This window comes from Mesorhizobium sp. M0518 (genome assembly GCF_040321125.1).
Lineage (GTDB): Bacteria > Pseudomonadota > Alphaproteobacteria > Rhizobiales > Rhizobiaceae > Mesorhizobium.
In genome coordinates this window covers 1-56,286 of sequence record NZ_JAMYQY010000004.1, presented here as the reverse complement: position 1 = coordinate 56,286, position 56,286 = coordinate 1, and the positions used below count along the sequence as shown (strand labels likewise).

Below are 56,286 nucleotides of genomic sequence, written 5' to 3'. Positions count from 1 at the left end.
CGGAATGAAGATCATCCGTGCCCGGTTGTGGCCCATAAGCCGAAACGCCGCCATATGGCCAAGCTCATGCAGGGCGACCACTGATGTGAGGATCGCGGCCAGTGCCAGGCCGCCGAAGTGAAGGCCGAAGAATGGCCACAGGATCAGCGCCGAAAGCCCGGCGAAACCGACCTGGCTCAACGGATGCTCGAACCAGCCGCCCTTGCGATACTGCCCGGTCCGCGCCCAGCGCTGCAGTTTGCCAAGCTCGCGGCGCATGGCGAAATAGCGGAACACCAGGAAGGCAACGCCGCGATAGCGATCGGTCTGGCTGAGCGTCACCCGCGTGCCGTTGCCCTCGGAAACGAGCTCAGTGGTCTCGCGAAAATCCTTCCAGAATGAAGCGTCGAGCGCGGTGTCCTCGATGACGCGCATCGAGAAGCTGATACCTTCGACGACGTCCTCAAACCGCGACTTGCGTTCGATCGGCTTGCCGTCGCGACCTTCCCACGACAGCGTGATGCGGGCCACGCCCTCGCCGTCCGGCGCCTCGGCGGAAAGGATCTCACCGGACCAGCCGGCATCGCTGCCGAGCGGCCACAGCGCCTGCCAGAGGCGCTGCCGGTCCATCGCCACCAGACGAGTCAACCGGATCGTGCGCAGACCCAGCGGCACGGTCATCAAGAGAAAGATCAGCCCGAGATTGCTTGCCACCAGAATGGCCGTGACGATGGGCGACACCTGGACGTTGCTCCCTGTCTTGCCGGGGCACCCTAACGCCGCGACGGCAAGAAAAGCTTAACGGCGGAACGGCCTTCGACCGTGCGGGAACAGCGACGGCGAACGCCGCCAAATCACATGGCTCCGATCCAGATCGCCATGGAAACAAGGAACGTGCTCATGCAAACCAGTGAGATGACATCCTGAACCAGATCGGTCATAACTCTCTCCTGTTGTTGATATGTTCGCATTTTGTTCTAATTTTGTCTCAAAGTCAACGGGCACGATCCGCCCGCATCCGGATTTTTGCGGCGATCAGATCGGCAGGGTTAAGAAAAGGTTGATGGGCGTCGGACGGTGCTACGTGGTGAGATCGCAGCCTTTGCGATTAGCCAATACACCCATTGCTTCGTCATCCTAGGGCGGAGCAAGGAGCGGAGCGACGCGCACAGACCCTAGGATCCATGCCGTGACCTTGGGGCGATGCTACGGTGCAGAATTATCGCTCTGATAAAGGTCGCATATCCTCGACCCCTGCATTTGTCTCGAAAGTAACGGCATGGATCCTAGGGTCTACGCTCCGCTCCGCGGAGCTCCGCCCTAGGATGACGACATCGGAGACTAAAGCGGCACCACTTTGCCGTCGGCCAGCGTGACGCGCCGGTCCATGCGCGATGCCAGTTCGTGATTGTGGGTGGCGATCAGCGCCGCAAGGCCCGACTGCTTGACCAGCGCCGCCAGTGCCTCGAACACATAAGACGCGGTGACCGGGTCGAGATTGCCGGTCGGCTCGTCCGCCAGCAGCACCAGCGGCGCATTGGCAACCGCGCGGGCAATGGCGACGCGCTGCTGCTCGCCGCCGGAGAGTTCGGACGGCCGGTGCGACGCGCGCTTGCCGATCTGCATGTAATCGAGCAGCTGCGCCGCGCGCTCGGCCGCGTCCTTGCGGCTCAGCCCTTTGATGAGCTGCGGCATCATGATGTTTTCCAGCGCCGAGAATTCCGGCAGCAGGTGATGGAACTGGTAGACGAAGCCGACATCGTTGCGGCGGATCGCCGTGCGCTCGTCGTCGGAAAGCCGCCCGCAGGCACGGCCGGCCAGGATGACGTCACCGGCGTCGGGACGCTCCAGCAGGCCGGCGGTGTGCAGCAGCGTCGACTTGCCGGTGCCCGACGGCGCCACCAGCGCCACCATCTCACCGCGCTTCAGCGAGAAATCGGCGCCGTTCAGGATGGTGAGCTTGCGCGGCCCCTGGACATAGTGCCGCTCGACGCTCTTCAGCTCGATAATGACCTCGGCCACTACTCGTACCTCAAGGCTTCGACCGGATCGAGACGCGCGGCGCGCCATGCCGGAAACACCGTTGCCAGGAAGGACAGGCCGAGCGCCATCAGGACGACATAGGTGGTCTCGCGTGGATCCATCTTCGCCGGCAACTGGCTGAGGAAATAGAGTTCAGGATTGAACAGCACCTTGCCGGTCATCCATGAGAAGAACTGGCGGATAGATTCGATGTTGGTGCAGATCAGCACGCCGAGCAGCACACCGGCAAGCGTGCCGGTCACGCCGATCGCCGCACCCGTCATCAGGAAGATGCGCAGGATGGCGCCGCGCGAAGCCCCCATGGTGCGCAGGATGGCGATGTCGTGGCCCTTGTCCTTCACCAGCATGATCAGGCCGGAGATGATGTTCAGCGCCGCCACCAGCACGATCAGCGTCAGGATCATGAACATGACGTTGCGCTCGACCTGCAGCGCGGAGAAGAAGGTCTCGTTGCGCTGGCGCCAGTCGACCATGTCGATCGGCCGCTGCGCCGCCGCCTCCACCTTCGGTTTCAGCGCATCGACATCGTCGGGATTGTCGACATAGATCTCGATCGTCTGCGCCCGCCCGTCCATGTTGAAATAAAGCTGCGCTTCCGAGAACGGCATGTAGACGATGGACGTGTCATATTCGGACATGCCGACTTCGAAGATCGCCGCGATCTTGTAGCCCTTCATGCGCGGCGTGGTGCCGATCGGCGTCACGTCGCCGTCGGGCGAAATCAAGGTGATGGTATCGCCAAGCGTCAGGCCGAGATTCTCGGCCATGCGCTTGCCGATGGCAACGCCCTCGCCGGAGTCGAAATCGGCGATCGAGCCCTGTTTGATGTTGCCGGCAACGATGGCGATCTTGCTCAGATCCTCACCGCGGATGCCGCGCACCAGCGCTCCGGTTCCGCCGCCGACATTGCCTTGCGCAAGCACCTGGCCATCGATCAGCGGGATCGCGTATTTGACGCCTGCTACACCGTTGATGCGGCTGGCGACCTGCGCATAGTCCTCCAGCGGCGAATCGAGCGGCTGCACGATCAGGTGGCCGTTGACGCCGAGGATGCGCGTCAAAAGCTCCGCCCTGAAACCGTTCATCACCGCCATGACCACGATCAGCGTGGCGACGCCCAGCATGATGCCGAGGAACGAGATCGAGGCGATCACCGAGATCACCGTCTCCTTGCGCCGCGAACGCAGATAGCGCCAGGCAACCATGCGCTCGAAGATGGAAAAGGGTCCGGCGCCGACCGATCTTGCCGCCACCGCCTCGCTCATGCGGCGACACCGAAGCGCTTTTTCACGTCTGCGATCGGCAGCGTCTCGCGCTCGCCGGTCTTGCGATTCTTGATCTCGATCTCGCCGGCTGCGACACCGCGCGGCCCGACGATCACTTGCCAGGGAAGGCCGATCAGATCGGCGGTGGCGAACTTGCCGCCGGGCCGCTGATCGGTGTCGTCATAGAGCACGTCCTTGCCGGCGGCGACGAAAGCGGCATGCAGCTCGTCGCAGACGCGGTCGCACTCGGCGTCGCCCGCTTTCATGTTGATCAGCCCGATGTCGAACGGCGCCACCGCCTCCGGCCAGATGATGCCGTTGTCGTCATGGCTGGCTTCGATGATCGCAGCGACCAGCCGCGACGGACCGATGCCGTAGGAGCCTCCGGAGACGAAATGATCCTTGCCGTCGGGCCCGGTCACCTTGGCGCCCATGGGCTTCGAATATTTATCGCCGAAATGGAAGATGTGGCCGACCTCGATGCCGCGCGCCGAAACCTTGTCGCTCTCGCCGATCTTCTCCCACGCCGCCTCGTCATGCATCTCGTCGGTGGCCGCGTAGGGTGTCGTCCAAGTCTTGACGATATCGCCGATCTCGGCGGCATTGGCGAAGTCGGTCTTCTCTCCGGGCACATCGAGCGAAAGATAGTCGCGGTGGCAGTAGACCTGGCTCTCGCCGGTGTCGGCCAGGATGATGAATTCATGGCTGAGATCGCCGCCGATCGGCCCGGTATCGGCCCGCATCGGTATTGCCTGCAGCCCCATGCGCGTAAAAGTCCGGAGATAGGACACGAACATCCTGTTGTAGGCCGCCCTGGCGCCCTCGAAGTCGAGGTCGAAAGAATAGGCGTCCTTCATCAGGAATTCGCGCGAACGCATGACGCCGAAGCGCGGCCGCACTTCGTCGCGGAACTTCCACTGGATGTGGTAGAGATTGAGCGGCAGGTCCTTGTAGGATTTGACATAGGCGCGGACGATCTCGGTGACCACTTCCTCATTGGTCGGGCCGTAGAGCATGTCGCGGTCCTGCCGGTCCTTGATGCGCAGCATCTCCTTGCCGTAGTCGTCATAGCGGCCGCTTTCGCGCCACAGATCGGCCGACTGGATGGTCGGCATCAGGATTTCCAGCGCACCGGCGCGATTCTGCTCCTCACGGATGATGCGGCAGACCTTGTCCAGCACCCGCTTGCCGAGTGGCAGCCACGAGAAACTGCCCTGCCCCTGCTGGCGGATCATGCCGGCGCGCAGCATCAGCCGGTGCGAGACGATCTCGGCCTCGCGCGGGTTTTCTTTGAGGATAGGCAGGAAATAGCGCGACAAACGCATGGACTGGTCCGTGAGTGAGGAGGGTCGCGTCAGAATCGGCGCGACTTTGGCTTGCTTGACCCGGCTTCATAGCCATTTCAAGGCGGAATGGGAACCCGGACGCTTCGGCCCGAAAAGCGGCAATCGATTTTCAAAAAACACGGGATAGCCGGGATCAGAAGCGTCGCACCGTCCTTCGCCCGCCCAGAAGACCCACGGCGCCGCAAGGCCTCCCGGTCACCGCGCGCGTCTTGATGATCGTTCGCCAAGCAACGCCTGCCACACTATTGTGCAGTGCAGCACGAGAATGCCCGTTTCAAGGCAAAATTCTTCGTGACATTGTCATTCGCCTTAGGCTAATGTACCTCGATAACCGAGAGGGTAGAAAAAAATCTGCTCTCCTACGCGGTCAAAGTCTTGGGAGGATGCGATCTAGGCGCGGTTACTCGCTGCCGCCGGAAACCGGAAACAGATCGGACGCGTTTAAATTGCAAGGCCTCGTGCCTTGCATTTTTTTTGTGCAATCATCTGCTTAGCGCAATGCGTTGCCAAACCACCTTACCTAGCGTCAGCGCTCGTCCGGCCGCAAAACGGCACGGCATTCCTGTCTGGAACCAAGCTGTTCCGACGGATGAAAACGTCTTTGCCGGACAAATCTTCTTGGGCCGGGACCGGCTATTTGGCTGGGGTTTGGCTGAATTCCGGCACGATGTGCGGGATGTCGTTGAGGCTGTATCCCAGCCCATGCGTCAGGCCATAGAAAATGCCCATCAGGATCGCGGTGGCGATGGTGGTGCGGATCACGGCGCGCAGCATGTGAGGTCCGCGCGGCGCGCTCGGAACCGTGCCAAGCGTCACGTCACGATCGTCGTCCTGCGTCCTCACGCTGAACGGCAGCACAGCGAACAGCACCACCCACCAGGTCGCGAAAAACAGGGCGGTGAACGAAACCCAGCTCATGATTGCTCCAGTTCGATCAGCGTTCCGAAGAAATCCTTCGGATGCAGGAACAGCACCGGCTTGCCGTGCGCGCCGGTCTTCGGATTGCCGTCGCCCAGCACGCGGGCGCCGGCGGCCTTGAGCTGATCGCGCGCGGCCAGGATGTCATCGACCTCGTAGCAAAGATGGTGCATGCCGCCGGAAGGATTCTTCTCCAGGAAGGCGGCGATCGGCGACCCCTCGCCCAAGGGCTCCAGAAGTTCGATCTTGGTGTTGCCGACATTGACGAACACCACCGTCACCCCATGCTCCGGCAGCGCCTGCGGCGCCGTCACTTCCGCGCCGAGCGTGTTGCGATAGGCAGCGACGGCAGCAGCCAGATCCGGCACGGCAAGCGCGACATGGTTCAGTCGTCCGAGCATTGGCACTCCCAAGTAGGGAGTATGGGAATACGGGAGTAAGGGAAAAGACAGGTATGTCAGCTGTTTGCTCTTCCTACTCCCCTACTCCCCTACTCCCCTACTCCCCTACTCCCTTTCGTCACCTTGTGACGAATACAGTCACCAGCGGCTTCTTGCCCCAGGCTTCGTTGGCGGCGCCGCGCACGGCGCGCCGCACTGCTTCTTGCACCAGGTCGAGGTCTTTTCGGCGCTGACGGGGGATCGAGTCCACCGCGCCGATTGCCGCATCGATCATCAAGTCTTCCAGCGACTCGCCACGGCCATCGGCCTCGGCGACGCCGATGGCGACCAGGTCGGGGTCGCCGGCAAGCTCATATTTGTCGTCCAACACGACATTGACCGCCACGTGGCCGGCAAAGGACAGCTTGCGCCGGTCACGGATGCCCATCGCCTGATCGGTGCCGATCAGTCTGCCATCCTTGTAGATACGGCCGAACGGCACCTGATCCATGATGGTGGCTGGGCCGGGAGCAAGCCTGAGCATGTCGCCGTCGCGCACCTGCGCCACCTGGCCGATGCCCGATGTCGACATCAGCGAGCCCTGCGCCACCAGATGTGCCGCCTCGCCATGCACGGGAACGCCGATCTGCGGGCGCACCCATTCATACATCTTGCGCAATTCGCTGCGCCGCGGATGGCCGGAGACATGCACCAGTGCATCGCCGTCCTCTATGATCTTGACGCCGAGGTCGATGAGACGGTTCTTGATCTCGAGGATCGCCTTCTCGTTGCCGGGAATGGTACGCGAGGAAAACACCACCGTGTCGCCTGCCGTCAGTGACACCGACTTCATCTCTTCGCGCGACAGCTTGGCCAGTGCGGCCAGCGGCTCGCCCTGGCTGCCGGTGCAGATGATGACCAGGTTTTCGCGCGGGATGAAACCAAAATCCTCCTCGGCGATGAACTCCGGCAGACCGTCCATGTAGCCGAGTTCGCCGGCCACATCGATGACCCGCTTCAGCGAACGGCCAAGCACCAGACACTGGCGTCCGGCATCGCGCGCCGCTTTGGCGATCGAGACGATGCGTCCGACATTGGAGGAGAATGTGGTGACGGCGACACGGCCCTTGGCAGCCTGGATGACGCCTTTGAGGCCCTCGCCCACAGCCACTTCCGAAGGCGACTCACCTTCGCGCAGCGCATTGGTCGAATCGCAGATCAGCGCCAGAACGCCCTTGTCGCCATAGGCCCGGAAACGCGCCTCGTCGGTCTTCGGCCCAATCGTCGGCTCCGGATCGATCTTCCAGTCACCGGTATGGATGACGGTGCCGGCCGGCGAGGTAATCGCCAGCGACATCGGCTCGGGAATCGAGTGCGCGACCGGAATGGCTTCGATCTCGAACGGGCCGACGGTGAATTTCTCGCCCGCCCGATAGATCGTGACCGGTATTTTCGGCGCGCCCTGCTCGCCTTGCCGCTTGGCTTCCAGCAGGCCGGCGCTGAACGGCGTCATCCAGACCGGCGCCTTCAGCTTCGGCCATGTGTCGAGCAGCGCGCCGTAATGGTCTTCATGCGCGTGCGTGATGATGATGCCGCGCAGATTGGCGAGGTTCTCCTCGATGAAGCGCGTGTCGGGCAGCACCAGGTCGACGCCCGGCAGGCTGGCATCGGGGAAGGTCACCCCGACATCGATGACGATCCATTCGCGCGCATTGGGCGGCCCGTAGCCGTAAAGAGCGAAGTTCATGCCGATCTCGCCGACGCCGCCGAGCGGCACGAAGACGAGTTCGGCGGTTTCCGCTTTCGCCATGATTTTTCCCTTCCTGGCCCTCAGGCCAAGCCCAAAAAGCAATTCCGGGAAAAGTGTGTAACGGTTTTCCCACCGGAGTTGCGCAAAAACAAACAGTTAGAACGGTGCATAAACGGCCCTATGCCCTGGCCGAAGCGACCGCGCCGAAATGCACGTCGCCGGCGGCGATCGTCCGAACCGAACCTTCATCGTCGCGGATCACGAAACGGCAGTCCTCGTCAATGGTCTCAAACACCCCACGCACCACATTACCGTCAATTCTGACAGCAACCTCGCTGCCAAGCCCCGCAGCACGATCAAGCCACCGACGCCTGACGGCGGCAAGTCCGCGCCCCTCATCCCACAACCGGGCATTCTCGCTCCAGGCATCCGACAGCGCCAGGAACAGTGTTTCCGCATCGCATGCCGCGCCCAGCGCGCTGAGTGATGTTGCGGGATAGGGCAAATCCTCGGGGTATGCCACCACATTGACGCCGATTCCGACCGCCACCGCGAAACGGCCGCCTTCCAGGATTGCCGATTCCAGCAGGATGCCGGCCAGCTTGGCGCCGGAGGCAAGCACGTCGTTCGGCCATTTCAGTTCGAAACGGTTTTTCCCTTCGCTGCCACCGTCGAGGCCGATGGCTATCCGGCCTTTCGGCACCACGGCGTCGAGCGCATCGGCCAGCGCCAGTCCGGCGACGAAGCCCAGCGTCGCGGCAAGGCGAAGCTCTGCCTTGGTGATGACCAGTAGCGTCGCCGCGAGGTTGCCTTCTGGCGTCGCCCAGACGCGGCCGCGCCGGCCACGCCCACTTTCCTGTTTCTTGGAAACGACCCACAATTTGCCGGGGTCGCCTGCCCTTGCGTGGTCCAGTGCCAGCGCATTGGTGGAGCCTACGCTCTCATGCGCCTCGAGCCGGAACCCATCCGACGCCGAGGTTGGAGCCAGCCGAAATGCCATGCCGACTAGAAAAACGTCTTGGCGGCGGCTTCGGCATAGGTGCCGATCGGCCCGCCGATCAGCACGTAGAACAGCACGAAGGCGCCGGAGACGCCGAGCACGACACGCAATTCCGTCGCCATCGGCACGAAGCCGCCGACCGGTTCGTCGAACCACATGATCTTGATGATGCGCAAATAGTAATAGGCGCCCACCACCGAGGCCAGCACGCCGATGATCGCCAACGCATAGAGATTGGCGTTGATGGCGGCGAGGAAGACGTACCATTTCCCCCAGAAGCCGGCGAGCGGCGGGATGCCGGCCAGCGAGAACATCAGGATGGTCAGGATCGTCGCCATGATCGGATTGGTCGACGACAGGCCGGCCAGCTCGCTGATCTGCTCGACATTGCCTTCCTTGCGCCGCATGGCGAGGATGAAGGCGAAGGTGCCGAGCGTCATCACCAGATAGATCAGCATGTAGATGGCAACGCCGCGCACGCCGGCCTGGCTGTTGGCGGCAAGGCCGACCAGCGCATAGCCCATATGGCCGATCGAGGAATAGGCCATCAGCCGTTTGATGTTGGTCTGGCCGATGGCGGCGAAAGCACCAAGCGCCATCGAGGCGATCGAGATGAAGACGATGATCTGCTGCCAGTCGGAGGCGATCGGCTTGAACGCACCCATGGTGACGCGCACCATCAGCGCCATCGCCGCCATCTTCGGTGCTGCCGCCAAAAAGGCCGTCACCGGTGTCGGCGCGCCCTCATAGACATCTGGCGTCCACATGTGGAACGGCACCGCCGAGATCTTGAAGGCAAGGCCGGCCAGCACGAAGACGAGGCCGAAAACGAGACCGAGCTGGCGCTCGCCGCTGCCGAGCGCAGAAGCGATCTCCTGGAAGCCGGTGTTGCCGGTGTAGCCGTAGACCAGGCTGATGCCATAGAGCAGCATGCCCGACGACAGCGCGCCGAGGACGAAATATTTGAGGCCAGCCTCAGTCGAACGCAGATTGTCGCGGTTGATCGCGCACAGCACGTAGATCGCCAGCGACTGCAGCTCGAGGCCGAGATAGAGGCCGATCATGCCATTGGCGGAGATCATCAGCATCATGCCGAGCGTGCAGAGCAGGATCAGCACCGGATATTCGAACTTGTCGAAGCGTTCAGCCTTGGCGAAGCGCATCGACATCACCAGCGTCACCGCCGAACCGATCAGCGCCAGCACCTTCATGAAGCGGCCGAAGGAATCCTGGATGAAGGCATTGCCGTAAGCGCTGCCCTGCCCGGTCCGGAAGATCAGCCAGGCGCCCGCGATCGCCAGAACGGCAACCGCAAGGCCGGTTACCGTGTTGGCCGTGTTGGCGCGCGAATAGGCTCCGACCATCAGCAGCGCCAGCGCGCCGACGGCAAGGATCAGCTCTGGCGTCGAGAGCGACAGGCTGGAGAGAAGGTCCGGCGTCATGGTTCGCAAAACCTCTGGTCAGTTCGCCGCCGCGGTCTGCGCGGCGCCGATGGATGCAGTGACATTGGTGACGAGCGACTTGACCGATTCGGCCGTCGCGTCGAAGACCGGGGCGGGATAGACGCCGAAGAAGATGACCAGCACGACCAGCGGGTAGATGATCACCTTCTCGCGCGGCGACAGATCGAGCAGGCCCTTCAGGCTCTCCTTGGTCAGTGCGCCGAAGATCACCCGGCGGTAGAGCCAGAGCGCGTAGGCGGCCGACAGGATGACGCCGGTGGCGGCGAAGAACGCCACCCAGGTGTTGACCCGGAACACGCCCAGCATGGTCAGGAACTCGCCGACGAAGCCGCTGGTACCGGGCAGGCCGACATTGGCCATGGTGAAGATCAGGAACACCGTGGCGTATTTCGGCATGTTGTTGACCAGGCCGCCATAGGCGGCGATCTCACGTGTGTGCATGCGGTCGTAGATGACGCCGACGCACAGGAACAGCGCGCCGGAGACGAGGCCGTGGCTGAGCATCTGGAAAATCGCGCCCTGCACGCCTTCCTGGTTCATGGCGAAGATGCCCATGGTGACGAAGCCCATATGAGCAACCGACGAATAGGCGATCAGCTTCTTCATGTCTTCCTGCATCAGCGCCACCAGCGAGGTGTAGATGATGGCGACGACGGACAGCGCGAAGACCAGCGGCGCGAACATTTCCGACGCCAGCGGGAACATCGGCAAGGAGAATCGCAGGAAGCCATACCCCCCCATCTTCAACAGGATGCCGGCCAGGATGACGGAGCCCGCCGTCGGCGCCTCGACGTGCGCATCGGGCAGCCAGGTGTGCACCGGCCACATTGGCATCTTCACCGCGAAGGAGGCGAAGAAGGCAAGCCATAGCCAGGTCTGCATGTTGGCCGGGAAGTTGTGGGTCAGCAGCGTCGGGATGTCGGTTGTGCCGGACTGGAAGAACATCGCCATGATGGCGAGCAGCATCAGCACCGAGCCGGCGAGCGTGTAGAGGAAGAACTTGAACGAGGCGTAGACGCGCCGCTTGCCGCCCCAGACGCCGATGATGATGAACATCGGGATCAGGCCGGCTTCGAAGAAGACGTAGAACAGCACGATGTCCAGCGCGCAGAACACGCCGATCATCAGCGTTTCGAGCAGCAGGAAGGCAATCATGTAGGCCTTCACGCGCTTCTCGATCGATTCCCACGACGCCAGGATGCACAGCGGCATCAGGAACGTCGTCAGGATGACGAACAGCATCGAGATGCCGTCGACGCCCATATGGTAGGAAATGCCGGAGTCGAGCCACGCGACCTTCTCGACGAACTGGAAGCCGGACTGCGAATTGTCGAATCCGGTCCAGATGAACAGCGAGATGATGAACGTGAACGTCGTCGTCAACAGCGCGATGGAGCGGATGTTGCGGCGTGCATTTTCGCTGTCGTCATTGATGAACAGGATAAGCAGCACACCAACCAGCGGCAGGAAGGTGACCAGCGAGAGGATTGGCCAGGCGGTCATCAGAGCATCATCCAGGTGACGAGTGCGGCAACGCCGATCAGCATGGCGAAGGCGTAGTGGTAGAGATAGCCGGTCTGCAGCTTGACGACGCGGTCGGTGACATCGACGACGCGCGCCGAAATGCCATCCGGGCCGAGGCCGTCGATGATGGTGCCGTCGCCGGTCTTCCACAGGAAATGGCCGAGGCGCTTGGCGGGCCGCACGAACAGGAAGTCGTAGAGCTCGTCGAAATACCACTTGTTGAGCAGGAAGGCGTACAGCCCGCGATGCTGCGCGGCGAGGTTGACCGGCATTTCCGGCGAGCGGATGTAGAATTTCCAGGCCAGCGCGAAGCCGATCAGCATGGCGATGAAGGGCGACAGTTCGACCCACAGCGGCAATTCGTGGATGTCGTGCAGGATGTGGTTGTCAGGCAGCGTGAACAGCGATGCCTTCCAGAACTCGGCATAGCCCTCGCCGATGAAGGCGCGGTGGAAGATGATGCCGGCAAACAGTGCGCCAGCGGCCAGGATGAACAGCGGCACCAGCATCACAGGCGGCGATTCATGGACGTGGTGCATCACTTCATGGCTCGCCCGCGGCTTGCCGTGGAAGGTCATGAAGATCAGCCGCCAGGAGTAGAAGGAGGTGAAGCAAGCGGCGACGACCAGAGCCACGAAGGCCATGCCGGCAACCGAATTGTGGCCGGCAAAGGCGCTCTCGATGATGGCGTCCTTGGAGAAGAAGCCGGCGGTGCCGATGACCGTCACCGGAATGCCGACGCCGGTCAGCGCCAGCGTGCCGATCACCATCATCCAGTAGGTGGTCGGGATCAGTTTCCTGAGGCCGCCCATCTTGCGCATGTCCTGCTCGTCGGACACGGCATGGATGACCGAGCCCGAGCCGAGGAACAGCAGCGCCTTGAAGAAGGCATGCGTGAACAGGTGGAAGATCGCCGCGCCATAGGCGCCGACGCCGAGCGCCACGAACATGTAGCCGAGCTGCGAGCAGGTCGAGTAGGCGATGACGCGCTTGATGTCGTTCTGGACGAGACCGACGGTGGCCGCGAAGAAGGCCGTGAAGGCACCGATGAAGGTCACGACAGTCAGCGCCGAATGCGAGAGTTCGAACAGCGGCGACAGCCGTGCCAGCATGAACACGCCGGCCGTCACCATGGTGGCGGCATGGATCAGCGCGGAAACCGGTGTCGGGCCTTCCATGGCATCCGGCAGCCAGGTGTGCAGCGGCACTTGCGCCGACTTGCCCATGGCGCCCATGAACAGCAGCAGGCAGACGATCGTCATGGCCGCCTGCTTGTCCAGCGCATAGCCGAGGAAGGTCAGCACGGCGGCGCCGTGCGGGGCGCCTTCGGCCGGAATGAACGTTGCCGCATTGGCGAAGATCGTGCCCAGATTGACCGAGCCGAACAGCACGAACACGCCGAAGATGCCGAGTGCGAAGCCGAAATCGCCGACGCGGTTGACGACAAAGGCCTTGATTGCCGCGGCATTGGCCGACGGCTTCTTGTACCAGAAGCCGATCAGCAGGTAGGACGCCAGCCCCACGCCTTCCCAGCCAAAGAACATCTGCACGAGGTTGTCCGCCGTCACCAGCATCAGCATGGCGAAGGTGAACAGCGACAGATAGGTGAAGAAGCGCGGCCGGTTCGGATCGTGGTGCATGTAGCCGATCGAATAGATGTGGACCAGCGCCGAGACGGTGTTGACCACCACCAGCATGACCACCGTCAGCGTGTCGATCCGCAGTGCCCAGGACGCTTCCAGTCCGCCCGACTGTATCCAGCGCAGCACCGGCACGGTGAACACCTCGCCATGGCCGAAACCGACGGTGAAGAAAGCGACCCACGACAGCACGGCCGCGATCACCAGGAAACCGGAGGTGATGTATTCGGACGCCTTGGCGCCGAGCGACGTGCCGAACAGGCCGACGATCAGGAAGCCGAGCAGGGGAAGGAAGACGATGGCCTGATACATGGTGGTTCCGTCAACCCTTCATCATGTTCACGTCTTCGACCGCGATCGAGCCGCGGTTGCGGAAGAAGACGACGAGAATGGCAAGTCCGATGGCGGCCTCGGCCGCAGCTACCGTCAGCACGAACAGCGCGAACACCTGGCCGACCAGATCGCCCAGTGCCGCCGAAAAGGCGACGAAATTGATGTTGACCGCCAGCAGGATCAGTTCAACCGACATCAGGATGACGATGACGTTCTTGCGGTTCAGGAAGATGCCGAACACGCCGAGCGTGAACAGAACAGCCGATACGGTCAGATAATGTGCGATGCCGACAACCATCTCAGAGTCCCTCGCCTGTCTTGACCTTGCGGATTTCCATGCCGGTCGCCGGCGTGCGGCCGACCTGGGCCGCGATCGACTGCCGCTTGACGCCTGGCTTATGGCGCAGCGTCAGCACGATGGCGCCAATCATGGCGACCAGCAGGATGAGGCCCGAAATCTGGAAGTAGTAGAGGTAGTCGGTATACAGGATGTCGCCGAGCGCGGCGGTGTTGGTCCGCGTGGCGAGATCCGGAATGGGCTTGGAGACCGTCGAAGCGAGCTGCGGCGCGAAAGTGTAGCCGCCGAGAACGACGATCAGCTCCGCCGCCAGGATCAGCCCGACCAGCGCGCCGATCGGCGCATATTGCAGGGCGCCTTCCTTCATCTCGGCGAAATCGACGTCGAGCATCATGACGACGAACAGAAACAGCACCATCACCGCGCCGACATAGACGACGAGCAGGATCATCGCCAGGAACTCGGCCCCGGTCAGCATGAACAGGCCGGCGGCGTTGAAAAAGGTCAGGATCAGGAACAGCACCGAATGCACGGGGTTGCGCGACGAAATGACCATGAACGCCGACGCCACCGCGACAAAGGCGAAGAGGTAGAAAAAGGCCGCCTCTAGTCCACTCAACATTGGGGATCCCCCGGGTTCCTGTACGAACAGGACGCTCGTCCTGTTTGTTGTCTCTGGCCTGGTTCCGCCTCCGGTTCCAAAGCCGCGTTGTCCTAGCCCATGTTCCGATCGGGTTGAAAGGCCCGATCGAAAGAAACATGGGCCACTCTGTATTCCGGAGCATGATCTGGTCCGAAAAAGTCCGCAACTTTTCGGGATCATCCTCTGGACGAGGCCCCTGCCCCGTCCATGCGTCAAATATCAGCGGTAGGGCGAGTCCAGCGAGATGTTGCGCGCCAGTTCGCGCTCCCACCGGTCGCCATTCGCCAACAGCTTGTCCTTGTCGTAGTAGAGTTCCTCGCGCGTCTCCGTCGCGAATTCGAAATTCGGCCCCTCGACGATGGCGTCGACCGGGCAGGCTTCCTGGCAGAAGCCGCAATAAATGCACTTCACCATGTCGATGTCGTAGCGAACCGTGCGGCGCGTGCCGTCATTGCGGCGCGGGCCGGCCTCGATGGTGATGGCCTGCGCCGGGCAGATCGCCTCGCACAATTTGCAGGCGATGCAGCGTTCCTCGCCATTGGGATAGCGGCGCAGCGCATGCTCGCCGCGGAAGCGCGGACTGGTCGGCCCCTTCTCGTGCGGATAATTGATCGTCTCTTTCGGCGCGAAGAACTGGCGCATCGACAGGAAGAAAGCGCTGACGAAATCCTGCAGCAGCAGCGATTTGGCGGCTTGGGAAAGAGCGGACATCACGCAAACCCCGTGATCTTGAGGAAGGCCGCGGTGGCGACCACCATGAACAGCGAGATCGGCAGGAACACTTTCCAGCCAAGCCGCATCAATTGGTCGTAGCGGTAGCGCGGCACGAAGGCTTTCACCATGGAGATGCCGAAGAACACGAAGCAGACTTTCAGCACGAACCAGATGACGCCCGGCACCCAGGTGAACGGCGCGAAGTCGAACGGAGGCAGCCAGCCGCCGAGGAACAGGATGGTGGCCAGCGCGCACATCAGCACGATGGCTACATACTCGCCGAGGAAGAACAGCAGGAACGGCGTCGACGAATATTCGACCATGTGGCCGGCGACCAGTTCCGATTCGGCTTCCACCAGATCGAAGGGCGGGCGGTTCGTCTCGGCCAGCGCCGAGATGAAGAAGATGATGAACATCGGGAACAGCGCCAGCCAGTTCCAGTCGAGGAACGTATTGGGCAGGCCAAGCCGCGTACCAATTCCATCATGCTGCGACAGCACGATGTCGGACAGGTTGAGCGAGCCGGCGGTGAGCAGAACAGTGACGATGACGAAGCCGATCGAGACTTCGTAGGACACCATTTGTGCCGCCGAACGCAGCGCGCCGAGGAACGGATATTTCGAGTTGGAGGCCCAGCCGCCCATGATCACGCCGTAGACCTCGAGCGAGGAGATGGCGAAGACATAGAGGATGCCGACATTGACGTTGGCGATCGCCCAGCCCTGATTGACCGGGATGACCGCCCAGGCCGAGATCGCCAGCACGGCCGAGACCAGCGGCGCCAGCAGGAACACGCCCTTGTTGGCGCCGGACGGGATGACCGGCTCCTTGAAGACGAATTTCAGCAGATCGGCGAAGGCTTGCAGCGTGCCCCAGGGGCCGACGACGTTCGGGCCACGGCGCAGTTGCACCGCCGCCCAGATCTTGCGGTCGGCATAGAGGATATAGGCGACGAAAATCAGCAGGATAACGATCAGCACGACCGATTTCAGCAGAATGATCAGCGCCGGCAGCACGTAGAAGGAGAAGAAAGTGTCCATGCTTATTCCGCCGCCTGCTTGAAGCCGCTCTTGGCCAGTGCCGAGCATTCCGCCATCACGGCCGATGCCCGCGCGATCGGGTTGGTCAGGTAGAAATCCGTCACCGGCGACGTAAAGGTGCCCTTGTTCAGCCGCCCGCCGAGCTTCGCCACCCCAGCGATGTCCTCGGCATTGCCGGCCGCGACCTGGTCGATACGGGCCAGATGCGGGTATTCGCCATAGAGCTTGGCGCGCAGTTGCGGCAGCGAATCGAACGGCAGTTTCTTGCCCAGCACATCCGACAGTGCCCGCAGGATCGCCCAGTCCTCGCGAGCCTCGCCCGGCGCGAAGCCGGCGCGGTTGGTCTGCTGCACACGCCCTTCGGTGTTGACATAGGTGGCCGACTTTTCCGTGTAGGCGGCCGCCGGCAGGATGACATTGGCGCGGTGCGCGCCCTGATCGCCATGCGTGCCGATATAGACGACGAAGGCGCCGCCGGTCTTGGCCATGTCGATCTCGTCGGCGCCGAGCAGGAACAGGAGCTCCATTTCGCCCAGCATGCCGGCAACGTTTCTGCCGCCCTCGCCCGGCACGAAGCCGAGATCGAGACCGCCGACGCGCCCGGCCGCATTGTGCAGCACGGCAAAGCCGTTCCAATCCGCGCGGGCAGCGTTGACGGCGGCGGCGAGCTTGGCCGCCTGACCGAGCACGGCCGCGCCATCGGCGCGCGCCAGCGCGCCCTGGCCGACGATGATCAGCGGATGCGTCGCCTTCTTCAGCACCTGGAAGAACTTGCCATTGCCGTCAGCCAAATCCTTCAGCGAATCCGGTCCGGCGCCCAGCTGTTCGTAGTCGTAGCGTGTGTCGCCGACATCGCCGATGACGCCAACCGGCAGATTGCCGGTCCGCCAGCGCTTGCGGATACGGGCGTTGAGCACCGAGGCTTCATAGCGCGGGTTGGCGCCGATGATCAGCACCGCATCGGCCTGCTCGATGCCTTCGATGGTCGGGTTGAAGATGTAGCTCGCACGGCCGAGCGCCGGGTCGAGTGCGGCGCCATCCTGGCGGCAATCCGTATTCTTCGAGCCGAGCGAAGCCATCAGCAGCTTGAGCGCATAGGTTTCCTCGACGGCGGCGAGATCGCCCGCGATAGCGCCGATCTTTTCGGGCGCCGTCTTCGACACCGCGTCCTTGATCGCGGCGAAGGCCTCGGCCCAGCTGGTGGCAACCAGCCTGCCGTCCTTGCGCACATAGGGGCGGTCGAGACGCTGCGTGCGCAGGCCGTCCCAGATGAAGCGGGTCTTGTCGGAGATCCACTCCTCGTTCACCGCCTCGTTGACGCGCGGCAGGATCCGCATCACTTCGCGGCCCCGGCTATCGACGCGGATCGCCGAGCCGACCGCATCCATCACGTCGATGGATTCGGTCTTGGTCAGCTCCCACGGCCGCGCCTGGAAGGCGAATGGCTTCGAGGTCAGCGCGCCGACCGGGCAAAGGTCGATGACATTGCCCTGCAGCTCCGACGTCATCGCCTGTTCGAGATAGGTGGTGATCTCGGCATCCTCACCACGGCCGATCAGGCCCAGTTCGGAAATGCCGGCGACTTCGGTGGTGAAGCGGACGCAGCGCGTGCAGTGGATGCAGCGGTTCATCACCGTCTTCACCAACGGTCCGATGTATTTGTCTTCGACCGCGCGCTTGTTCTCGTGATAGCGCGAGGAATCGACGCCGAACGCCATCGCCTGGTCCTGCAGGTCGCATTCGCCGCCCTGATCGCAGATCGGGCAATCCAGCGGATGGTTGATCAGCAGGAACTCCATCACGCCTTCCCTGGCCTTCTTGACCATCGGCGTGTTGGTGAAGATTTCCGGCGCCTCGCCATTCGGCCCGGGACGCAGATCGCGCACGTTCATGGCGCAGGAGGCCTGGGGCTTGGGCGGCCCGCCCTTCACCTCGATCAGGCACATGCGGCAATTGCCGGCGATCGACAGCCGCTCATGGAAGCAGAAGCGCGGCACTTCCGCGCCAGCGTCTTCAGCCGCCTGCAGCAGCGTGTAGTGGTCGGGTACAGTGATCTCTTTCCCGTCGACCTTGAGCTTTGCCATTCGCCTCAAACCCCTGCGGAGTTCCCGCAATCTCTTTTTCCGGACGCGGTCGAGACCACGTCGGGCACTTCATTCACTTCTTGACGGCGAGCGCCGCCGCTTGGGCTGTCCAATCGTCGCGGCCGATGCGGCCGCCGAGCGACAGATAGTCCTCGACCCAGGCAACCTCTTGCGGCGTCCATGCCGCGATCTGGGCATACGTCCAGATGCCGAGGCCGTTGAGAACCTTTTCCAGCTTCGGCCCGATGCCCGAGATGGCCTTGAGATCCGCCGGTTTGGCCGGCTTCTCCATGGCGTTGGGCTGCCTGAAATCCTCGGGCATCAGCGCATCGCCGGCGCCGCCCGCAGCCGGAGCGGCATTCGCGGCCGGCACGGCAGTGGCGGCTTCCTTGGCGGCAATATCGGTGACCTCCCTGGCGAAGGACTGCGCCTCGGCGATCATGGTTTTCGCCGTCGCCCGCGCCTTGGTGGAGGAAGAGTTCGGATCGTCGAACTGCGCGACGCGCGCCTCGAAATCATCGACGATCGGCTGCAGCAGCCGTTGCGAGGCCTCAGTCGCTCCCGAAAGCGCGCCCAGCCAGACGCCGAAAGCGTGGTTGGCGAGCCCGAGGCCAAGCGCCGACATCGCCGCCGCACCCGCCACGGGATGCACGAAAAGGTTGACGGCGCTGGCCATCTCCTTCGGCATCATCCTGGTCAAGTCCTGGTTCATCTTCTCGATCTGGTCCAAATTGGGCATCAGCGGGTTCGAATACGGCGCCATAGAGTTCTCCTGGTCGTTTCTTCGTTCGCCCCGCCCTTCGCTGCGGACTTTCATCCGCATAAAACGTTATTCTATTCCGCCGCCACCATCACAGGCTCCGCCCGGTGCGCATTGCGCGAAAACTCGTCGATGCGCCGCTCCACCTCGCCGCGGAAATGCCGCATCAGGCCCTGGATCGGCCATGCCGCCGCGTCGCCCAGCGCGCAGATCGTATGCCCTTCGATCTGCTTGGTGACGTCGAGCAGCATATCGATCTCGCGCTTCTGCGCCTCGCCGCGCACCAGCCGTTCCATCACCCGCCACATCCAGCCGGTGCCTTCGCGGCATGGCGTGCACTGGCCGCAGCTCTCGTGCTTGTAGAAGTAGGAAAGCCGCGCAATCGCCTTCACGACATCGGTCGACTTGTCCATGACGATGACAGCCGCGGTCCCAAGGCCGGATTTGAGGTCGCGCAAGGCGTCGAAATCCATCGGCGCGTCGATGATCTGCTCGGCAGGCACCAGCGGCACCGAGGCGCCGCCCGGTATGACCGCCAAAAGATTGTCCCAGCCGCCGCGAATGCCGCCGCAATGCGTCTCGATGAGCTCGCGGAACGGGATCGACATCGCCTCCTCGACCGTGCACGGATTGTTGACGTGGCCGGAGATGCAAAACAGCTTGGTGCCGACATTGTTGGGCCGGCCGAAGGACGAGAACCAGGCCGCACCGCGGCGCAGGATGGTCGGCGCAACCGCGATCGATTCGACATTGTTGACCGTGGTCGGGCAGCCATAGAGACCGACATTGGCCGGGAATGGCGGCTTCAGCCGGGGCTGGCCCTTCTTGCCTTCCAGGCTTTCGAGGAGCGCTGTCTCCTCGCCGCAGATATAGGCGCCGGCGCCGTGGTGCATGTAGATGTCGAAATCGTAACCGGACGTGTTGTTCTTGCCGATCAGTTTGGCCTCGTAGGCTTCCTCGATCGCGCGCTGCAGCGCCTCGCGCTCGCGGATGAACTCGCCGCGCACATAGATGTAGGCGGCAATCGCGCCCATGGCGAAACCGGCAAGCAGCGCGCCCTCGACCAGCGTGTGCGGGTCGTTGCGCAGGATGTCGCGGTCCTTGCAAGTGCCGGGCTCGGATTCGTCGGCATTGATGACCAGATAGCTCGGCCGGCCGTCGCTCTGCTTGGGCATGAACGACCATTTGAGCCCGGTCGGGAAGCCTGCGCCGCCGCGACCGCGCAGGCCCGACGCCTTCATCTCGTTGACGATCCACTCGCGCCCCTTGGCAACGATGCCGGGCGTGTTGTCCCAGGCGCCGCGCGCCATCGCGCCGGCCAGCGACTTGTCGAACAGGCCGTAGATATTGGTGAAGATGCGGTCTTTATCCCCGAGCATTTTTCGTCCCTCAGACCGGCTTCTTGCCGAAGACGCGGATGTATTCGGCCACGCCACCCTTGGCGAGCGCCTTGGCCTGCTTGACCCAGTCGTCGCGATCGATGCGGCCCTGGAAAGAGAGATAGCCATCCACCCACTCGCGTTCGGCCTTCTTCCACGACGCGACCTGCGCGAAGGTAAAAATGCCCAGCGTATGCAGGATGCCCTCGATCTTGGGGCCGACGCCGGAGATCAGCTTCAGGTCATCGACCTGTACCGGTTTATCGATGCCGGCCGGACGGTTCTTGTCCTCGAGCGACGGTTTGGCCGGCTTGGCTGCCGGTACCTTGACCTCCGGCGCCTTGAAGGCGGATGCCGGCTCGGCCTTGGTTATTGGACCGTTGCGCTGCTTGGAAACCTGCTCGACCTTGGAGTCTGCCTTGTTGGCATTGGCGGCCGAATGCAGTGGGGCGGCAACGCTCGCCGCCTTTTCAACCGTCGGCGCGACCTTGGTTTTTGAAGGCGTCTTCAATGCCGGGCTGGTTTCAGGGGCGTCGGTCTTCGGCTTGCTGGTGTTGGACGGCGCGACAGGGGCCGCAGCCGGTGCCGGCACGGGCCCTGCGATGATCGCGTCGGGCGCCGCCCTGGCAGCCCTGGCCGCTTCCCTGGCTTCCCTTTCACGGGTCGACTTGAGGATCGCCTTTTCGCTCTTCAGCGTGGTGAGGCCGGAGGCCGGCTCCGAGCCGGTACGGCCGTTCTGCGGCCCCGGTTCCACCGAAGCACCCTTGCCGGCGTCATAGAGATCGATGATTTCAGCCAGGCGTTCCGGCGTCAGATCCTCGAACGTGTCCTTGAAGATCATGACCATCGGCGCGTTGACGCAGGCGCCAAGGCATTCGACCTCTTCCCAGGACAAGGTGCCTTTGTCGTTGGCGTGGAACTGGTCGTGATGGATCCTGGAGCGGCAGACATCCATCAGCGCTTCCGAACCGCGCAGCATGCAGGGCGTGGTGCCGCAGACCTGGATATGCGCACGCGTGCCGACCGGATTCAGCTGGTACTGCGTGTAGAAGGTCGCGACCTCGAGCCCGCGGATACGCGGCATGCCGAGCATGTCGGAGATCGTCTCGATCGCCGCCTTCGTCACCCAGCCTTCCTGCTCCTGCGCTATCATCAGCAAGGGAATGATGGCCGACTGTTCGCGACCCTTCGGATATTTCTTGATCCATTGCTTCGCCGCGGCCGCATTCGCCCGGTTGAAGGCGAAGGAGGCTGGCTGGACGCTGGCTTCTGCGAGACGGCGGACTGACATTTAGCGATCGACCTCACCAAACACGATGTCGAGGGAACCGAGAACGGCGGTGACGTCGGCCAGCATGTGGCCGCGGCAGAGGAAATCCATCGCCTGCAGATGCGCGAAACCCGGCGCGCGCAGCTTGCAGCGGTAGGGCTTGTTGGAGCCGTCGGAAACCAGATAGACGCCGAATTCGCCCTTCGGCGCTTCGACGGCGGCATAGACCTCGCCGGCGGGTACGCGATAACCCTCGGTGTAGAGCTTGAAGTGATGGATCAGCGCTTCCATCGAGCGCTTCATCGCCTGGCGCTTGGGCGGCACCACCTTGCCGTCGAGGTTCGACACCGGGCCGGTGCTTTCCTTGCCGAGCAGGAGATCGACGCACTGGCGCATGATCTTCGCCGACTGGCGCATTTCTTCCATGCGCACGAGGTAGCGGTCAAAGCAGTCGCCGTTCTTGCCGATCGGAATGTCGAAATCCATTTCCGAATAGCATTCATAGGGTTGCGACTTGCGCAGGTCCCAGGGTGCACCCGAGCCGCGCACCATCACACCCGAAAAACCCCAGGCCCAGGCATCGGCCAGCGAGACGATGCCGATATCGACATTGCGCTGCTTGAAGATGCGGTTGCCGGTCAGCAGCTGATCGAGGTCGTCGATCGACTTCAGGAACGGGTCGATCCACTTGCCGATGTCCTCGACCAGCTTCTGCGGCAGGTCCTGATGGACGCCGCCGGGACGGAAATAGGCGGCATGCATGCGCGAACCGGAGGCGCGCTCATAGAACACCATCAGCTTTTCGCGCTCGACGAAGCCCCACAGCGGCGGCGTCAGCGCGCCGACGTCCATAGCCTGCGTCGTCACATTGAGGATGTGCGACATGATGCGGCCGATTTCGCAATAGAGCACGCGGATCAGCTGCCCGCGCTTCGGCACTTCGATGCCGAGCAGGCGCTCGGCGGCGAGCGCGAAGGCGTGCTCTTGGTTCATCGGCGCGCAATAGTCGAGCCGATCGAGATAAGGGATCGCCTGCAAATAGGTTTTGGCTTCGATCAGCTTTTCGGTACCGCGATGCAAGAGCCCGATATGCGGATCGACGCGATCGACGACTTCGCCGTCCAGCTCCAGCACAAGGCGCAAAACGCCGTGCGCCGCAGGGTGTTGCGGGCCGAAATTGATGTTGAAGTTGCGGACCGAGGTTTCAGCCATTTACTGCTTTGCCTTCTCGTCACCCGGCAGCACGTAATCCGTACCTTCCCACGGGGACAAAAAATCGAAATTGCGGAATTCCTGCTTGAGCTCGACCGGCTCATAGATGACGCGCTTGGCCTCGTCGTCGTAACGCACCTCGACGAATCCGGTCAGCGGGAAATCCTTGCGCAGCGGATGGCCTTCGAAACCGTAGTCGGTCAGCAGGCGGCGCAGATCCGGGTGGCCGGAGAACAGCACGCCGTAGAGATCGTAGGTCTCGCGCTCGAACCAGTCGGCACCGGGAAACACGCCGGTGATCGACGGCACCATCGTCTCCTCGTCGGCCAGAACCTTGACGCGGACGCGCACATTCTGCTTCGGCGACAGGAGATGATAGACGACGTCGAAGCGCTTGGCCCGCGACGGATAGTCGGCGCCGCATACATCGATGATCGAGATGAACTGGCAGCGCGCATCGTCGCGCAGGAAGGTCATGACCTCGACCAGGTCGCGCGGCTCTACATGAACGGTAAGCTCGCCATAGGCAATCGCCGCTTCGTTCACGCGGCCGATCAGCTTCTCGCCGAGATAGGTCGACAGTTCGCTCAGGGATGCGGTCATGGATTTACCGTTCGATCGTGCCGGTGCGGCGGATCTTCTTCTGCAGCAGAAGAATGCCGTAGAGCAGCGCTTCGGCGCTCGGCGGACAGCCGGGCACATAGATGTCGACCGGCACGATGCGGTCGCAGCCGCGCACCACCGAATAGGAATAGTGGTAGTAGCCACCGCCATTGGCGCAGGAGCCCATCGAGATGACGTAGCGCGGTTCCGGCATCTGGTCGTAGACCTTGCGCAGCGCCGGCGCCATCTTGTTGGTCAGCGTGCCGGCGACGATCATGATGTCGGACTGGCGCGGGGACGCGCGCGGCGCGACGCCGAACCGCTCCGAATCATAGCGCGGCATCGAGGTGTGGATCATCTCGACCGCGCAGCAAGCGAGGCCGAACGTCATGAACATCAGCGACCCGCTGCGCGCCCAGGTGATGAGCGCCTCGGTCGAAGTGACCAAAAAGCCCTTGTCGGCCAACTCATTGTTGATCTCGAGGAAGAAGGGATCGTCCTCCCCCACCGGCCTGCCGGTGTTGGGGTCGATAATACCCTTGGGCTTCGGCGCGACGAGGGTGCCTGAACTGTCGTTCAATCCCATTCCAGCGCTCCTTTTTTCCATTCATAGGCAAAGCCGATGGTCAGCACCGCCAAAAACACCATCATCGACCAGAAACCGAGCATGCCGATCTTCGAAAACGACACCGCCCACGGAAACAGGAAGGCCACTTCCAGGTCGAAGATGATGAACAGGATCGACACCAGGTAGAAACGGATGTCGAACTTCATGCGCGCGTCGTCGAACGAGTTGAAACCGCACTCATAGGCGGAAAGCTTTTCGGGATCTGGATTGCGGTAGGCCACCAGGAAGGGCGCGGCCAGCAGCGCCAGGCCGACAACCAGCGCCACGCCTATGAACAGGACGATGGGCAGGTATGAGCTCAAGAGTGCGTTCATGCTCGGCTTTCCGTTGGCGCCAATCCACTTTGATTACAGCACCGGACCCTAATGCGGAAGCGTGACAGTTTAACCGCTGAACCGTTTTAAGGGCCTATGCTGCAACGCGGCGAGGGTTAGCGCAGCACTTCCAGCGAAGCAAGTCAAACCTTGTTCAAAACACCGACCTGGACGGCATATCGCGGCAAACTGGTCCGATCCGCTCCTGTTTGATTTCCTGCGCCTATTACTCCACTTTTCTCTCCTGACATGGATGCCGCCAAAACCCTGCTAGCATGGGTTGGAATCAGCCTTTCGACCCTCGGTCAAAACACTTCAAAGTGATGCCTGCATGAAGGAAAAGATCTCGCTCCCCACGGCCCGTCGCATCGCGCTTGCCGCCCAGGGGTTCCTCGATCCCCGCCCGACCGGTACGCCCGACCGCCGGCATTTTGCCCGCACCCTCTCCCGCACCGGCCTGCTGCAGATCGATTCCGTCAGCGCCGTGGTGCGCGCTCATTATATGCCGCTCTATTCGCGCCTTGGCCCCTACCCGTTCTCGCTGCTCGACAACGCGGCCGTGACGCGCAAGCGCACTGTTTTCGAATACTGGGCGCACGAGGCCTCCTTCCTGCCGGTCGAGACATACCCGCTGATGCGCTGGCGCATGCAGCGCGCCGAGCGCGGCGAGGAAATGTATCTGGGGCTCGCCAAATGGGGCCGCGAGCACGCCGGCTACATCGAAGAGATCTACCGCCAGGTCGCCGAGCGCGGCCCGATCGCCGCTTCCGCGCTGGAGGGCCAGAAAGGCTCGGGCGGCTGGTGGGGCTGGAGCCATGCCAAGCACGCCTTCGAATGGCTGTTCTGGGCCGGCCGCATCACCACGGCGCACCGTCGCGGGTTCGAGCGTTTTTATGACCTGCCCGAGCGCGTGCTGCCGCAGGCGGTCCTCGACCTGCCGGTGCCCACGCCCGAGGACGCGCACCGCGAATTGCTGCGCATTTCCGCCCGCGCCCACGGCGTGGGCACTTCAGGCGATTTGCGCGATTATTTCCGCCTGTCGCCGGCCGATATGAAAGGCCGATTGGAGGAACTGGTTGAAACGGGCGAGTTGCTGCCGGTGCGTGTCGAAGGCTGGGACAAGCCCGCCTATCTTCACAAAGACGCCCGCCTGCCGCGCAAAGTCGAGGCCCGCGCCCTGCTGGCGCCGTTCGATCCGGTCGTCTTCGAGCGGTCGCGCACCGAGCGGCTGTTCGATTTCCACTACCGCATCGAGATCTACACGCCGGCCGACAAGCGGCAATATGGCTATTATGTCCTGCCGTTCCTGCTCGGCGACAGGATCGTGGCACGCGTCGACCTCAAGGCCGACCGTCCGGCCAGCATACTGCGCGTCCATGCGGCCTATGCGGAGCCCGGTGCACCGCCTGAAACCGCTGCAGAGCTGTTCGAGGAATTGAAGCAGATGCAGGGCTGGCTCGGACTCGAACGCATCGAAGTGACGCCTGCCGGGGATTTGGGTCCGGCGCTGGCCGACATCGCCATGTCGTAAGCTCGCGTTGACACCGCCGCCCGCAAAAGCCTAAATCCGGTTCAGATGGTCTCTTGCCCGCAACGGCAAGAGCTAAGAGGGAATGCGGTGCGGGGCAAAATCCCAAATCCGCGGCTGTCCCCGCAACTGTAAGCGAAGAGCCAAGGCCGAAAGCCACTGGGGAGTTCCCGGGAAGGCGGCTACCAAGGCGATGACCCGCGAGCCAGGAGACCTGCCGTCTGCGACTTTAGAATCCGATCGCCCGGCGGGTTTCCGGGCAAGGAGCCCGATCTTGGACCACGACAGCAGTTTTTCGGCTGGCACAGCGGATATCTCGTCCGGCCATGATGATGCCTTGGCCGGCGTCACCATCATCGTCTGCGCCTCCTGCCGCGATGAGACCGGCGCCGACGCTCATCCCCGCGCCGGCGAATTGCTGGCCGACGACACGCGCCGCGCCGCATCTGGCGACGACATCCGCATCCGCAGCGTCGAATGCCTCGGCAATTGCAAGCGGCGCCTCAGCGCCGCCATCCTGCGCGACGGCTGCTGGAGCTATGTCTTCGGCGACCTGACCACGACCGGCGGCGCCGACCTCGTGACAGGCGCCAAGCTCTTCGCCACCTCGAAGGACGGCCTGATTCCATGGCGCGGCCGCCCCGATAGCCTGAAGCGTGGCCTCGTTGCCCGCATCCCTCCCCTCGACCTGTTGAAGGACTGATCATGACTGCTTCCGTCTCGCGCGTTCCCTGCACCGTCGTCACCGGCTTCCTCGGCGCCGGCAAGACGACGCTGGTCCGCCATCTCCTGGAAAACGCCGGCGGCAAACGCATTGCCATCATCGTCAACGAATTCGGCGACATCGGCATCGACGGCGAGATTTTGAAGGGCTGCGGCATCGACACCTGCCCGGAGGAAAACATCGTCGAACTGGCCAATGGCTGCATCTGCTGCACCGTCGCCGACGATTTCGTGCCGGCGCTTGACAAGATCCTGTCGCTGACGCCGAGGGTCGACCATATCCTGATCGAAACCTCGGGCCTGGCGCTGCCCAAGCCGCTGGTCCAGGCCTTTCAATGGCCGAGCGTGAAAAGCCGCGTCACAGTCGACGGCGTCATCGCCGTGGTCGACGGGCCGGCACTGGCCGAAGGCCGCGTCGCCAACGACATGGATGCCTTGCAGGCGCAGCGCGCCGGGGACGAGACGCTCGACCATGACGATCCGGTGGAAGAAGTGTTCGAGGATCAGATCGCCTGCGCCGACCTGATCATCCTGTCGAAGAGCGACCTGATGGACGCCGCCGGCACCGCCCGCGCCAACGCCATCATCAACGAACATTCCGCCCGCGCGGTGAAGATCGTGCCGACGTCGCATGGCAAGGTCGATCCCTCCGTGCTGCTCGGTCTCGGTCTCGCCGTCGAGGACGACATCGAAAACCGCAAGTCCCACCATGACGGCGCATTCGACCATGAGCATGACGACTTCGACACCTTCATCGTCGACATTGCCTCGATCGCCAATCCGGACGAACTGGCGAAGCGCGTCGCCACCGTCGCAGAAGAAGAGAACGTGCTGCGCGTAAAAGGCTTTGTCGAAGTCGGCGGCAAGCCGATGCGCCTCTTGCTGCAGGCCGTCGGGCCGCGCGTCAATCATTACTATGACCGCGCCTGGACCGCGCAGGACGACCGCCGTTCGCGTCTCGTCGTCATCGGCCTGAAAGGGCTGAACCGCCCGGCGATCGAGCGTATACTCGCCGGCTGATTTCGGACACGGGTTGCGATGCACATCCTAACCACGACATCCGCCTCGCTCGACGACCTCGCCGAGCCGGTCGATCTGCGGCAGACGCCGGCGGATATCGTGGCGCTGTCCTTCACCGACAGCGACCTCGCCGGACTGGCGGCAGCCTGGAAGGCCGATGCCGGCCGCCTGCCCTCGATGCGGCTGGCTGCCCTGCGTGACCTGCGCCATCCGATGTCCGTCGACCTCTGGATCGACAGCGTCGCCCGCCACGCCAAGATCATCCTCGTGCGCATCCTCGGCGGCTACGACTGGTGGCGCTACGGCTGCGACCAACTCGCCTCGACCGCCCGCGAGCGCGGGATCAAACTGGCGCTGCTGCCCGGCGAATGCCGCGACGAGGATCTGCGCCTGATCGAAGCCTCGACGCTGCCGCGCGAGGAGTTGGACGGCCTGCTCGACTATTTCCGCGAGGGCGGCCCGGCGAATATGAGCGCGCTGGTGCGGAGGCTGGCGGGGCTGGCGGGACAGGATGCGGCTTTTGCAGAGCCGGTTCCAGTGCCGAAAGCCGGGTTTTATGAGCCAGGACTTGGGGTCGTTGGTGATCCTTCACACCCCCCTCTGTCCTGCCGGACATCTCCCCGGCAAGGGGGGAGATCGGACTTCATCAAAGCCGGCTCTTTTCCCGTTTCATTAGAAGCTGACGCGTCCGCAACCTCGACAATTGGCGAAATCTCCAATGACAGCGCAATCTCCCCCCTTGCGGGGGAGATGTCCGGCAGGACAGAGGGGGGTGTGAAGGAACTCGACGCTGACAACGTCAACGCTCCTATCATCCCCATCCTGTTCTATCGCTCGATGCTATTGGCCGCCGATGTCGCGCCCATCGATGCGCTTTTCCACGCGCTCCGCCAGCGCGGCATCAATCCGGTCCCCATCTTCGTCTCCAGCCTCAAGGACCCCTCATCCCTGGCGTTCGTGGAAACCGCACTCGCCGCGCTCAATCCCGCCGCCATCATCACCGCGACCGCTTTCGCGTCCGGCGCCGAACCCGGCAATGAGACCCTGTTCGACCGCGCCGGCGTGCCTGTCTTCCAGGTCATCGTCGCCACCACCCGCCGTGACGTCTGGGAAACCAACCAGCGCGGCCTGGCGCCAGCCGACCTTGCCATGCATGTCGTGCTGCCCGAGCTCGACGGCCGCATCCTGGCTGGCGCCATTTCCTTCAAGGGCGAGAGCGAGATCGATCCAGCACTTGGCCACCGCGCCTTCGCCAACCGGCCGGAACCGGATCGTGTGGCGCAAGTGGCTGACCGCGTCGCGGCCTTCATCCGGTTGCAGGAGACGCCCCGCGCCGAGCGCAAGCTAGCCATCCTGATCCCGGATTATCCGAGCGCGCCCGGCCGCACCGGCTATGCCGTCGGCCTCGACGTGCCGTCGAGTGTGCTGGCCATGCTGCATGACCTCAGGGAACAGGGTTATGGGGTTGAGGGGATTCCCGAGACGCCGCGTGGGTTGCTGGCGCGGCTGGGCCAGGGCGGGCATGGCTTGGCCTTGAGGGATTATGTGGAGTTCTCGAAGGCACTGCCGTCTGCAGCAATTGCTGCCGTAGATGCAGCTTGGAAGGCTGAATATGAGATAGGTTTGTGCGAGGCACCCCCCTCTGTCCTGCCGGACATCTCCCCCGCAAGGAGGGAGATCGGCAGTTCCGCCATCGGCGCTCATTCTGCGACGTTCGTAGCTGGCGAAAGCGGCAATGAGAGCTCAATCTCCCCCCTTGCGGGGGAGATGTCCGGCAGGACAGAGGGGGGTGCTCAAGCGCCAACCGCCGCCCACTTCCCCTTCCGCGCCGCCACCTTCGGCAACATCACCGTCGCGCTCGCCCCAGACCGCGGCCGCTCCGTCGACCGCCGCGCCGACTACCACGACCCGACGCTCCCGCCGCGCCATGCGCTGATCGCCTTCGGCCTGTGGCTGCGCAAATCGCTCGGCGTCCATGCGCTCGTCCATGTCGGCGCGCATGGCACGCTGGAGTGGCTGCCGGGCAAGACCGTTGCGCTTTCGGAGAACTGCTTTCCCGAGATCGTCACCGGCGCCATGCCCGTCATCTATCCCTTCATCGTCTCCAACCCCGGCGAAGCGGCGCAGGCCAAGCGGCGCATTGCCGCCGTCACCCTTGGCCACCTGCCGCCGCCACTGACCGATGCCGAGCTGGACGAGAACCAGCACAAGCTGGAACGGTTGGTCGACGAATACGCCCAGGCCGACGGGCTCGACCGCCGCCGCCGCGACCGCCTTGCCAAGCTGATCGTCGAGACGGCGCAGAAGACCGGCCTCGCTTCCGAAGCCGGCGTCGCCACGACCGACGCGCCCGACGAAGCGTTGCGCCGCATCGACGCCTGGCTCTGCGACCTCAAGGATTTTGCCATCAAGGACGGGCTGCATATCTATGGCCGCGCCCCTGAGGACGAGCCCGACGCCATGCGGCGCCAGAGTGCGGCAGCCGAGAAGGCGGCGCTGCTCGCCGCACTCGATGGCCGCCACGTCAAGGCCGGCCCGGCCGGCGCGCCCGCGCGGGGTCGCTCGGACGTTCTGCCCACCGGCCGCAATTTGTTCACCTCGGACCCGCGCACCATGCCGACGCCGACCGCTTATGATCTGGGCAAGGCAGCGGCGGAGGAAGTGGTGCGCGGCTACATGCAATCGCATGGCGACTGGCCGCGCTCGCTGGTCATCGATCTCTGGGGCTCGGCCTCACTGCGCACCGGCGGCGAGGAGATCGCGCAAGGATTGGCGCTGATGGGCTGCCGGCCGCAATGGGATTCGGCGACCGGCCGCATCACCGGCATCGAGGTATTGTCGCCGGCCACGCTCGGAAGGCCACGCGTCGATGTCACCTGGCGCATATCAGGCCTGTTCCGCGATATGTTCCCGACCCAGATCGCACTGATCGATGCCGCCGCCAACGCCGTTGCCGCTCGCGACGAAGAGGATTCGGAAAACCCGCTCGCAGCCAGGACCCGCGCTGACGGCAAGATCAGCCCTCGCATCTTCGGCACCTCGCCCGGCACGTACGGCGCCGGCGTCGAGGATATCTTGTCCTCCGGCAACTGGGCGGCGCGCGAAGAAATCGGCCGCGCCTATCTCGACGCCACCTCGCACGCCTATGGCGGCGCAGAAGGAGAAGGCATCTCGGTGCCCGGCGCCTTCGAAACCCGCATCGCCGAGGCCGATCTTCTCGTCCACACCGGCGACGACCCCGGCCGCGATATCCTCGAGGGCTCCGCCGACGTCGCCTTCATTGGCGGGTTTTCGGCGGCCTTGGCAACCCTGGGCAGGCATGCCGACGTCATCGTGCTCGACACCACCGATCCGCAAAGGCCGAAGCCCCGCTCGGTAGGCGAAGCGGTATCGCGGGTGGTGCGCGCCCGCGCCGTCAATCCACGCTTCATTGCAGGCCAGATGCGCCACGGCCCACGCGGCGCCTCCGAATTTGCCGAAACCGTCGACCGGCTGGTCGGCTTTGCCGAAACCACACACGCCATTTCGGGAACGCTGATCGAGGCGGTTCATGACGCCTATCTCGGCGATCCCATGGTTCGCGCCTTCATCCTGCGCGAGAACCCCGCCGCCGCGAAAGTCATCGCCGAACGCTTCCTGTCGGCGCGCCGGCGTGGCCTCTGGCATCCCCTGCGCAATTCCATCGACGACGATCTCGCCGCCCTGATTGCCGAAGCAGAAGCGCTTGGGGTGGCGGCATGAACGCCTTCTCGCGTCGCGGCGCCTGCCCGGCCTTGTCGGCCCCGATGCAAACCGGTGACGGGCTTTTGGTGCGGCTCAACCCGGTTGCTGGAGGATTGTCGCCGAAGCTTTTGATCGGGTTAGCCGAATCCGCCTTGCGGCATGGCAACGGCATCATGGAAGTCACCGCGCGCGGCAGTCTGCAGATACGCGGGCTGACCACGGACAGCGCGGCGCTGCTGGCGGCGGAGGTCGATGCGCTTGATATCGCGGTGCGCACCGGCGTGCCGGTCGAGACCGGGCCGCTGGCCGGCACCGACCCGCAAGAGATTGCCGATCCCCGGCCGCTGGCCGAGCGGATCAGGGCGGCAATTGACGAGGCTGGGCTGACGCAACGGCTCGGGCCGAAGGTTTCCGTGATTGTCGATGGCGGTGGGCAGTTGACCATGGATGCGGTGACGGCCGATGTGCGGCTGAAGGCGGTGCGGGCCAGCGCTGGCGTGCCGTGGGCTGTGTCTGTTGCCGGTGATGGTCAAAGCGCGAGGCCGCTTGCGACGGTCGATGACGATGTAGCGCGCGATATTGCCGTTGCGGTGCTCAGGATGATTGCCGAGAAGGGTCGGGAGGCCCATGCGAGGGATTTGACGGAGCGCCAATTGGTCTCTCTCGCAGGTTGGCACTCCGTCGCACCCCCCTCTGTCCTGCCGGACATCTCCCCCGCAAGGGGGGAGATCGGCGGTTCCGACGCCGGCTCTCGTCCTGCAACATCGGCGGTGGACGTGACGTCGGCAATTGGCGAAAGCGCCGATGACGGCTCAATCTCCCCCCTTGCGGGGGAGATGTCCGGCAGGACAGAGGGGGGTGTGCAGGATCGCCGACCTATCGGTCTTTTCTCTTTATCGACCGACCACGCCCTCGGCATTGCCCTCCCCTACGGCAGCATGCCGGCCGACAAGCTCATCGCCCTCGCTCAACACGCCCTCGCCCTCGGCACGTCAGAAATCCGCCCAGCCCCAGGCCGCGTCTTGCTTTTCCTAGGTCAGCCACCGGCCGCCAACTCATCGCTCCAACACACCGCCACCGCCCTCGGCTTCGTCACCGCCCCCACCGACCCGCGCACGCGCATAGCCGCTTGCCCCGGCACACCAGCCTGCGCCTCCGGCCGCATCGCCACGCGCGACATTGCCGAGACAATCGCCACTGAAAATGCCGACATCCTCGACTTCACCCTGCACGTTTCCGGCTGCGCCAAGGGTTGCGCCCACCCCGGCTCGGCGGCGCTGACGATTGTCGGCGGCGAAAACGGAGCCGGACTTGTCGTGAACGCGACGGCAAAGGCCCTTCCTGCGGGCTACAGGCCGGGCTATGACGCCGCGCGCGGCATTGGCCGCGTCGCGGCAATGATCCGCGGCACACGATATCAAGGCGAAACCGCCGCCGCTTGCCTGGCAAGGCTCGGGCCGGCCGGTATCGCCGAGGCTTACCGACAGGCCCAAACTGAAAAACGGAAATGAGCATGGCCGCCTACGACTATATCCATGACGGCACGGCGATCTATGAGCGCTCCTTCGCCATTATCCGCGCGGAGGCCGATCTGTCGCGCTTCTCCGAGGCCGAGGCCGATGTTGCCATCCGCATGATCCATGCCTGCGGGCAGGTCGAAGCATCAAGTCATTTTGTGTTCTCCAAGGATTTCGTTGCCGCTGCCCGCATCGCTTTGGCGGCGGGCGCGCCGATCTTCTGCGACGCGGAAATGGTCTCGCATGGCGTCACCCGCGCCAGGCTGCCAGCCGGCAACGAGGTGATCTGCACGTTGCGCGATCCGCGCACGCACGACATCGCCAGGGAGATCGGCAACACCCGCTCCGCCGCCGCGATCGACCTGTGGGGCGACCGCATGGCCGGTTCGGTGGTCGCCATCGGCAATGCGCCGACCGCGCTCTTCTATCTCTTGGAGAAGTTGCGCGACGGCGCGCCGAAACCGGCGGCCATCATCGGCATGCCGGTCGGCTTCGTCGGCGCTGCCGAATCGAAGGACGCGCTGGCCGAGAATTCCTATGGCGTTCCCTACGCCATCGTGCGCGGCCGGCTCGGTGGCAGCGCCGTGACCGCCGCCGCGCTCAATTCATTGGCGAGGCCGGGCCTGTGAACGCCATTGCAAAAGGCCGTCTCGTCGGCGTAGGCACCGGTCCCGGCGACCCCGAACTGCTGACCCTGAAAGCCGCGCGCACCTTGGCGGAAGCCGATGTCGTGGCCTATTTCGCCAAGCGCGGCAACAACAGCAACGCGCGCGCCATCGTCGAAGCGCAGTTCCGCCCCGAAATGACGGAACTGCCGCTGCTCTATCCCGTCACCACCGAAATCGACAAGGACCACGACGACTACCGGTCGCAGATCACGGCTTTCTATGAGGAGTCGGCCGAGAGGGTCGCCGAGCACCTCGAAGCCGGCAGGATGGTTGCCGTGCTGTCCGAGGGCGACCCGCTTTTCTACGGCTCCTACATGCATCTGCATGTGCGCCTCGCCCATCGCTTCCCGACCGAAGTCATTCCCGGCGTCACCGCCATGTCCGGCTGCTGGTCGCAGACTGGTATCCCGATCGTCCAGGGCGACGATGTGCTGACGGTGCTGCCCGGCACGATGAGCGAGTTCGAGCTGACGCGCCGGCTGGCTGACACCGATGCCGCCGTCATCATGAAGGTCGGCCGTAACCTGCCCAAGATCAGGAGGGCGCTGGAGGCTACGGCCAAGCTGTCGCGCGCCGTCTATGTCGAGCGCGGCACCATGGCCGGCAGCGTGTCGATGAAGCTGGCCGACAAGCCGGACGACAAGGCGCCCTATTTCGCCATCGTGCTGGTCGCCGGCTGGTCCGGCCGCCCCGGCGCCGTGGGAGCGCAAGTATGAGCGGCCGTCTCACTGTCATCGGCCTTGGCCCCGGCAATGCCGATCAGGTCACGCCGGAAGCCAGCCGCGCCGTCGCCGAGGCGAAATTCTTTTACGGCTACAAACCCTATCTCGACCGGCTGGACTTGCGCTCGGATCAGACCCGCGTCGCTTCCGACAATCGCGAGGAACTCGCCCGCTCCAAGGACGCACTGGTCAAAGCCGCCGAGGGCCACGACGTCGCGGTGGTTTCCGGTGGCGATCCCGGCGTGTTCGCCATGGCGGCGGCCGTCTGCGAGGCGATCGAGGCCGGCCCGGCCGAATGGCGCGCGGTCGATGTCGCTGTGGTGCCCGGCATCACCGCCATGCTGGCGGTCGCCGCCCGCATCGGCGCGCCGCTCGGCCATGATTTCTGCGCCATCTCGCTGTCCGACAATCTGAAGCCCTGGGAGCTGATCGAACTGCGCCTGCTGGCGGCGGCCGGCGCCGGCTTCGTCATCGCGCTCTATAACCCGATCAGCAAGGCGCGCCCCTGGCAGCTCGGCCGCGCCTTTGAATGCCTGACCGCTATCCTGCCTGGCACCACGCCGGTGATTTTCGGCCGCGCCGCCGGCCGCCCGGACGAGCGCATCGAGGTCAACCTGCTGGCCGATGTCGAGGCTGAAAAAGCCGATATGGCGACCTGCATCATCATCGGCTCGCCGGAAACCAGGATCATCAAGCGCGCGGAGAAGCCGGCGCTGGTTTACACGCCGCGCTCGTCCACGGGGCGGACAAAATGATCGACCATCAGGGTCAGTGCTTCGACGGTTTCAGCCGCGGGAACATCCGGCAGATCAGGCCTGCGAATCATGACCACCTCGAGGCCAAGCGCCCGCGCCGCGGCGATCTTGCCATAAGTCGCTTCGCCGCCGCTGTTCTTGGACACGACGACATCGATGCGTTGCTTTTCGAGCAGCGCGCGTTCCTCCGCCTCACGAAACGGGCCACGGGCCAGCAGATATACGGCATCGGGCACGGCAAGCTTGGGCTCGACCGGGTCGACACTGCGGATAAGATGGTGGTGCTGGGGCGCTGCTTCGAAAGCGGCTACTTCTTGCCGGCCGAGTGCCAGGAAAACGCGGCGCGGCGCCACTCCAAGCGCTTGCACGGCATCGGCAACCTTATCGACCAGCGTCCAGCGGTCGCCTTCGACAGGCTCCCAGCCGGGGCGCCGCAGAGCAAGGATCGGCACGCCGGCAGTGCGCGCCGCCTGTGCGGCATTGGCGGAGATCTGCGCCGCGTAGGGATGCGTGGCGTCGATCAGCAGGTCGGTGCCCGTCTCCCGCAGGTAGGCGGCCAACCCATCGGCGCCGCCAAAGCCTCCGCTTCGCATCGGCACGCCCTGTGCGACCGGGCTTTCGGTGCGCCCGGCCAGCGACAGCGTGACCGAAGCGCGCGCAGCCAGTTTTCCGGCCAGTTGCCGGGCTTCGGTGGTGCCGCCGAGGATCAGAATGCGGTGGGTCATCATGCCTGCTAGGGGTCAATCGAGCGCCGCTTGGCTTACAATCGTTGGCATCGGCGAGGACGGTTTAGCCGGTCTCGGCGACGAGGCCAAGCAGCGGATTGCCAGGGCGGAAGTCATCTTCGGCGGCAAGCGGCACCTGGCGCTCGTCGCTTCCTTCTCCAAGGGCGAGCCGCGCGCCTGGCCGGTTCCTTTCGATGCCGAGATGGCTGACGTCCTGGCGCTTGCCGGCAGGCGCGTCTGCGTGCTCGCCTCGGGCGATCCGTTCTTCCACGGCGTTGGCGCCACCCTCGCCCGGAAAGTGAAGGCGCAGGAGATGCATGTCATTCCCGCGCCGTCAGCGATTTCGCTGGCGTCCGCCCGCCTTGGCTGGGCGCTGCAGGACATCGAGACCGTCTCGCTGCATGGCCGGCCACTCGACCTGATCCGGCCACTCCTGCAACCGAACGCGCGCATCCTGGCGCTGACGTCGGACGCCGAAGCCCTTGCGGCGATCGCCCGCCTGCTCACCGAACTCGACTTCGGCGCATCGCGGCTCACCGTTCTGGAGGCACTGGGCGGGCCAAACGAGAACCAGCGTTCGGCGCGCGCCGATGCCTTCGATCTCGAAAGCATCAATCCGCTGAACGTGTTGGCGGTCGAAGTTGAATCCGGTCCGGATGCGCGCGTCCTGCCGCTCACATCAGGCCTTGCCGATCATCTGTTCGACCATGACGGCCAGATCACCAAGCGCGAAATCCGCGCGATCACCCTGTCGGCGCTGGCGCCACGGCGCGGCGAGCTGCTGTGGGACATCGGCGCCGGCTCCGGTTCCATCGGCATCGAATGGATGCTGGCCCACCCTTCCATGCGCACTATAGCCGTCGAGGCCGACCCGGTCCGCGCCGCCCGTATTGGCCGCAACGCCGCCGCCTGTGGCGTTCCCGGCCTTGTCGTGGTGGAAGGCAGCGCCCCCAGGGCGCTTGCCAGGCTGGACACGCCTGATGCGATCTTCATTGGCGGCGGCGGCAGCGATGCCGGTGTCTTGAATGCCGCCATCAAGGCGCTGCGCGCTGGCGGCCGCCTCGTTGCCAACGCGGTGACGCTGGAGATGGAAACCCTGCTTCTCGCCCGCCATGTCTCGCTTGGCGGCGATCTCACGCGGATAAACATATCCCGCGCATCGCCCGTCGGCTCGATGCAGGCATGGCGGCCGGCCATGCCGGTCACCCAATGGAGCTGGGTGAAGCCATGATGGTCGCAGGCATAGGCTGCCGAAAGGGCGTGAGCGTCGAAGACGTGCTTGCAACGGTCGAAACCGCGCTGGAGACGCATGGGCTGGCGGTGACGGCGCTTTCGGCACTGGCAACTGCCGAGTTCAAGAAGGATGAAGAAGCGATCACCGCCGCTGGCCGCGCGCTGAGCCTTCCGGTCATCGTCGTCGACAACTCAGCACTTCAGGCTGCCTCGTCGGACACGCTTAGCCATTCCGAGCTCTCGCAGGATGTTGCCGGCACGCCCTCGGTTTCCGAGGCGTCAGCCCTCGCCGTTGCCGGCGCCGGGGCAAAACTGCTCGGCCCCCGCACGGTGCTCGGCTCGGTCACTTGTGCCATCGCCATCAGCGGAGATGCGCCATGACCGTTCATTTCATCGGCGCCGGTCCCGGTGCCGCCGACCTCATTACGCTACGCGGCGCGAGACTCTTGGCGAGCTGCCCGGTCTGTCTTCATGCCGGATCGATCGTCGCGCCCGAATTGCTGCAGCATTGCGCGCCAGGGACAAAGCTGATCGACACCGCGCCGATGTCGCTCGACGAGATCGAAGCCGCCTATGTCGAGGCCCACAAATCAGGCCATGACGTCGCCCGCCTGCATTCCGGCGACCTGTCGGTATGGAGCGCCGTGGCCGAGCAGATCCGCCGGTTGGAAAAGCATGGCATTCCCTACACGCTGACGCCGGGCGTCCCCTCCTTCGCCGCTGCCGCCGCAGCATTGCGCCGCGAGCTGACCATTCCCGAAGTCGCGCAAAGCCTGGTGCTGACCCGCATCTCCGGGCGCGCATCAAAAATGCCGCCCGGCGAAACGCTCGCCGGCTTCGGCCGCACCGGCGCCACGCTTGCTATTCATCTTGCCATCCACGCCATCGACCGCATCGTCGCCGAGCTCACGCCGCACTATGGCGGCGATTGCCCGGTGGCGGTCGTCTTCCGCGCCTCCTGGCCGGACGAGCGTGTGCTGACCGGCACGCTGGCGACCATCGAAGAGTTGCTGGCCGCCGATCCGATGGAACGCACGGCGATCATCTTCGTCGGCCGCTCGCTGGCGGCACAGGATTTCGGGGAGAGTTCATTGTACGACGCCCATTACCAGCGGCGTTTTCGCGGACGGGACGGATTGTGAGCGGCAGCACCAAAAAAACCGGCGAAAACGCCACGCTCGAAAAAGCCTTGTCCCGGCTGAATTTCAAGCCGCGCCCGCTCGAACCGGGCCATGTCTGGCTGGCCGGCGCCGGTCCCGGCGATCCCGGCTGCCTGACCCTGGAAGTGCTGGCTGCGTTGGCCGAGGCGGACGCCTTGGTCTACGACGCGCTGGTCTCCCCCAATGTCGTCGCCGTTGCCGAAAGCGCCGAGCTGTTCTTTGCCGGCAAGCGCGGCGGAAAACCGTCGATGAAACAGGACGACATCACCGCTTTGCTGGTCCGGCTGGCACGCGAAGGCCGCCGCGTCGTCAGGCTGAAGGGCGGCGATCCCTATATTTTCGGCCGTGGCGGCGAAGAGGCCTTGGCGCTCGTGCGCGAAAACATTCCGTTCCGCGTCCTGCCCGGCCTGACATCGGGGCTCAGCGCGCTGGCCGCCACCGGCATCCCGGCCACCATGCGCGGCATCAACAAGGGGGTGATCCTGGCGACCGGCCACGCCGCCGGCACCGATGACGATCTCGACTGGGCGGCGATCGCCCGAACCGGCCAGCCTGTGGTCGTCTATATGGGCATGGCCAATCTGCCGCTGATATCAGCGGCACTGCTGGATGGCGGACTGGCGCCGTCGACACCGGCGGCAGTGATCGTCGCCGCGACGACGCCGCAGGAACGAACCGTCGTCGCCACGCTCGCCACCATTGCCGAGGAAGCCGCGGCCGCCGGCCTTGCCTCGCCGGCGCTGATCGTCGTCGGCGGCATCGTCGCCATGCGCGCGGCACTGGTAGGTGCTTTGTGACCGCCCGCGCGATCATCATCGGCGCGCCGCGCTCCGGCTCCGGCAAGACCAGCGTCACCATAGGCATTTTACGCGCGCTGACCCGGCGCGGACTGAAGGTGCGAGGCGCCAAATCCGGCCCCGACTATATCGACCCCGGCTTCCACACCGCCGCCACGGGACTGTCCGGCGTCAACCTGGACAGCTGGGCGATGCCGCCATCGCTGCTCAACGCACTCGCTGCGCAAGCCGCCGACGACACCGATTTCGTCATCCTCGAAAGCGCCATGGGCCTGTTCGACGGCATTCCGGCCTCGCCGGGGCGCACCGGCTCGGCCGCCGACCTGGCGCGGCTCTACGGCCTGCCGGTGTTGCTGGTGCTCGACGTTTCCGGCCAGTCGACCACCGCGGCCGCCGTCGCCAAGGGCTTTGCCACCTACGATCCGGATGTACGCATGGCCGGAATCGTGCTCAACCGGCTGGGCAGCGAGCGCCATCGCAAGCTGTGCAGCGAGGCCATCGAGGCGATCGGCTTGCCGGTCGTCGGCGCCATCCTGCGCGATCCCACGCTGAACCTGCCCGAGCGCCATCTCGGCCTCGTCCAGGCCGGCGAATATGACGACCTGATGGCGCATCTCGACCGGCTGGCCGACATGGCGGAAAAGTCGCTCGACCTCGATGCGATCATGGCCCTGGCGACACCCCTCACCCCGGCACATGGCGGCTTCGACGACGCGCTGGCGCCGCCCGGCCAGCGCATCGCGTTGGCCGAGGATGCCGCCTTCACCTTCCTCTATCCACATGTCGCCGCCTACTGGCGCAAGGCAGGTGCGGAAATCGTCCCGTTCTCGCCGCTCGCCGACGAAGCGCCCCACGAGACCTGCGATGTCTGCTGGCTACCCGGCGGCTATCCCGAGCTACACGCCGGCAAGCTCGCCGCCGCCGCGAATTTCCGCGCCGGGATGGCGTGTTTTGCAGCAACAAAGCCCATCCATGGCGAGTGCGGTGGCTTCATGGTGTTGGGCGAAGCGCTGGAGGATGCGTCGGGCGAAACGCATGCGATGCTCGGCCTGCTCGGCCATTCCACCAGCTTCGCCAAACGCAAGATGAATCTCGGCTACCGCGAGGCGCGGTTGCGCGTCGACTGCCCGCTGGGCTCACAAGGTGCGCTGATCCGCGGCCACGAATTCCACTATGCGCAGATGACGGCCACCGGCAATGACGAGCCGCTGGCCGACCTTGCCGACGGCCAGGGCAATCCGATCGGCGCCTCGGGCTATCGGCGCGGCTATGTCAGCGGCACCTTCTTCCATGCGATTGCGAGGGGCTAAAGCATGAAGTTCAAGAATCTGGCTCTTTCACCGCGGCAGGTCGTCGACGACATCGCGCTTTGCCTGGTCTTCTTCACCAGTCTGCCGCTGCCCGTCTTCGATTTTCGCGGCCGCAGTCTTGCCGCCGCGATCTGGGCAGCCCCCATTGCCGGACTTGTCGTCGGCCTGATCGGCGCCATCGTCTTCGCCACGGCGGAACGGTTTGGCCTGGCCATGGGGCCAGCGGCCGCACTTGCGCTTGTGGCAACCGTGCTCACCACCGGCTGCCTGCATGAGGACGGGCTATCCGACGTCGCCGACGGCTTTGGCGGCGGCAAATCACGCGGCCGCAAACTCGAGATCATGCGCGACAGCCGCATCGGCGCCTATGGTGCGGCGGCGCTGGGCCTGTCGCTGCTGATCCGCTGGAGCGCGCTGTCGGAACTCGTCGACCCTACACAGGCCCTGTTCGCCCTCCTGGCCGCGCACGCGGCCTCGCGCGGCCTGCTTGGCGCTTTCATGCATCTGCTGCCTCCAGCGCGCGTCGACGGCCTCTCGGCCGATGCCGGCACCGTCTCGCAGGAAACCGCCATGGCCGGCGCCGTGCTCGGCGCGATCCCGCTGCTCCTGCTCGGATTGGGCGGCGCCGTCTTCGCGCTGATCCTGCTTGGCCTGCTGTTTGCCGCTTTCCGCGCCCTTTGCCTCAACCAGATCGATGGCCAGACCGGCGACACGATCGGAGCCTTGCAGCAGGCAAGCGAGATCGCGGTGCTGCTCGTCGCTTCCGTAGCGCTTTCCTGATCCTTGGCCTGATCCCTTGGCCTGATTCCTTTTCGGAGACTTTGCCCCCATGCCCTTCAAATCGCTTAGTGAATTGCGCGCCGCCTGCCTCGACCTGCCGGCCGGCAGCGATGCCGCGGCCAATGCGGTCGTCCGCCGCCAAGACACGCTGACCAAGCCGCAAGGCAGCCTTGGCCGGCTGGAGACGATCGCCGCGTGGTTGGCACGCTGGCAGGGCCGCGACATGCCAAAACTCGACCGCGTCAAGGTTTTCGTCTTCGCCGGCAACCATGGCGTCACCGCGCAAGGCGTTTCGGCCTATCCTTCGGAGGTCACCGTGCAGATGGTGGCGAATTTCGCCGGCGGCGGTGCCGCCATCAACCAGCTTGCCCGCATGGCCGGCGCCGAACTCGACGTCATTCCGCTCGATCTCGACCATCCCACCGGCGATTTCACCCAAGTGCCGGCGATGGACGAGAAGTCGTTCCTCGCCGCCGTGTCGGCCGGCTACGACGCGGTGACAAAAGACCTCGACCTCGTCTGCTTCGGCGAAATGGGCATCGGCAACACCACGCCTGCAGCCGCCATTTCAGCCGCCTTGTTCGGCGGCGGTGCTGAAAAATGGACCGGGCGCGGCACCGGTGTCGACGACGCCGGCCTCAAGCGCAAGGTGGTCGCCATCGAAGCCGGCCTGGAGCGCCACGCCGCCGCCCTTGCCGATCCGCTTGCTATCGCTGCCACGCTCGGCGGCCGCGAACTCGCCGCCATCTTCGGCGCCACGCTGGCCGCCCGCCATGTGGGCATACCCGTGCTGCTCGACGGCTTCGTCTGCACCGCCGCCGCGGCCCCGCTAGCCAGACTGCACCCGACCGGCCTCGCCCACACGATTGCCGCGCACGTTTCGGCCGAATCGGGCCATCGCGGCCTGCTCGAAGCCCTCGGCCTGCCGCCGCTGCTCGATCTCGGCATGCGACTCGGCGAAGGCTCCGGCGCCTGCCTGGCCGTAAACATCGTCCGCTCGGCGCTGGAGTGCCATGCCCGCATGGCAAGTTTTGCAGAAGCGGGTGTTTCGGAGAAGTAGGTATCCAACCCCCGTATCGACCGACAAAGAAGCCGTTGTCACGACAAAGGAAGCATCTTCCGGCATCGGCGATTCTCAACCGGGGAAAAGAGCATTGCTTTTCGATTCGGCCGGTTTCTGAGCCGCATTTTTCAACGCGGCTGAATCGCCACGAGATCCGGATAGCGGTTGAAGAATCACGGCCAGACGCATGCCCGAGACGCGCCAAACGCGTCTCGCTTTCAGGGTCTTTCCACCAACTCTTCTAGGAATTTGGTGGGTGCGCACAGGATTGAACTGTGGACCCGCTGATTAAGAGTCAGCTGCTCTACCAACTGAGCTACGCACCCACTCGGCCGGCAAAAACCGGCGTTGGCGGGCATATAGCCGCCACCACCGGTCCTGTCCAGCCCTGCCGGAATCATTTCCCGACAAATCGACCGAGCATGCGTTCGATCAGACGAACAGCTTGCCCTCCGCCACCTTGACCGCATTGCCGCCGATGCGCGCCGAGGCCAGTTTTCCGCCTTGCACGGTCAGTTCGAGGCGGATGCGCGATGGCCGGCCCATCTCCAGCCCCTGCTCGATCCACAGCTGCGAAATGCCGTCGGTCGGCGCGTCGAAATGCATGATGGCGCCGGCAAAGGCGGCAGCCGCCGAGCCGGTCGCCGGATCCTCGTAGGAAGGCGTGCCAGGCACGATCATGCGCACATGGAAGGCGCTTTCGTGGTTCACCGTTTCGCGGCAATAGACATAGGGGCTGGCAAAGGCCCATTCGCTCTTGCGCGGCGCCAGTTCCGACCAGGCCTGGTTGTCCAGCCGGATTCGGCCCGCCGCCTCGAGATTGGCAACCGGAATGGTGACGTAGGGCACGCCGGCCGACCAGAACGCGACGCGGTGATTCTCGAAGCCGATTTCATGCGGCGTCAACCCAAGGGCGGCGCCGATCGCCTCCGGATCGGCCTCGAGCTTCAGCGGTTCCGGCAGCTTCGCCAGGTCGAACTCGGCGAAGGTGTTGCCGTCGTGCTTGCTGACGGCGCAACGCACCGGGCCGATGTTTTCCTCCAGCACGAAGATGCCGGCGCCGCCCTCTTCCGCCAGTTCGGCCAGCGCGATCGCGGCGCCCACGGTCGGGTGGCCGGCGAATGGCATTTCATAGTCGGGGGTGAAGATGCGAATGCGGTTTCTGTGCTTGGGATTGTCCGGCGGCAGCACGAAAACCGATTCCGACAGGTTGAATTCGCGCGCGATGGCCTGCATCGCCGCCGTGTCCAATCCCTCGCTGTCCAGCACGACGGCCAAAGGATTGCCGGCCAGTCGCTCGGTCGTAAACACATCGTAAAGCAAGTAATTCCGAGTTTTCATTCCTGCCTCAATCCCAACGTGGGCGAAATTTAATTTGATATTTGAACCAGTAAGCCTGATCTGTGCACAGATAGGGACATTGCGCATTATAGGGGTCCAGCGTGGACCAGATTGTCAATCTGCCAAACACGGAATCGGATTCCGCCATCGAGACGGCGCTTGGGCTCGACCAGACGGGGCGGCGCAAGTCGCGTCGGCGCGGCTGGCTCTATGCGCTGCTGGCGCTGATCGTGCTCGCCGCCGCGCTCGGCGTCTATCAGTGGTATGCCGGCTCGCCGGCCAGGATCGATTACACCACCGTGCCTGCCGCCAAGGCTGATCTCACCGTCGCGGTATCGGCGACCGGCACGCTGCAGCCGCTCACCCAGGTCGACATTTCAAGCGAACTGTCCGGCATCATCCGCTCGGTCTCGGCCGAGGAGAACCAGCAGGTCAAGAAGGGTGACGTGCTGGCGACACTCGACACGGTGAAACTCGAGGTCCAGATCGAGCGCGCCGAAGCTTCGGCCAAGGCCGCCGCCGCCAATGTCGAGGACGCCACGGTTACGCTGACCGAAAACGAGAAGGCGCTGGTGCGCGCCGCCGAACTGACCAGGCGTGGCATGGCGACCGACCAGTCGCTTGAAGCAGCAACCGCCACGCGCGACCGTTCCAAGGCAGCGCTCGACAGTGGGCAGGCCAACCTCGCCATCGCCCAGGCCGACCTCAAGGCGCAGCAGACCGACCTTGCCAAGAGCACCATCTATGCGCCGATCGACGGCATCGTGCTGACGCGCTCGGTCGATCCCGGCCAGACGGTCGCCTCCTCCCTGCAGGCGCCGGTGCTGTTCATCATCGCCGCCGATCTCAGGAACATGGAACTGGTGGCGGCGGTCGACGAAGCCGACATCGGCGCGGTCAAATCCGGCCAGCATGCCCGCTTCACCGTCGATGCCTTCCCCGAGCGGCCGTTCGACGCCGAGATCCGCGACATCTCCTATGCCTCGGTCACCACCGACGGCGTCGTCACCTACAATGCGCGGCTCGAGGTCGACAACAACGAGCTGTTGCTGCGGCCCGGCATGACCGCAACCGTTTCGGTCGTCACCAAACAGGCCAAGGGCGTGCTCACCGTGCCGGCCACCGCCTTCCGCTATCGTCCGGCGCAGCAGGCCGCCCGCGGCTGGAGCCTGAGCGACCTGTTCACCGGCCGCATGGGGCGCCCCGGCGGCAACCGCCAGCGCCAGGCCGCCACAGTGCCCACCGACGGCTCGCGCACGCTCTACGTGCTGGAGAACGGGCGTCCGCACCCGGTCAACGTCAAGATCGGCTCGACCTACGGCGAACTGACCGAGATCATTTCGGGCCTGGACGAAGGCGCTCAAATCATCACCGCGTCGCAGCAGCGGAGCTGATGCCGTGGCTGCGGGCGCGACCCTCATCACCTTCGACAAGGTCTGGAAGAGCTACGGCCAGGGCGAGGCCAAGGTGCATGCGCTGGCCGGCGTCGATCTTGCCATCCGGCGTGGCGAATTCGTCGCCATCATGGGTCCGTCCGGCTCCGGCAAGTCGACGGCGATGAACATCATCGGCTGCCTCGACACGCCGACGGCCGGAACCTATTCCTTCATGGGCATCGACGCCGGCCGCCTCGACCGCAACCGCCGTGCCATGCTGCGCAACCTCTATGTCGGCTTCGTCTTCCAGGGCTACAACCTGCTGGCCCGCACCACGGCGGCCGAAAATGTCGAACTGCCGCTGATCTATCGCGGCGTCGCCGCCCGCGAGCGCCGCGACCTGGCCATGCAGGCCTTGGCGCAGGTCGGCCTTGTCGGCCGCGAGCACCACACGCCGGCCGAACTGTCCGGCGGCCAGCAGCAGCGCGTGGCGATCGCGCGCGCCATCGTCACGCGCCCGACACTGCTCGTCGCCGACGAGCCGACCGGCAATCTCGACACCGCCCGCACGCACGAGATCATGGAGCTGCTGACCCGGCTCAACACCGGGCTTGGCCTGACCGTCGCCATGGTTACGCATGAGGCCGACGTCGCCGATTATGCCGAACGAACCATCCGCTTCCTCGACGGTCATGTCGCCTCCGACACAATGAAGCTGGAGACGGCATAACCATGATCTGGGAAACCGTCCGCCTCTCGCTGCGCTCGATCCGCCGCAACGTGCTGCGCTCGTTCCTGACCTTGCTCGGCATCGTCATCGGTGTTGCCGCCGTCATTGCCATGCTTACCATCGGCTCGGGTACCACAGCAAAGGTCAAGGCCGACATCTCCAAGCTCGGCAGCAATCTACTGGTGGTCCGCTCCGGCCGTCCGGCCGGCCCCGGCGGACCGGGCGGGCTCGACCAGGTGGTGCGTCCGCTCGCGGAAAAGGACCTTGCGGCACTTGTGGCGCATCTCAGCGGCGCGCGCGCGATTTCACCGGCCTCGCAAAAGCAGGTCCGCGTCATCTTCGGCACCGAGAGCCTGACCTCGGGCGTCACCGGCACCGACAGCGCCTATCTCGATGCGCGCGACTGGAAGCTGGTGTCGGGCCGCCCGTTCAGCGATTCCGAAACCCGCTCGGGCACCGGCGTGTGCCTGATCGGCGAGACCGTGCGCCAGCAATTCTTCGGCGCCGGCGATCCCGAAGGCGAGATCATCCGCGTCAACCGCACCTCCTGCAAGATCATCGGCCTGCTCGAGCCCAAGGGCTATACCGGCTTCGGCCAGGACCAGGACAATGTCGTGCTGATGCCGTTGCACGCCTACCAGCGCCGCATCGCCGGCAACCGCGACATCGACAACATCTACATCGCCGCCGACGACCGCACACCGACCAGCGAATTGCAGCCGCGCGTCGAGGATATTTTGCGTGATGCGCGCCGCATCACGCCGGACCGCGAGAGCGATTTCGCCATCCGCGACATGACCCAGATCGCCGACGCCATGGCCAGCGCCACAACCACCATGACCGGCATGCTGGGCGCCGTCGCCGGCGTCAGCCTGCTGGTCGGCGGCATCGGCATCATGAACATCATGCTGGTGTCGGTCACCGAGCGCACCCGGGAGATCGGCATCAGGCTGGCCATCGGCGCGCATGAGAAGCACATCCTGATCCAGTTCCTGGTCGAGGCGACGGTGCTGTCGCTGCTCGGCGGCATCATCGGCATCCTGATCGGCCTGGCATTGGCCGGCCTCGCCGCGGTGACGCTGACCATCCCGTTTGCGCCGAGCCCGGCGGTGATCCTGCTCGCCGTCGGCTTTTCCGCCCTGATCGGCATGGTCTTCGGCTTCTTCCCGGCATTGCGCGGCGCCAGGCTCGATCCGATCGACGCGCTAAGGCACGAATAGGGCAACCCGGCCAGAACGCGGCCGGCGCTCCGACCCGGTTTTGCACAGTCTTCGACGTTTCCACCCGGCCCGCCACTGTCCCCACACTGTTCGCGATGCTAGGGCAATTGACCTTGGGTGGAGGAATAGCGGGATGAGCAAGAAGGCGCGATTGATCCTGGCGATGGTCATCATCGAGGCGGCTCTTGCAGGCATCTGGTGGTATCTCGCCCGCTACGGCATGGCCAATCCCGACCGCGTCACATCGGATTTCCAGGCAGTCGTCGGCCAGACGATGGGAATGGCGATGGGCGGCTTGCTGGGCATCGGCTTCATCCTGTTCCTCGTCGCTGCCCACAACGATCGCAAGGCGGCACAGGACAAAACGCGCCCTTAATCCATGTTTGCGAAATGCCACTCGATCAGCGGCTTCATGTGCGGCGAGAGCCCATCCGGCAGGTCGGCCGCATGGCGGATGATCACCGGCCCCTGGATCTCCGGCTCGGTCTCGGTGGCGACGAAGGCTGAGATGCGCCTGGCGATCTCGTCTGCGGGCGCCGTCTCGTGATAGCGGCGGAAGATCACCGTGCCGCTGCTGGTCGACATGGCGTGGTATCGCTTGCCGCGTTCAGCACCTGACAGGTCGAGCCCAGTTTCCTCGCGCACCTCACGCATCATGTTGAAATCGACATCGACCAGCCCATCGCGAAAATCGATCGGCTCGAACGAGCCGGCAGCGAAATAGACGCGGCCGGCATTGACTGTGTGCGGCCCCATGCGGATCGCCACCAGCGCATTGTCGCCGGCCACCAGCATGGCATGGGCATAGGCATGCTCGGCGCCCGAATTCTCGCGCCGCTTCCGCCACAGCATGAACGTCGAGTAATTGACCGCATGGCAGCGGCCGACGAGACGGCTGTCGCGGTAGGCAAGTTGCGACAGCAGCACCACCATGCCGTCGAACAGCGCCGGATTGGCGGCGATTTCGTGCTGCCAGTTCTCGGCGATCGCCTCTGCATTGTCCCTTGCGAAAGGGTGCGGACCGGGATCGAGCCGGACGTCGATGTCGTCGACCGGCAGGATGACGTTGCGCGGCAGGTCGAAACTCATACCGTATCAGGCCCCAATACTGCTTACCGGACAATGTCCAGCGTGATCGCCACCGGGCAATGATCCGATGCCTTCGGCCGGTCCCAGCCGGCGCGCGGAAACCGCTCGACCTCCTGGCCGGGCGGAAAAATGGTGCGCCAGGGCTGGCCGTTGCGGATAATGTCGGGAACGGCCGTTGCGTTGCTGGCGGCGAGCCCCTTCGACAACAGAATGTAGTCGAGTTGGCACAGATGCCGCTCTTCGGGTCCTCGCGTGTGGTAGAAACTCCAGCGGTTCATCTCCGGCCGCCGCTCGACGACATTTTCGCAAAAGCCGCCTGCCGTCAGCACGTTGATGCAGGACAGGGCTTCGTCGACCACCTCGAAGCGATAACCGTCGATCGCATCGCCTGCTACCTTCACGCGCTGGCGATAGTCATTCATGTCGCCGCAGATCGCCCAGCGTTTGTCGGCGGCCCCACTTTTGTCAGCGGTGTCCCCACCGAAGCGCTCCTCGATGATGCGGCGCACGGCCTGCGCCTCCGCGATGCGCACCGGCATCGTCGCCTCGCGCCCGTCGAGTCCGTTGCGCGGCGAGCCCATCGACTTGAAATGCACGAGATAGAGCGTCAGCGGCACGCCGCCCACGGTGACGTCGATCTCCAGGCAGTCGCGCCGGAAAATGCGCTCATTGGCCTGATTGCCCAGTACCTCGAGTTCCGGCGTGTGCAGCCCGAACTGCTCGTAGGTGACGTAGGCGTGGCTGGTCATGCGCACGAATTCGATCGGCTGGCCCTGCGCGGTCTCGTTGCGCATCATCACGGCAACGTCGATACCGCGCGAATCATTGCCCGATGTGGTGTATTTCTGCCGGTAGCCCTGCCCCACCATCTTGAACAAATAGCCGTATTCGAAGGCCTTCAGCGCTTCGATGTTGTCGACCTCCTGCATGCAGATGATGTCGGCCCGGGTGGCAGCGATTGCCAGCGCCGTCAGTTGGCGCGTGTCGTCGGACTGGGCGATGGCGCGGGCCTGCTCCAGGATCCTGTATTCCGCCTCGCTCTGGATATCGAACAGCGCCAGCGTTCGATCCTCGTTGAGCTGGTTGCGATAGCCGGAAAAATCGAACCTGTTCATCAGGTTCTCGACATTGAAGGTGGCAAGGCGCAGCGACATGCCATGACCTTTGCCCGCAAGTGCTTCGGAAAACAAGCGCGCAAAACCACCATCTGAGATCGATTGGTCCTGGGCGCGTTCGCGTCATGGTTGACGGAACCTTTCCGTTCATCCGCCGTTCAGATGCAAACATCCATTGTTGCCCATTCCTCGGGTGGGCGTGGGGCCTGTAACTCTTGGAGAGTGCAATGAGTTCGCTCTTTTCTTCCACGGTCAAATCGGGGCTGATAGCCCTCGGTATCCTGTCCGGCGTCACGGCACCGTCCGCCGCCGGACCGATCATGCAGCCGGATCTGTCGATACCAACCAGCACGGCGGCGCCGAATGTCACGCCGGTTCGCGACAGTTGGGCCGGCGGCAACAACCGTCAGTTCAACAACGACGATTGGAGATGGCGCCGGTCGGGCAATTGGGACGGCGGCCGTCGACACTGGCAGGGCGGCGGCGGTAACTGGAATGGTGGAGACAACTGGCGTTGGCGCCATGGTCGCCATCACTATCGCGGCGGCCGTTACTACGATGATGGCGCGAGTGCCGCGATCCTGGGCCTTGGCCTGGGGCTTGGCCTCGGCAGCATGTACAACAATTACGACTACTATGACCGGCCGGCGCCGCGCCGCTACTACCGCGCGGGACGGCTTTCGAGCGCCCATGTCCAATGGTGCTACAACCGCTACCGGTCGTACCGGGCCTACGACAACACCTTCCAGCCCTACAACGGCCCGCGCCAGCAGTGCTACTCACCCTATTGAGCTGACCTGTAGCTGAGCCGACCGACAGAATGAAAAAACGGCGCCACTTGGCGCCGTTTTTTGTTCATGGAAGCCGCTGTTTTCGAGCGCTTGTGGATTTCGCTCAGTTCTTGGCCTTGTCGACCAGCTTGTTCTTGGAAATCCAGGGCATCATCGCGCGCAGCTTGGCGCCGACTTCCTCGATCTGGTGGCTGTCATTGTTGCGGCGGATGCCTTTGAAGCGGGACATGCCGGCGCGATATTCCTGCATCCACTCCGAGGTGAATTTTCCCGTCTGGATGTCCTTCAGCACGCGCTTCATCTCGGCCTTGGTCTCGGCGGTGATGATGCGCGGACCCGAGACATATTCGCCCCATTCGGCAGTGTTCGAGATCGAGTAGTTCATGTTGGCGATGCCGCCTTCATAGATCAGGTCGACGATCAGCTTGACCTCGTGCAGGCACTCGAAATAGGCCATCTCAGGCGCGTAGCCGGCTTCCACCAGCGTCTCGAAACCGGCCCGGATCAACTCGACCAGACCGCCGCACAGCACGACCTGCTCGCCGAACAGGTCGGTCTCGCATTCCTCGCGGAAATTGGTCTCGATGATGCCCGAACGGCCGCCGCCGACGCCGCAGGCGTAGGACAGCGCCAGGTCGAGCGCATTGCCCGAAGCGTCCTGGTTGACGGCGACCAGGCACGGCACGCCGCCGCCCTTCTGGTATTCGCCGCGCACCGTGTGGCCGGGACCCTTCGGCGCGATCATGACGACGTCGACCGTCGACTTCGGCTCGATCAGGCCGAAATGCACGTTGAGGCCGTGCGCGAAGGCGATTGCGGCACCGTCGCGGATGTTCGGCGCGATCTCGTTTCTGTAGATGTCGGCCTGCAGTTCGTCCGGCGTTGCCATCATCATCAGGTCGGCCCATTTGGCGGCGTCCGCCACGCTCATCACCTTGAGCCCGTCGGCCTCGACCTTGTTGGCGGTCGCCGAGCCGGCCTTGAGGCCGATGGCGATCTCCTTGGCGCCGGAATCCTTGAGGTTGAGCGCATGCGCCCTGCCTTGGCTGCCATAGCCGATGATGGCGACCTTCTTGCCCTTGATCAGATTGAGATCGGCATCACGATCGTAATAGACGCGCATTTTGTCTTCCTTCGTTTTTACAAATCAGAGGGCCTTGCGGCCGGTTGTTGCTCCATGAAGAGCGAGAAACTGCTGCGTCGCGCGCGCGGCATCGCCGCCGATCGCCGCCTCAGTCAATTCCAGCCGGTCGCCAAGCAGCAGACGGATCTGCACGTCGCGGGCGACCAGCCCGAAAAAGGTGCGGAACGCCGTCTCGGCATCCGCGAAATCCAAAAGACCGGTCCGTCGGCCGGCCTCAAGCACCGGCTTCAACCGTTTGGCCAATGCGAAGCGGCCGTTCTCAAGCACGACGGCGCCGAGATTGTCCTTACCCGAGCCCGCATGGCTGACCGCCACCCGGTTGAGGGCGATCGACGTGTCGCTGGAGATCACCTTAAGCCAGTCCGAGGCAAAGCGTTCGAGGCTTGCGGTCAGCGAGGCAAGATCGAGCCCCTTGCCGTCAACCGGCGCCACCCGCACTTTCGAGGCCTGCCACTGCACCGTCGCCGTCAGCAGCCCGTCACGGTCGCCGAACCATTTGTAGAGCGTTTCCTTGGAGCAGCTAGCGCGGCGCGCCACGGCGTTCATGGTCAGATGATCGCCCTCCTCGACCAGCAGCCGCAACGCCGCGTCGAGGACGGCCTTCTGCCGTTCTGTCAGCGCTTCGCTGGTGTCGATGTCGGGCAAGATGTGCAACACGCTCTTCTCTCGAAAGGCAGGCCGCCGATCACTCGGCAATCCGTACCGTACGTTACGGTTCGGCATATTGCGCATTCCAAGGCCGCACGCAAGAGGACGAGAGCAAAATATCTGCAAGTGGATGAGCGTTGCCGCGCGCGACAGCCTCGCCTAGTCGCCGGCTGGCGGTTGACGCAGCCGTCCAAGCAATGCCGAGACCATGGTCAGCTCATCCGCCGACAATTTGGCGCCTACCAGTTCCGCAATCGAGCGTCCGTAGACAGCCCACATCTGGCGGCGTATCTCTCGCCCGCTGGCGGTGATGCGGATGGTCTGGCCACGGCCGTCATCGGCCACCGGCAGCTTCTCCACCAGTCCGTCGGCCTCTAGGCGGGCCAGAAGCCGAGAGATGTTGTATTGCGCGAACAGCGTGCGCTCGATGAGCTGGAACGGCCGCAGCCCGCCCTCACCCGCCTCGGCGAGCTCATGCAGCACGTCGTACCAGGCAAGCGGCGGCAGGCCGGCGGCCTTCAACGCCTCCTCGGCGCTTTCCATCAGCTGGCGCGAAACGCGCATCAGGCGAGCCCAGGCCTTGATGGCTTCGGGCGAAGGCGTGGCTTTCTCGGTCATGGCGCATTCCTAGACGATAGATGCAATTGCATCAAGCTTGACGGTCGATGCATGTGCATCTATATAGATGCAATTGCATTAACCCTGGAAAGCCGATCCGATGAAACACGAAACCTGCACACGCGCCGACAAGCTCATTCTCGTCAGCCATCACCTTTGCCCCTATGTGCAGCGCGCCGCGATTTCGCTGGCCGAAAAGGGCGTGCCGTTCGAGCGCGTCGATATCGACCTCGCCAACAAACCGGACTGGTTCAAGGCGATCTCGCCGCTCGGCAAGGTGCCGCTGCTGCGGGTACAGCGAAATGGTGAGGAAACGGCGATCTTCGAATCGGCCGTCATCCTCGAATTCCTCGAAGAGACGCAGGCCAACCCCCTCCACCCTGTCGATCCCTATGCCCGCGCCCGTCATCGCGCCTGGATCGAGTTCGGTTCGGCAACCCTCAACGCCATCGGCCGGTTCTATTCAGCCTCGACCGAGGCTGGCTTCCTTGCCGAATCCAGCGCGCTGTCCGCCATGTTCGATCGCCTCGAAGCCGAGCTGGCGGACGAGCCCGGCGGACCCTGGTTCGCCAGCAAGCACTTTTCGCTGGTCGACGCCGTTTACGGTCCGGTCTTCCGCTATCTCGATGTCTTCGACCGCATCGGTGATTTCGGCATTCTGGACGGCAAACCGCTCGTCCGAGCCTGGCGCAAGGCGTTGAGTGAACGCCCGTCGATCAGGCAAGCCGTGGCGCCGGACTATCCGCAGCGCCTGCATGCTTTCCTGCAAGCGAAGGGATCGCACCTTTCAGGCCTCATCCGGAAAAACGATCCAGCCACCGCGCTTCGGTCAGCCCAATCCGCTTGAACGGATCGATCACCGTACCGGCCACCATCGAGGCGAGAAACTGCGGCGCCGGCGGGATTTTTGCCACCGTCGCCACCAGCCTGTCGCGGATCAAGGGCAGCGCCACCGAATCCGACTGGTAGAACGGCGTGAATGCCAGCGACAGCGCCTGGAAGATGCGGACATGCCAGCGCCGCGCCTTCGCATAGGCCTCCAGTGCTGCGTCGACACTCGTTGTCCGCACCAGCGCATGGCTGAGCGCCGCCGCGTCGAGCAGCGCCATGTTCGCCCCTTGCCCGAGTTGCGGACTGGTGGAATGCGCCGCGTCGCCGATGACGGCCAATCGCCTACCGGCCGGGAGCTTCATCGTGTGGTGGCCGTAGCGGGCCAGCGAGAGCTGGTCGAAACTGTCGATCTGGCTGGTGAACGCCTCGCTCTGTGGCCACAGCCGGACCACCCTTTCCTTCCAGGCGTTCAGGCCGCGGACGCGCACCTCATCGGCATCCGACGGCTTCAGGCTCCAGAAGAAGGCCGCCATCTTTTCAGCGCCCGGCTGCGGCCGGCCGACCGGCAGCACGCCGATCATCACGCTCGCTTTGTCGTAGCGTTGCAGCAGCGCATGCTCATCGAAACCGTCGCCGCGCCAACCAAGCGCGGCCCAGAACGCGCCATAGGTGAGTGCTCTTGGCTCGCCTGGAGCGCTCGCGCGGCGCAGTTTCGAGCGCGAACCGCTGGCGTCGATGACGAGGTCGAACGGCCCTGCCCTTCGTCGGTTGCCGCATATCAGCGTCGCCCGTTCGCCGGTCTCCAGAGCCTCGATCTCGACGCCGGTCTCGATGGCGATCGCCTCGCGCTGCGCGGCGCGGAAAAGCACGCCGAACAAGGCCGCCCGGTGCACCGCCAGCCCGAAGCGGCCACCGCGTTGCGCATCGTAGCGGACATCGAGCACCGTACGGCCCGTGGAAGCATCGGCGCCATGCAGGCGGTCGATACGGCTGCCCAGCGCGAGTATGTCGTCAAGCAGGCCAAGATCGGCCAGGACCGTCAGCCCTGTCGGCTGCAGAATCAGCCCGGAGCCGACCGGCTTCGGCTCATCGAAGCGCTCGAAGACCGTGACCCGATGCCCGGCACGCTTGAGATAGAGCGCCATGGCCAATCCCGCCGGCCCGGCGCCGGCAATTGCTATGTCGTAGGAAATGCCAATGCCCCCAAGCCGAACTGGCCGGGACAATCCTTCAGCCGCCCGACGAAATCAAGCCGCGGGTTTTAACTGCCGTTCAAGCCTGCATGGCATCAAAGCCGGAACGCGCGTCGCGCACCGCGTCATGATTGAGTTCGGCCCATAGGATCAGCTGATGCAAGGCGCCGAACATCGAATGCCCGAGATCGGTCAGGCTGTATTCGACGCTCGGCGGCTTGGTCGGGAACACTTCGCGATGCACATAGCCGTCACGCTGCAAATCATGGAGCGTCTGCGTCAGCATGCGCTGTGAGATATCGGGCACCAGCCGCCGCAATTCGCCAAACCGATAGGGCTTTTCGGCCAGCGCCATCATCAGCAGCGAGCTCCATTTGCCGCTCACCCCCTGGATGACATCGCGGACTGGACAATTTGCAAAATTGCCGCCGCCGGAGATTGCCTTGTAGACCTCCATCTTCGATCTCAGATTGACGATCTTGCTGTCCACCGCTGGTTCCCTGCGCCTGCCTACCTCCCGAAAAACTGCCTTCTTTACGGCCCAGGGTCAATTCCTATTTTAGTGCTGGTCTCTTTTTGAGACTGCCACTCGAGCCGCCTTAGCGGCGCAATGTCAGGATCTTCCATGACCGAAACCCTTCTCGTCACCGGCGCTTCCGGCCAGCTCGGCCGCGGCGTCATCAACCACCTGCTGGACACGTTCAAGGTCCCCGCGGGCCGGATCATCGCCGCCACCCGCAATCCGGAAAACCTTGCCGAGTTGGCGGCGCGAGGTGTCATCACAAGGGCGGCTGACTTCGACGACACACTATCGTTGGAGGCTGCGTTCAAGTGCGCCGACAGGGTGCTGATCATCTCGACCGGCGAGATCGACCTGCTTCACGGCAAGCGCCTGAGGCAGCATGAGAACGCGGTTGCCGCCGCGAAGAAGGCCGGCGTTTCCCACCTTCTCTACACCTCGATGCCGAATCCAGAACCGGTTTCGCCGGTGCTGTTTGCCAATGATCACTACGGCACCGAGCAGGCGATCAAGGCGAGCGGCATCCCCTACACGATCTTCCGCAACGGCTGGTACCAGGAGAACCTGTTCATGGCCCTGCCGCACGCGATCGCTTCGGGAAAATGGTACACCTCCGCCGGCGACGGCCGCATGGCGCACGGTGCGCGCGACGACATGGCGGCAGCGATCGCCGCCGGCCTCGCTGCCGCATCAAGCGAAAGCGAGACCTACACCTTGACCGGCCCGCAGGCCTACACGACGGCCGAGATTGCCGCCCTGGTAAGCGAGGTCACCGGCAAGCCGCTAGATGTCGTGCAGGTTCCGGATGAAGCCCTGACCGAGGGCGTGAAGGCGGCTGGCGTTCCCGAGGACTTTGCCCGCATCATCGTGTCATTCGACGCCAACACGCGTTCCGGCCGCATCGCCATGGTGACGGACGCGGTCGAGACGCTTTCCGGCCGAAAGTCGAAGACGCTGAAGCAGTTCCTCGAGGCAAACAAGGCCGCGCTGGCCGGTTGAAGCGGAGTGACATGGACTGTGCCGTGAAGCACAGTCCATTCGCCGATCCGCCAGGACATGTCCTAGATCGCCACCTGCGTGCCGATCTCGACCACGCGCCCGGTCGGGATTTGGAAATACTCCGTCGCATCGGCCGCCGTGCGCGCCAGGCCGATGAACAGCCGATCCTGCCACACCGGCATGCCGGAATTGGGCGAGGCCTTGAGCGAACGCCGTGACAGGAAGAACGAGGTCGTCATGATGTCGAACTTCCAGCCCTGCTTGCGGCAGATCGCCAGCGCGCGCGGGATGTTCGGCTGCTCCATGTAGCCGAAGGTCAGCGTCACCCGCATGAACAGCTCGTTGACCGTCTCCATCTTGA

The 56,286-nt window shown here is 64.2% G+C and carries 55 protein-coding genes, 1 tRNA gene and 1 riboswitch (1 of these 57 only partly in view); of the genes, 22 read left to right on the top strand and 34 right to left on the bottom strand.

From position 1 onward, the window contains the following. From NKI66_RS07010 to NKI66_RS06900, 23 genes are all read right to left on the bottom strand, one after another. Positions 1–720: the 5' portion of a site-2 protease family protein gene (locus tag NKI66_RS07010; RefSeq protein WP_352439835.1), read on the bottom strand. The gene continues 531 nt to the left of window position 1, outside the view; 720 of the gene's 1,251 nt are visible here — the first part of the coding sequence; it begins with the start codon at positions 718–720; the stop codon falls past the left edge of the window. Positions 721–1,320: 600 nt separating this feature from the next. Next, on the bottom strand, positions 1,321–2,049 hold the full coding sequence (locus NKI66_RS07005) for an ABC transporter ATP-binding protein (protein WP_206535279.1): 729 nt from the start codon (positions 2,047–2,049) through the stop codon (positions 1,321–1,323). After that, positions 2,001–3,287 carry a lipoprotein-releasing ABC transporter permease subunit gene (locus NKI66_RS07000; RefSeq protein WP_352733341.1) on the bottom strand — a complete coding sequence of 429 codons (1,287 nt, stop codon included), beginning with the start codon at positions 3,285–3,287 and terminating at the stop codon, positions 2,001–2,003. Before NKI66_RS07000 ends, NKI66_RS07005 begins: the two co-directional genes overlap by 49 nt. Further along, positions 3,284–4,612, bottom strand: coding sequence for a proline--tRNA ligase (gene proS, locus NKI66_RS06995; RefSeq protein WP_127272306.1), 1,329 nt, complete (start codon positions 4,610–4,612; stop codon positions 3,284–3,286). The genes NKI66_RS07000 and proS overlap by 4 nt, the downstream gene beginning before the upstream one ends. A gap of 654 nt (positions 4,613–5,266) precedes the next feature. Then, on the bottom strand, positions 5,267–5,551 hold the full coding sequence (locus tag NKI66_RS06990) for a DUF1467 family protein (protein ID WP_023812375.1): 285 nt from the start codon (positions 5,549–5,551) through the stop codon (positions 5,267–5,269). Beyond that, positions 5,548–5,952, bottom strand: a complete 405-nt coding sequence (gene mce / locus NKI66_RS06985) for a methylmalonyl-CoA epimerase (RefSeq protein ID WP_352751318.1) — start codon at positions 5,950–5,952, stop codon at positions 5,548–5,550. Before mce ends, NKI66_RS06990 begins: the two co-directional genes overlap by 4 nt. Before the next feature lie 118 nt (positions 5,953–6,070). Further along, positions 6,071–7,741 (bottom strand): ribonuclease J, encoded by a 1,671-nt coding sequence (locus tag NKI66_RS06980; protein WP_127267199.1) that lies wholly within the window; start codon positions 7,739–7,741, stop codon positions 6,071–6,073. 118 nt (positions 7,742–7,859) lie between these two features. Further along, a complete protein-coding gene (locus tag NKI66_RS06975; RefSeq protein ID WP_352751316.1) occupies positions 7,860–8,681 on the bottom strand; it encodes a biotin--[acetyl-CoA-carboxylase] ligase in 822 nt (273 codons plus the stop codon). A gap of 5 nt (positions 8,682–8,686) precedes the next feature. Next, positions 8,687–10,123 carry an NADH-quinone oxidoreductase subunit NuoN gene (gene nuoN / locus NKI66_RS06970; protein WP_352751314.1) on the bottom strand — a complete coding sequence of 479 codons (1,437 nt, stop codon included), beginning with the start codon at positions 10,121–10,123 and terminating at the stop codon, positions 8,687–8,689. 18 nt (positions 10,124–10,141) lie between these two features. Beyond that, positions 10,142–11,647, bottom strand: coding sequence for an NADH-quinone oxidoreductase subunit M (locus NKI66_RS06965; protein ID WP_023812379.1), 1,506 nt, complete (start codon positions 11,645–11,647; stop codon positions 10,142–10,144). Then, positions 11,647–13,620 carry an NADH-quinone oxidoreductase subunit L gene (gene nuoL, locus NKI66_RS06960; RefSeq protein ID WP_352751311.1) on the bottom strand — a complete coding sequence of 658 codons (1,974 nt, stop codon included), beginning with the start codon at positions 13,618–13,620 and terminating at the stop codon, positions 11,647–11,649. The genes NKI66_RS06965 and nuoL overlap by 1 nt, the downstream gene beginning before the upstream one ends. Before the next feature lie 10 nt (positions 13,621–13,630). After that, positions 13,631–13,939 (bottom strand): NADH-quinone oxidoreductase subunit NuoK, encoded by a 309-nt coding sequence (gene nuoK, locus NKI66_RS06955; RefSeq protein WP_010910101.1) that lies wholly within the window; start codon positions 13,937–13,939, stop codon positions 13,631–13,633. 1 nt (position 13,940) lies between these two features. Then, positions 13,941–14,561: an NADH-quinone oxidoreductase subunit J gene (locus NKI66_RS06950; protein ID WP_023812381.1), complete on the bottom strand. Its 621-nt coding sequence runs from the start codon at positions 14,559–14,561 to the stop codon at positions 13,941–13,943. 240 nt (positions 14,562–14,801) lie between these two features. Further along, positions 14,802–15,293 carry an NADH-quinone oxidoreductase subunit NuoI gene (nuoI, locus tag NKI66_RS06945; protein ID WP_023812382.1) on the bottom strand — a complete coding sequence of 164 codons (492 nt, stop codon included), beginning with the start codon at positions 15,291–15,293 and terminating at the stop codon, positions 14,802–14,804. Then, complete coding sequence (gene nuoH, locus NKI66_RS06940; RefSeq protein WP_023812383.1) at positions 15,293–16,336, bottom strand: NADH-quinone oxidoreductase subunit NuoH; 1,044 nt, start codon at positions 16,334–16,336, stop codon at positions 15,293–15,295. The genes nuoI and nuoH overlap by 1 nt, the downstream gene beginning before the upstream one ends. A 2-nt stretch (positions 16,337–16,338) precedes the next feature. After that, entirely contained in the window at positions 16,339–18,420 is a 2,082-nt protein-coding gene (gene nuoG / locus NKI66_RS06935; RefSeq protein ID WP_128304421.1) for an NADH-quinone oxidoreductase subunit NuoG, read from the bottom strand. Positions 18,421–18,493: 73 nt separating this feature from the next. Continuing rightward, positions 18,494–19,183 carry a helix-hairpin-helix domain-containing protein gene (locus NKI66_RS06930; protein ID WP_023812384.1) on the bottom strand — a complete coding sequence of 230 codons (690 nt, stop codon included), beginning with the start codon at positions 19,181–19,183 and terminating at the stop codon, positions 18,494–18,496. 71 nt (positions 19,184–19,254) lie between these two features. Beyond that, a complete protein-coding gene (gene nuoF / locus NKI66_RS06925) occupies positions 19,255–20,559 on the bottom strand; it encodes an NADH-quinone oxidoreductase subunit NuoF (protein WP_023812385.1) in 1,305 nt (434 codons plus the stop codon). 10 nt (positions 20,560–20,569) lie between these two features. Continuing rightward, the gene (locus NKI66_RS06920; protein ID WP_023812386.1) at positions 20,570–21,850 is read right to left on the bottom strand and encodes an NADH-quinone oxidoreductase subunit E; all 1,281 of its coding nucleotides are present in this window, start codon (positions 21,848–21,850) and stop codon (positions 20,570–20,572) included. Next, positions 21,851–23,041 carry an NADH-quinone oxidoreductase subunit D gene (locus NKI66_RS06915; RefSeq protein WP_023812387.1) on the bottom strand — a complete coding sequence of 397 codons (1,191 nt, stop codon included), beginning with the start codon at positions 23,039–23,041 and terminating at the stop codon, positions 21,851–21,853. After that, a complete protein-coding gene (locus NKI66_RS06910; RefSeq protein WP_023812388.1) occupies positions 23,042–23,644 on the bottom strand; it encodes an NADH-quinone oxidoreductase subunit C in 603 nt (200 codons plus the stop codon). 4 nt (positions 23,645–23,648) lie between these two features. Beyond that, on the bottom strand, positions 23,649–24,230 hold the full coding sequence (locus tag NKI66_RS06905; protein WP_013531090.1) for a NuoB/complex I 20 kDa subunit family protein: 582 nt from the start codon (positions 24,228–24,230) through the stop codon (positions 23,649–23,651). Next, entirely contained in the window at positions 24,221–24,586 is a 366-nt protein-coding gene (locus tag NKI66_RS06900; RefSeq protein WP_010910112.1) for an NADH-quinone oxidoreductase subunit A, read from the bottom strand. The genes NKI66_RS06905 and NKI66_RS06900 overlap by 10 nt, the downstream gene beginning before the upstream one ends. Positions 24,587–24,917: 331 nt before the next feature. On the opposite strand from NKI66_RS06900, the gene NKI66_RS06895 reads away from it, so the two are divergent. From NKI66_RS06895 to NKI66_RS06860, 8 genes are all read left to right on the top strand, one after another. Next, positions 24,918–26,117 (top strand): winged helix-turn-helix domain-containing protein, encoded by a 1,200-nt coding sequence (locus tag NKI66_RS06895; protein WP_352751308.1) that lies wholly within the window; start codon positions 24,918–24,920, stop codon positions 26,115–26,117. A gap of 29 nt (positions 26,118–26,146) precedes the next feature. Next, positions 26,147–26,350, top strand: a riboswitch (cobalamin riboswitch). Between the two features lie 38 nt (positions 26,351–26,388). Continuing rightward, on the top strand, positions 26,389–26,817 hold the full coding sequence (locus NKI66_RS06890) for a DUF1636 family protein (RefSeq protein WP_352674364.1): 429 nt from the start codon (positions 26,389–26,391) through the stop codon (positions 26,815–26,817). A gap of 2 nt (positions 26,818–26,819) precedes the next feature. Next, complete coding sequence (gene cobW, locus NKI66_RS06885; protein WP_023812393.1) at positions 26,820–27,857, top strand: cobalamin biosynthesis protein CobW; 1,038 nt, start codon at positions 26,820–26,822, stop codon at positions 27,855–27,857. Positions 27,858–27,875: 18 nt separating this feature from the next. Next, the gene (locus NKI66_RS06880; RefSeq protein ID WP_352751306.1) at positions 27,876–31,598 is read left to right on the top strand and encodes a cobaltochelatase subunit CobN; all 3,723 of its coding nucleotides are present in this window, start codon (positions 27,876–27,878) and stop codon (positions 31,596–31,598) included. Next, complete coding sequence (gene cobG / locus NKI66_RS06875) at positions 31,595–33,091, top strand: precorrin-3B synthase (RefSeq protein WP_352751304.1); 1,497 nt, start codon at positions 31,595–31,597, stop codon at positions 33,089–33,091. The genes NKI66_RS06880 and cobG overlap by 4 nt, the downstream gene beginning before the upstream one ends. A gap of 2 nt (positions 33,092–33,093) precedes the next feature. Beyond that, on the top strand, positions 33,094–33,726 hold the full coding sequence (locus NKI66_RS06870; RefSeq protein WP_352751302.1) for a precorrin-8X methylmutase: 633 nt from the start codon (positions 33,094–33,096) through the stop codon (positions 33,724–33,726). Then, positions 33,723–34,481: a precorrin-2 C(20)-methyltransferase gene (locus tag NKI66_RS06865; protein ID WP_352751300.1), complete on the top strand. Its 759-nt coding sequence runs from the start codon at positions 33,723–33,725 to the stop codon at positions 34,479–34,481. Before NKI66_RS06870 ends, NKI66_RS06865 begins: the two co-directional genes overlap by 4 nt. Then, the gene (locus NKI66_RS06860) at positions 34,478–35,242 is read left to right on the top strand and encodes a precorrin-3B C(17)-methyltransferase (RefSeq protein WP_352751298.1); all 765 of its coding nucleotides are present in this window, start codon (positions 34,478–34,480) and stop codon (positions 35,240–35,242) included. The genes NKI66_RS06865 and NKI66_RS06860 overlap by 4 nt, the downstream gene beginning before the upstream one ends. Here NKI66_RS06860 and NKI66_RS06855 read toward each other — a convergent pair. Further along, positions 35,206–35,967, bottom strand: coding sequence for a cobalt-precorrin-6A reductase (locus NKI66_RS06855; protein ID WP_352751296.1), 762 nt, complete (start codon positions 35,965–35,967; stop codon positions 35,206–35,208). The two genes, NKI66_RS06860 and NKI66_RS06855, sit on opposite strands and share 37 nt — an antisense overlap. Position 35,968: 1 nt before the next feature. Here NKI66_RS06855 and cbiE point away from each other — a divergent pair, with 1 nt between their 5' ends. From cbiE to cobT, 7 genes are read left to right on the top strand one after another with little or no spacing between them, the layout of a single operon-like run. Beyond that, a complete protein-coding gene (cbiE, locus tag NKI66_RS06850) occupies positions 35,969–37,198 on the top strand; it encodes a precorrin-6y C5,15-methyltransferase (decarboxylating) subunit CbiE (RefSeq protein WP_352751294.1) in 1,230 nt (409 codons plus the stop codon). After that, the gene (locus NKI66_RS06845) at positions 37,195–37,581 is read left to right on the top strand and encodes a cobalamin biosynthesis protein (protein ID WP_352751292.1); all 387 of its coding nucleotides are present in this window, start codon (positions 37,195–37,197) and stop codon (positions 37,579–37,581) included. Before cbiE ends, NKI66_RS06845 begins: the two co-directional genes overlap by 4 nt. Continuing rightward, positions 37,578–38,342 (top strand): precorrin-4 C(11)-methyltransferase, encoded by a 765-nt coding sequence (gene cobM / locus NKI66_RS06840; RefSeq protein WP_352751290.1) that lies wholly within the window; start codon positions 37,578–37,580, stop codon positions 38,340–38,342. Before NKI66_RS06845 ends, cobM begins: the two co-directional genes overlap by 4 nt. Beyond that, positions 38,339–39,157, top strand: a complete 819-nt coding sequence (gene cobA / locus NKI66_RS06835) for a uroporphyrinogen-III C-methyltransferase (RefSeq protein WP_352751288.1) — start codon at positions 38,339–38,341, stop codon at positions 39,155–39,157. Before cobM ends, cobA begins: the two co-directional genes overlap by 4 nt. Next, entirely contained in the window at positions 39,154–40,467 is a 1,314-nt protein-coding gene (locus NKI66_RS06830; RefSeq protein WP_352751286.1) for a cobyrinic acid a,c-diamide synthase CobB, read from the top strand. Before cobA ends, NKI66_RS06830 begins: the two co-directional genes overlap by 4 nt. Positions 40,468–40,470: 3 nt before the next feature. Next, entirely contained in the window at positions 40,471–41,247 is a 777-nt protein-coding gene (locus NKI66_RS06825; RefSeq protein WP_128304434.1) for an adenosylcobinamide-GDP ribazoletransferase, read from the top strand. 49 nt (positions 41,248–41,296) lie between these two features. Next, entirely contained in the window at positions 41,297–42,307 is a 1,011-nt protein-coding gene (cobT, locus tag NKI66_RS06820) for a nicotinate-nucleotide--dimethylbenzimidazole phosphoribosyltransferase (RefSeq protein ID WP_128304435.1), read from the top strand. 253 nt (positions 42,308–42,560) lie between these two features. Here the strand turns inward: cobT and NKI66_RS06815 are convergent. Both NKI66_RS06815 and NKI66_RS06810 read right to left on the bottom strand, forming a co-directional pair. After that, positions 42,561–42,636: transfer RNA gene (locus NKI66_RS06815), tRNA-Lys, on the bottom strand. 106 nt (positions 42,637–42,742) lie between these two features. Beyond that, the gene (locus NKI66_RS06810) at positions 42,743–43,651 is read right to left on the bottom strand and encodes a PhzF family phenazine biosynthesis protein (protein WP_023812407.1); all 909 of its coding nucleotides are present in this window, start codon (positions 43,649–43,651) and stop codon (positions 42,743–42,745) included. 101 nt (positions 43,652–43,752) lie between these two features. On the opposite strand from NKI66_RS06810, the gene NKI66_RS06805 reads away from it, so the two are divergent. The 4 genes from NKI66_RS06805 to NKI66_RS06790 all read left to right on the top strand — a co-directional run bounded on the left by NKI66_RS06805 (position 43,753) and on the right by NKI66_RS06790 (position 47,353). Next, a complete protein-coding gene (locus NKI66_RS06805) occupies positions 43,753–45,045 on the top strand; it encodes an efflux RND transporter periplasmic adaptor subunit (RefSeq protein WP_352751284.1) in 1,293 nt (430 codons plus the stop codon). A 4-nt stretch (positions 45,046–45,049) separates the two neighbouring features. Beyond that, a complete protein-coding gene (locus tag NKI66_RS06800; RefSeq protein ID WP_023812409.1) occupies positions 45,050–45,757 on the top strand; it encodes an ABC transporter ATP-binding protein in 708 nt (235 codons plus the stop codon). A 2-nt stretch (positions 45,758–45,759) separates the two neighbouring features. Next, a complete protein-coding gene (locus tag NKI66_RS06795) occupies positions 45,760–46,977 on the top strand; it encodes an ABC transporter permease (protein WP_023812410.1) in 1,218 nt (405 codons plus the stop codon). A 133-nt stretch (positions 46,978–47,110) separates the two neighbouring features. After that, positions 47,111–47,353 carry a hypothetical protein gene (locus NKI66_RS06790; protein ID WP_352723174.1) on the top strand — a complete coding sequence of 81 codons (243 nt, stop codon included), beginning with the start codon at positions 47,111–47,113 and terminating at the stop codon, positions 47,351–47,353. Here NKI66_RS06790 and NKI66_RS06785 read toward each other — a convergent pair. Both NKI66_RS06785 and NKI66_RS06780 read right to left on the bottom strand, forming a co-directional pair. Continuing rightward, on the bottom strand, positions 47,350–48,066 hold the full coding sequence (locus NKI66_RS06785; protein ID WP_023812412.1) for a hypothetical protein: 717 nt from the start codon (positions 48,064–48,066) through the stop codon (positions 47,350–47,352). The genes NKI66_RS06790 and NKI66_RS06785 overlap by 4 nt on opposite strands. A 23-nt stretch (positions 48,067–48,089) precedes the next feature. Beyond that, entirely contained in the window at positions 48,090–49,220 is a 1,131-nt protein-coding gene (locus NKI66_RS06780) for an endonuclease/exonuclease/phosphatase family protein (protein WP_023812413.1), read from the bottom strand. A gap of 188 nt (positions 49,221–49,408) precedes the next feature. On the opposite strand from NKI66_RS06780, the gene NKI66_RS06775 reads away from it, so the two are divergent. After that, complete coding sequence (locus NKI66_RS06775) at positions 49,409–49,972, top strand: BA14K family protein (protein WP_023812414.1); 564 nt, start codon at positions 49,409–49,411, stop codon at positions 49,970–49,972. A gap of 103 nt (positions 49,973–50,075) precedes the next feature. Here the strand turns inward: NKI66_RS06775 and ilvC are convergent, their stop codons facing one another. The 3 genes from ilvC to NKI66_RS06760 form a co-directional block, all read right to left on the bottom strand. Next, positions 50,076–51,095, bottom strand: coding sequence for a ketol-acid reductoisomerase (gene ilvC, locus NKI66_RS06770; RefSeq protein WP_023812415.1), 1,020 nt, complete (start codon positions 51,093–51,095; stop codon positions 50,076–50,078). 24 nt (positions 51,096–51,119) lie between these two features. After that, positions 51,120–51,773, bottom strand: a complete 654-nt coding sequence (locus NKI66_RS06765) for a TetR/AcrR family transcriptional regulator (RefSeq protein WP_023812416.1) — start codon at positions 51,771–51,773, stop codon at positions 51,120–51,122. A 150-nt stretch (positions 51,774–51,923) separates the two neighbouring features. Beyond that, positions 51,924–52,382: a MarR family winged helix-turn-helix transcriptional regulator gene (locus NKI66_RS06760; RefSeq protein ID WP_023812417.1), complete on the bottom strand. Its 459-nt coding sequence runs from the start codon at positions 52,380–52,382 to the stop codon at positions 51,924–51,926. A gap of 100 nt (positions 52,383–52,482) precedes the next feature. On the opposite strand from NKI66_RS06760, the gene NKI66_RS06755 reads away from it, so the two are divergent. Beyond that, positions 52,483–53,229, top strand: coding sequence for a glutathione S-transferase family protein (locus NKI66_RS06755; RefSeq protein ID WP_023812418.1), 747 nt, complete (start codon positions 52,483–52,485; stop codon positions 53,227–53,229). Here NKI66_RS06755 and NKI66_RS06750 read toward each other — a convergent pair. Next, positions 53,177–54,439 (bottom strand): FAD-dependent oxidoreductase, encoded by a 1,263-nt coding sequence (locus tag NKI66_RS06750; protein WP_023812419.1) that lies wholly within the window; start codon positions 54,437–54,439, stop codon positions 53,177–53,179. The genes NKI66_RS06755 and NKI66_RS06750 overlap by 53 nt on opposite strands. Positions 54,440–54,485: 46 nt before the next feature. Next, the gene (locus NKI66_RS06745) at positions 54,486–54,896 is read right to left on the bottom strand and encodes a winged helix-turn-helix transcriptional regulator (RefSeq protein ID WP_127293162.1); all 411 of its coding nucleotides are present in this window, start codon (positions 54,894–54,896) and stop codon (positions 54,486–54,488) included. Between the two features lie 135 nt (positions 54,897–55,031). Here NKI66_RS06745 and NKI66_RS06740 point away from each other — a divergent pair, with 135 nt between their 5' ends. After that, positions 55,032–55,925 (top strand): SDR family oxidoreductase, encoded by an 894-nt coding sequence (locus NKI66_RS06740; protein ID WP_352723428.1) that lies wholly within the window; start codon positions 55,032–55,034, stop codon positions 55,923–55,925. Positions 55,926–55,987: 62 nt separating this feature from the next. Here the strand turns inward: NKI66_RS06740 and NKI66_RS06735 are convergent. Continuing rightward, positions 55,988–56,286: KUP/HAK/KT family potassium transporter (locus NKI66_RS06735; protein ID WP_457150252.1), on the bottom strand; the 299-nt coding region annotated here is incomplete at its 5' end.

What these genes read in the sequence shown, in the direction of transcription:
- NKI66_RS06755 (WP_023812418.1), top strand. Translation starts at nt 52,483, where the DNA reads ATGAAACACGAAACCTGCACACGCGCCGACAAGCTCATTCTCGTCAGC.
- cobW (WP_023812393.1), top strand. Translation starts at nt 26,820, where the DNA reads ATGACTGCTTCCGTCTCGCGCGTTCCCTGCACCGTCGTCACCGGCTTC.
- NKI66_RS06825 (WP_128304434.1), top strand. Translation starts at nt 40,471, where the DNA reads ATGAAGTTCAAGAATCTGGCTCTTTCACCGCGGCAGGTCGTCGACGAC.
- cbiE (WP_352751294.1), top strand. Translation starts at nt 35,969, where the DNA reads ATGCCTGCTAGGGGTCAATCGAGCGCCGCTTGGCTTACAATCGTTGGC.
- NKI66_RS06895 (WP_352751308.1), top strand. Translation starts at nt 24,918, where the DNA reads ATGAAGGAAAAGATCTCGCTCCCCACGGCCCGTCGCATCGCGCTTGCC.
- nuoI (WP_023812382.1), bottom strand. Translation starts at nt 15,293, where the DNA reads ATGTCCGCTCTTTCCCAAGCCGCCAAATCGCTGCTGCTGCAGGATTTC.
- NKI66_RS06965 (WP_023812379.1), bottom strand. Translation starts at nt 11,647, where the DNA reads ATGACCGCCTGGCCAATCCTCTCGCTGGTCACCTTCCTGCCGCTGGTT.
- NKI66_RS06810 (WP_023812407.1), bottom strand. Translation starts at nt 43,651, where the DNA reads ATGAAAACTCGGAATTACTTGCTTTACGATGTGTTTACGACCGAGCGA.
- nuoL (WP_352751311.1), bottom strand. Translation starts at nt 13,620, where the DNA reads ATGTATCAGGCCATCGTCTTCCTTCCCCTGCTCGGCTTCCTGATCGTC.
- NKI66_RS06905 (WP_013531090.1), bottom strand. Translation starts at nt 24,230, where the DNA reads ATGGGATTGAACGACAGTTCAGGCACCCTCGTCGCGCCGAAGCCCAAG.
- NKI66_RS06920 (WP_023812386.1), bottom strand. Translation starts at nt 21,850, where the DNA reads ATGTCAGTCCGCCGTCTCGCAGAAGCCAGCGTCCAGCCAGCCTCCTTC.
- NKI66_RS06855 (WP_352751296.1), bottom strand. Translation starts at nt 35,967, where the DNA reads ATGACCCACCGCATTCTGATCCTCGGCGGCACCACCGAAGCCCGGCAA.
- ilvC (WP_023812415.1), bottom strand. Translation starts at nt 51,095, where the DNA reads ATGCGCGTCTATTACGATCGTGATGCCGATCTCAATCTGATCAAGGGC.
- NKI66_RS07000 (WP_352733341.1), bottom strand. Translation starts at nt 3,287, where the DNA reads ATGAGCGAGGCGGTGGCGGCAAGATCGGTCGGCGCCGGACCCTTTTCC.
- NKI66_RS06975 (WP_352751316.1), bottom strand. Translation starts at nt 8,681, where the DNA reads ATGGCATTTCGGCTGGCTCCAACCTCGGCGTCGGATGGGTTCCGGCTC.
- NKI66_RS06915 (WP_023812387.1), bottom strand. Translation starts at nt 23,041, where the DNA reads ATGGCTGAAACCTCGGTCCGCAACTTCAACATCAATTTCGGCCCGCAA.
- NKI66_RS06900 (WP_010910112.1), bottom strand. Translation starts at nt 24,586, where the DNA reads ATGAACGCACTCTTGAGCTCATACCTGCCCATCGTCCTGTTCATAGGC.
- nuoH (WP_023812383.1), bottom strand. Translation starts at nt 16,336, where the DNA reads ATGGACACTTTCTTCTCCTTCTACGTGCTGCCGGCGCTGATCATTCTG.
- NKI66_RS06980 (WP_127267199.1), bottom strand. Translation starts at nt 7,741, where the DNA reads ATGGCGAAAGCGGAAACCGCCGAACTCGTCTTCGTGCCGCTCGGCGGC.
- nuoG (WP_128304421.1), bottom strand. Translation starts at nt 18,420, where the DNA reads ATGGCAAAGCTCAAGGTCGACGGGAAAGAGATCACTGTACCCGACCAC.
- nuoF (WP_023812385.1), bottom strand. Translation starts at nt 20,559, where the DNA reads ATGCTCGGGGATAAAGACCGCATCTTCACCAATATCTACGGCCTGTTC.
- NKI66_RS06845 (WP_352751292.1), top strand. Translation starts at nt 37,195, where the DNA reads ATGATGGTCGCAGGCATAGGCTGCCGAAAGGGCGTGAGCGTCGAAGAC.
- NKI66_RS06795 (WP_023812410.1), top strand. Translation starts at nt 45,760, where the DNA reads ATGATCTGGGAAACCGTCCGCCTCTCGCTGCGCTCGATCCGCCGCAAC.
- NKI66_RS06870 (WP_352751302.1), top strand. Translation starts at nt 33,094, where the DNA reads ATGGCCGCCTACGACTATATCCATGACGGCACGGCGATCTATGAGCGC.
- NKI66_RS06775 (WP_023812414.1), top strand. Translation starts at nt 49,409, where the DNA reads ATGAGTTCGCTCTTTTCTTCCACGGTCAAATCGGGGCTGATAGCCCTC.
- NKI66_RS07005 (WP_206535279.1), bottom strand. Translation starts at nt 2,049, where the DNA reads ATGGCGCGCCGCGCGTCTCGATCCGGTCGAAGCCTTGAGGTACGAGTA.
- mce (WP_352751318.1), bottom strand. Translation starts at nt 5,952, where the DNA reads ATGCTCGGACGACTGAACCATGTCGCGCTTGCCGTGCCGGATCTGGCT.
- NKI66_RS06910 (WP_023812388.1), bottom strand. Translation starts at nt 23,644, where the DNA reads ATGACCGCATCCCTGAGCGAACTGTCGACCTATCTCGGCGAGAAGCTG.
- cobG (WP_352751304.1), top strand. Translation starts at nt 31,595, where the DNA reads ATGAACGCCTTCTCGCGTCGCGGCGCCTGCCCGGCCTTGTCGGCCCCG.
- NKI66_RS06790 (WP_352723174.1), top strand. Translation starts at nt 47,111, where the DNA reads ATGAGCAAGAAGGCGCGATTGATCCTGGCGATGGTCATCATCGAGGCG.
- NKI66_RS06760 (WP_023812417.1), bottom strand. Translation starts at nt 52,382, where the DNA reads ATGACCGAGAAAGCCACGCCTTCGCCCGAAGCCATCAAGGCCTGGGCT.
- nuoN (WP_352751314.1), bottom strand. Translation starts at nt 10,123, where the DNA reads ATGACGCCGGACCTTCTCTCCAGCCTGTCGCTCTCGACGCCAGAGCTG.
- cobT (WP_128304435.1), top strand. Translation starts at nt 41,297, where the DNA reads ATGCCCTTCAAATCGCTTAGTGAATTGCGCGCCGCCTGCCTCGACCTG.
- NKI66_RS06780 (WP_023812413.1), bottom strand. Translation starts at nt 49,220, where the DNA reads ATGTCGCTGCGCCTTGCCACCTTCAATGTCGAGAACCTGATGAACAGG.
- NKI66_RS06990 (WP_023812375.1), bottom strand. Translation starts at nt 5,551, where the DNA reads ATGAGCTGGGTTTCGTTCACCGCCCTGTTTTTCGCGACCTGGTGGGTG.
- NKI66_RS06930 (WP_023812384.1), bottom strand. Translation starts at nt 19,183, where the DNA reads ATGGCGCCGTATTCGAACCCGCTGATGCCCAATTTGGACCAGATCGAG.
- NKI66_RS06880 (WP_352751306.1), top strand. Translation starts at nt 27,876, where the DNA reads ATGCACATCCTAACCACGACATCCGCCTCGCTCGACGACCTCGCCGAG.
- NKI66_RS06860 (WP_352751298.1), top strand. Translation starts at nt 34,478, where the DNA reads ATGAGCGGCCGTCTCACTGTCATCGGCCTTGGCCCCGGCAATGCCGAT.
- proS (WP_127272306.1), bottom strand. Translation starts at nt 4,612, where the DNA reads ATGCGTTTGTCGCGCTATTTCCTGCCTATCCTCAAAGAAAACCCGCGC.
- cobM (WP_352751290.1), top strand. Translation starts at nt 37,578, where the DNA reads ATGACCGTTCATTTCATCGGCGCCGGTCCCGGTGCCGCCGACCTCATT.
- NKI66_RS06740 (WP_352723428.1), top strand. Translation starts at nt 55,032, where the DNA reads ATGACCGAAACCCTTCTCGTCACCGGCGCTTCCGGCCAGCTCGGCCGC.
- NKI66_RS06950 (WP_023812381.1), bottom strand. Translation starts at nt 14,561, where the DNA reads ATGTTGAGTGGACTAGAGGCGGCCTTTTTCTACCTCTTCGCCTTTGTC.
- nuoK (WP_010910101.1), bottom strand. Translation starts at nt 13,939, where the DNA reads ATGGTTGTCGGCATCGCACATTATCTGACCGTATCGGCTGTTCTGTTC.
- NKI66_RS06785 (WP_023812412.1), bottom strand. Translation starts at nt 48,066, where the DNA reads ATGAGTTTCGACCTGCCGCGCAACGTCATCCTGCCGGTCGACGACATC.